Annotated in this window: 51 protein-coding genes, 1 tRNA gene and 3 pseudogenes; 36 read left to right on the top strand and 19 right to left on the bottom strand. The window is 64.3% G+C overall.

Annotated elements, in window-relative coordinates; translation table 11 throughout:
• Nucleotides 1-262: 262 nt before the first annotated feature.
• Entirely contained in the window at nucleotides 263-649 is a 387-nt protein-coding gene (locus QX010_RS14785) for a hypothetical protein (protein WP_315800799.1), read from the bottom strand.
• Nucleotides 650-1216: 567 nt separating this feature from the next.
• Between QX010_RS14785 and QX010_RS14780 the strand changes: the two genes are divergently transcribed.
• The 4 genes and pseudogenes from QX010_RS14780 (at nucleotide 1217) to QX010_RS14765 (ending at nucleotide 4650) form a co-directional block, all read left to right on the top strand.
• On the top strand, nucleotides 1217-1654 hold the full coding sequence (locus tag QX010_RS14780) for a hypothetical protein (RefSeq protein ID WP_315800800.1): 438 nt from the start codon (nucleotides 1217-1219) through the stop codon (nucleotides 1652-1654).
• 316 nt (nucleotides 1655-1970) lie between these two features.
• Nucleotides 1971-2501, top strand: coding sequence for a hypothetical protein (locus QX010_RS14775; protein WP_316180219.1), 531 nt, complete (start codon nucleotides 1971-1973; stop codon nucleotides 2499-2501).
• A 210-nt stretch (nucleotides 2502-2711) separates the two neighbouring features.
• Nucleotides 2712-3188 carry a hypothetical protein gene (locus tag QX010_RS14770; RefSeq protein WP_315800802.1) on the top strand — a complete coding sequence of 159 codons (477 nt, stop codon included), beginning with the start codon at nucleotides 2712-2714 and terminating at the stop codon, nucleotides 3186-3188.
• Between the two features lie 120 nt (nucleotides 3189-3308).
• A pseudogene (locus tag QX010_RS14765) lies at nucleotides 3309-4650 on the top strand (transposase).
• A 206-nt stretch (nucleotides 4651-4856) separates the two neighbouring features.
• Here the strand turns inward: QX010_RS14765 and QX010_RS14760 are convergent.
• Nucleotides 4857-5384 (bottom strand): bifunctional transcriptional activator/DNA repair enzyme AdaA, encoded by a 528-nt coding sequence (locus tag QX010_RS14760; protein WP_410051953.1) that lies wholly within the window; start codon nucleotides 5382-5384, stop codon nucleotides 4857-4859.
• 136 nt (nucleotides 5385-5520) lie between these two features.
• On the opposite strand from QX010_RS14760, the gene QX010_RS14755 reads away from it, so the two are divergent.
• From QX010_RS14755 to QX010_RS14745, 3 genes and pseudogenes are all read left to right on the top strand, one after another.
• Complete coding sequence (locus tag QX010_RS14755; protein ID WP_316180216.1) at nucleotides 5521-6750, top strand: MFS transporter; 1230 nt, start codon at nucleotides 5521-5523, stop codon at nucleotides 6748-6750.
• Between the two features lie 190 nt (nucleotides 6751-6940).
• Nucleotides 6941-7225: pseudogene (locus QX010_RS14750) on the top strand (IS110 family transposase); the annotation flags it as partial.
• A 1747-nt stretch (nucleotides 7226-8972) separates the two neighbouring features.
• A complete protein-coding gene (locus QX010_RS14745; RefSeq protein ID WP_316180214.1) occupies nucleotides 8973-9167 on the top strand; it encodes a hypothetical protein in 195 nt (64 codons plus the stop codon).
• Between the two features lie 71 nt (nucleotides 9168-9238).
• On the opposite strand, the gene QX010_RS14740 is transcribed toward QX010_RS14745, so the two are convergent.
• The gene (locus QX010_RS14740; protein ID WP_316180212.1) at nucleotides 9239-11242 is read right to left on the bottom strand and encodes an ATP-dependent nuclease; all 2004 of its coding nucleotides are present in this window, start codon (nucleotides 11240-11242) and stop codon (nucleotides 9239-9241) included.
• A gap of 468 nt (nucleotides 11243-11710) precedes the next feature.
• A complete protein-coding gene (locus QX010_RS14735; RefSeq protein ID WP_316180210.1) occupies nucleotides 11711-12313 on the bottom strand; it encodes a hypothetical protein in 603 nt (200 codons plus the stop codon).
• Nucleotides 12314-12900: 587 nt separating this feature from the next.
• Here QX010_RS14735 and QX010_RS14730 point away from each other — a divergent pair.
• Entirely contained in the window at nucleotides 12901-14313 is a 1413-nt protein-coding gene (locus tag QX010_RS14730; RefSeq protein WP_316180208.1) for a GSCFA domain-containing protein, read from the top strand.
• A 34-nt stretch (nucleotides 14314-14347) separates the two neighbouring features.
• Here QX010_RS14730 and QX010_RS14725 read toward each other — a convergent pair whose 3' ends face one another.
• Nucleotides 14348-14926: a hypothetical protein gene (locus QX010_RS14725; protein WP_316180206.1), complete on the bottom strand. Its 579-nt coding sequence runs from the start codon at nucleotides 14924-14926 to the stop codon at nucleotides 14348-14350.
• A gap of 429 nt (nucleotides 14927-15355) precedes the next feature.
• On the opposite strand from QX010_RS14725, the gene QX010_RS14720 reads away from it, so the two are divergent.
• Nucleotides 15356-15769, top strand: a complete 414-nt coding sequence (locus QX010_RS14720; protein WP_316180204.1) for a hypothetical protein — start codon at nucleotides 15356-15358, stop codon at nucleotides 15767-15769.
• A 76-nt stretch (nucleotides 15770-15845) separates the two neighbouring features.
• Here the strand turns inward: QX010_RS14720 and QX010_RS14715 are convergent, their stop codons facing one another.
• On the bottom strand, nucleotides 15846-16889 hold the full coding sequence (locus tag QX010_RS14715; RefSeq protein ID WP_316180203.1) for a polysaccharide deacetylase family protein: 1044 nt from the start codon (nucleotides 16887-16889) through the stop codon (nucleotides 15846-15848).
• 326 nt (nucleotides 16890-17215) lie between these two features.
• Here QX010_RS14715 and QX010_RS14710 point away from each other — a divergent pair, with 326 nt between their 5' ends.
• Entirely contained in the window at nucleotides 17216-17500 is a 285-nt protein-coding gene (locus tag QX010_RS14710; protein WP_316180201.1) for a hypothetical protein, read from the top strand.
• Between the two features lie 115 nt (nucleotides 17501-17615).
• Nucleotides 17616-17831 carry a cysteine rich repeat-containing protein gene (locus tag QX010_RS14705; RefSeq protein WP_315800812.1) on the top strand — a complete coding sequence of 72 codons (216 nt, stop codon included), beginning with the start codon at nucleotides 17616-17618 and terminating at the stop codon, nucleotides 17829-17831.
• Between the two features lie 74 nt (nucleotides 17832-17905).
• On the opposite strand, the gene QX010_RS14700 is transcribed toward QX010_RS14705, so the two are convergent.
• Nucleotides 17906-18712: an oxidoreductase gene (locus QX010_RS14700; protein ID WP_316180200.1), complete on the bottom strand. Its 807-nt coding sequence runs from the start codon at nucleotides 18710-18712 to the stop codon at nucleotides 17906-17908.
• A 105-nt stretch (nucleotides 18713-18817) separates the two neighbouring features.
• Here QX010_RS14700 and QX010_RS14695 point away from each other — a divergent pair, with 105 nt between their 5' ends.
• Both QX010_RS14695 and QX010_RS14690 read left to right on the top strand, forming a co-directional pair.
• Nucleotides 18818-19405 carry a TetR/AcrR family transcriptional regulator gene (locus QX010_RS14695; protein ID WP_315758681.1) on the top strand — a complete coding sequence of 196 codons (588 nt, stop codon included), beginning with the start codon at nucleotides 18818-18820 and terminating at the stop codon, nucleotides 19403-19405.
• Between the two features lie 142 nt (nucleotides 19406-19547).
• Nucleotides 19548-20549, top strand: coding sequence for an NADP-dependent oxidoreductase (locus QX010_RS14690; protein ID WP_316180199.1), 1002 nt, complete (start codon nucleotides 19548-19550; stop codon nucleotides 20547-20549).
• Nucleotides 20550-20626: 77 nt separating this feature from the next.
• Here the strand turns inward: QX010_RS14690 and QX010_RS14685 are convergent, their stop codons facing one another.
• On the bottom strand, nucleotides 20627-22309 hold the full coding sequence (locus QX010_RS14685) for an MFS transporter (protein WP_316180198.1): 1683 nt from the start codon (nucleotides 22307-22309) through the stop codon (nucleotides 20627-20629).
• 177 nt (nucleotides 22310-22486) lie between these two features.
• On the opposite strand from QX010_RS14685, the gene QX010_RS14680 reads away from it, so the two are divergent.
• The 6 genes from QX010_RS14680 to QX010_RS14655 all read left to right on the top strand — a co-directional run bounded on the left by QX010_RS14680 (nucleotide 22487) and on the right by QX010_RS14655 (nucleotide 29403).
• A complete protein-coding gene (locus QX010_RS14680; protein ID WP_316180197.1) occupies nucleotides 22487-23854 on the top strand; it encodes a hydrolase in 1368 nt (455 codons plus the stop codon).
• Nucleotides 23855-24059: 205 nt separating this feature from the next.
• The gene (locus tag QX010_RS14675) at nucleotides 24060-25451 is read left to right on the top strand and encodes a cytochrome P450 (RefSeq protein ID WP_316180196.1); all 1392 of its coding nucleotides are present in this window, start codon (nucleotides 24060-24062) and stop codon (nucleotides 25449-25451) included.
• A gap of 64 nt (nucleotides 25452-25515) precedes the next feature.
• Nucleotides 25516-26925, top strand: coding sequence for an adenylate/guanylate cyclase domain-containing protein (locus QX010_RS14670; protein ID WP_315800816.1), 1410 nt, complete (start codon nucleotides 25516-25518; stop codon nucleotides 26923-26925).
• 126 nt (nucleotides 26926-27051) lie between these two features.
• Nucleotides 27052-27519 (top strand): TerB family tellurite resistance protein, encoded by a 468-nt coding sequence (locus tag QX010_RS14665; RefSeq protein WP_315800817.1) that lies wholly within the window; start codon nucleotides 27052-27054, stop codon nucleotides 27517-27519.
• 217 nt (nucleotides 27520-27736) lie between these two features.
• Nucleotides 27737-28516 carry an SDR family oxidoreductase gene (locus QX010_RS14660; RefSeq protein ID WP_315800818.1) on the top strand — a complete coding sequence of 260 codons (780 nt, stop codon included), beginning with the start codon at nucleotides 27737-27739 and terminating at the stop codon, nucleotides 28514-28516.
• A gap of 80 nt (nucleotides 28517-28596) precedes the next feature.
• Entirely contained in the window at nucleotides 28597-29403 is an 807-nt protein-coding gene (locus tag QX010_RS14655; RefSeq protein WP_315800819.1) for a glutamine amidotransferase, read from the top strand.
• Between the two features lie 221 nt (nucleotides 29404-29624).
• Here QX010_RS14655 and QX010_RS14650 read toward each other — a convergent pair.
• Nucleotides 29625-29700 (bottom strand) — tRNA-Ala (locus QX010_RS14650).
• A 187-nt stretch (nucleotides 29701-29887) separates the two neighbouring features.
• On the opposite strand from QX010_RS14650, the gene QX010_RS14645 reads away from it, so the two are divergent.
• The 3 genes from QX010_RS14645 to folD are packed head-to-tail and all read left to right on the top strand — an operon-like array spanning nucleotide 29888 to nucleotide 31462.
• Complete coding sequence (locus tag QX010_RS14645; protein WP_316180194.1) at nucleotides 29888-30178, top strand: YggT family protein; 291 nt, start codon at nucleotides 29888-29890, stop codon at nucleotides 30176-30178.
• A gap of 9 nt (nucleotides 30179-30187) precedes the next feature.
• Nucleotides 30188-30526 (top strand): DUF167 domain-containing protein, encoded by a 339-nt coding sequence (locus tag QX010_RS14640; RefSeq protein ID WP_316180192.1) that lies wholly within the window; start codon nucleotides 30188-30190, stop codon nucleotides 30524-30526.
• A 51-nt stretch (nucleotides 30527-30577) separates the two neighbouring features.
• On the top strand, nucleotides 30578-31462 hold the full coding sequence (folD, locus tag QX010_RS14635; RefSeq protein WP_315800821.1) for a bifunctional methylenetetrahydrofolate dehydrogenase/methenyltetrahydrofolate cyclohydrolase FolD: 885 nt from the start codon (nucleotides 30578-30580) through the stop codon (nucleotides 31460-31462).
• Between the two features lie 120 nt (nucleotides 31463-31582).
• Here folD and ppa read toward each other — a convergent pair whose 3' ends face one another.
• On the bottom strand, nucleotides 31583-32119 hold the full coding sequence (ppa, locus tag QX010_RS14630; protein WP_011923519.1) for an inorganic diphosphatase: 537 nt from the start codon (nucleotides 32117-32119) through the stop codon (nucleotides 31583-31585).
• Nucleotides 32120-32291: 172 nt separating this feature from the next.
• Nucleotides 32292-32801 carry a GNAT family N-acetyltransferase gene (locus tag QX010_RS14625; RefSeq protein ID WP_006611902.1) on the bottom strand — a complete coding sequence of 170 codons (510 nt, stop codon included), beginning with the start codon at nucleotides 32799-32801 and terminating at the stop codon, nucleotides 32292-32294.
• A gap of 240 nt (nucleotides 32802-33041) precedes the next feature.
• Here QX010_RS14625 and QX010_RS14620 point away from each other — a divergent pair, with 240 nt between their 5' ends.
• The 6 genes from QX010_RS14620 (at nucleotide 33042) to QX010_RS14595 (ending at nucleotide 38281) form a co-directional block, all read left to right on the top strand.
• Entirely contained in the window at nucleotides 33042-33947 is a 906-nt protein-coding gene (locus QX010_RS14620; RefSeq protein ID WP_316180190.1) for a dienelactone hydrolase family protein, read from the top strand.
• A 9-nt stretch (nucleotides 33948-33956) separates the two neighbouring features.
• A complete protein-coding gene (locus tag QX010_RS14615) occupies nucleotides 33957-34424 on the top strand; it encodes a DUF2269 domain-containing protein (RefSeq protein WP_316180188.1) in 468 nt (155 codons plus the stop codon).
• Between the two features lie 10 nt (nucleotides 34425-34434).
• A complete protein-coding gene (locus QX010_RS14610; protein WP_316180186.1) occupies nucleotides 34435-35763 on the top strand; it encodes an SDR family oxidoreductase in 1329 nt (442 codons plus the stop codon).
• Nucleotides 35763-36173: a thiol-disulfide oxidoreductase DCC family protein gene (locus QX010_RS14605; protein ID WP_316180185.1), complete on the top strand. Its 411-nt coding sequence runs from the start codon at nucleotides 35763-35765 to the stop codon at nucleotides 36171-36173. Before QX010_RS14610 ends, QX010_RS14605 begins: the two co-directional genes overlap by 1 nt.
• A gap of 136 nt (nucleotides 36174-36309) precedes the next feature.
• Entirely contained in the window at nucleotides 36310-37371 is a 1062-nt protein-coding gene (locus QX010_RS14600; RefSeq protein ID WP_410051952.1) for a YeiH family protein, read from the top strand.
• A gap of 7 nt (nucleotides 37372-37378) precedes the next feature.
• Nucleotides 37379-38281, top strand: a complete 903-nt coding sequence (locus QX010_RS14595) for a LysR family transcriptional regulator (protein ID WP_316180184.1) — start codon at nucleotides 37379-37381, stop codon at nucleotides 38279-38281.
• A 142-nt stretch (nucleotides 38282-38423) separates the two neighbouring features.
• Here QX010_RS14595 and QX010_RS14590 read toward each other — a convergent pair.
• From QX010_RS14590 to QX010_RS14580, 3 genes and pseudogenes are all read right to left on the bottom strand, one after another.
• Nucleotides 38424-39667 (bottom strand): annotated as a pseudogene (locus QX010_RS14590) (flavin monoamine oxidase family protein).
• A 166-nt stretch (nucleotides 39668-39833) separates the two neighbouring features.
• Nucleotides 39834-41660 (bottom strand): translational GTPase TypA, encoded by a 1827-nt coding sequence (gene typA, locus QX010_RS14585; RefSeq protein WP_315800830.1) that lies wholly within the window; start codon nucleotides 41658-41660, stop codon nucleotides 39834-39836.
• A gap of 413 nt (nucleotides 41661-42073) precedes the next feature.
• Nucleotides 42074-42835 carry a Crp/Fnr family transcriptional regulator gene (locus tag QX010_RS14580; protein WP_316180452.1) on the bottom strand — a complete coding sequence of 254 codons (762 nt, stop codon included), beginning with the start codon at nucleotides 42833-42835 and terminating at the stop codon, nucleotides 42074-42076.
• 168 nt (nucleotides 42836-43003) lie between these two features.
• Between QX010_RS14580 and QX010_RS14575 the strand changes: the two genes are divergently transcribed.
• Nucleotides 43004-43378: a response regulator gene (locus tag QX010_RS14575; RefSeq protein ID WP_315800832.1), complete on the top strand. Its 375-nt coding sequence runs from the start codon at nucleotides 43004-43006 to the stop codon at nucleotides 43376-43378.
• Nucleotides 43379-43423: 45 nt separating this feature from the next.
• Here the strand turns inward: QX010_RS14575 and QX010_RS14570 are convergent, their stop codons facing one another.
• Together QX010_RS14570 and QX010_RS14565 are read right to left on the bottom strand one after the other, a co-directional pair.
• Complete coding sequence (locus QX010_RS14570; protein WP_316180181.1) at nucleotides 43424-44995, bottom strand: alkaline phosphatase D family protein; 1572 nt, start codon at nucleotides 44993-44995, stop codon at nucleotides 43424-43426.
• Nucleotides 44996-45134: 139 nt separating this feature from the next.
• Entirely contained in the window at nucleotides 45135-46481 is a 1347-nt protein-coding gene (locus QX010_RS14565; protein WP_316180179.1) for a TAXI family TRAP transporter solute-binding subunit, read from the bottom strand.
• Between the two features lie 349 nt (nucleotides 46482-46830).
• Between QX010_RS14565 and QX010_RS14560 the strand changes: the two genes are divergently transcribed.
• Nucleotides 46831-47133, top strand: a complete 303-nt coding sequence (locus QX010_RS14560) for a 4a-hydroxytetrahydrobiopterin dehydratase (protein ID WP_315800835.1) — start codon at nucleotides 46831-46833, stop codon at nucleotides 47131-47133.
• A 105-nt stretch (nucleotides 47134-47238) separates the two neighbouring features.
• The gene (locus QX010_RS14555) at nucleotides 47239-47652 is read left to right on the top strand and encodes a YkvA family protein (protein WP_315800836.1); all 414 of its coding nucleotides are present in this window, start codon (nucleotides 47239-47241) and stop codon (nucleotides 47650-47652) included.
• A gap of 120 nt (nucleotides 47653-47772) precedes the next feature.
• Here the strand turns inward: QX010_RS14555 and QX010_RS14550 are convergent, their stop codons facing one another.
• From QX010_RS14550 to QX010_RS14540, 3 genes are all read right to left on the bottom strand, one after another.
• Nucleotides 47773-48948, bottom strand: coding sequence for a TAXI family TRAP transporter solute-binding subunit (locus QX010_RS14550; protein ID WP_315800837.1), 1176 nt, complete (start codon nucleotides 48946-48948; stop codon nucleotides 47773-47775).
• 148 nt (nucleotides 48949-49096) lie between these two features.
• On the bottom strand, nucleotides 49097-50107 hold the full coding sequence (locus tag QX010_RS14545) for a hypothetical protein (RefSeq protein WP_315800838.1): 1011 nt from the start codon (nucleotides 50105-50107) through the stop codon (nucleotides 49097-49099).
• Between the two features lie 529 nt (nucleotides 50108-50636).
• Nucleotides 50637-51611, bottom strand: a complete 975-nt coding sequence (locus QX010_RS14540) for an NADPH:quinone oxidoreductase family protein (protein WP_316180177.1) — start codon at nucleotides 51609-51611, stop codon at nucleotides 50637-50639.
• A 262-nt stretch (nucleotides 51612-51873) separates the two neighbouring features.
• Between QX010_RS14540 and QX010_RS14535 the strand changes: the two genes are divergently transcribed.
• From QX010_RS14535 to argG, 5 genes are all read left to right on the top strand, one after another.
• The gene (locus QX010_RS14535) at nucleotides 51874-52485 is read left to right on the top strand and encodes an invasion associated locus B family protein (RefSeq protein ID WP_315800840.1); all 612 of its coding nucleotides are present in this window, start codon (nucleotides 51874-51876) and stop codon (nucleotides 52483-52485) included.
• A gap of 115 nt (nucleotides 52486-52600) precedes the next feature.
• Nucleotides 52601-53812: a 23S rRNA (adenine(2503)-C(2))-methyltransferase RlmN gene (rlmN, locus tag QX010_RS14530; RefSeq protein ID WP_316180174.1), complete on the top strand. Its 1212-nt coding sequence runs from the start codon at nucleotides 52601-52603 to the stop codon at nucleotides 53810-53812.
• Between the two features lie 168 nt (nucleotides 53813-53980).
• On the top strand, nucleotides 53981-54466 hold the full coding sequence (locus tag QX010_RS14525; protein WP_315800842.1) for a hypothetical protein: 486 nt from the start codon (nucleotides 53981-53983) through the stop codon (nucleotides 54464-54466).
• A 46-nt stretch (nucleotides 54467-54512) separates the two neighbouring features.
• The gene (locus QX010_RS14520; protein ID WP_316180173.1) at nucleotides 54513-55292 is read left to right on the top strand and encodes a phosphatase PAP2 family protein; all 780 of its coding nucleotides are present in this window, start codon (nucleotides 54513-54515) and stop codon (nucleotides 55290-55292) included.
• A 102-nt stretch (nucleotides 55293-55394) separates the two neighbouring features.
• Entirely contained in the window at nucleotides 55395-56732 is a 1338-nt protein-coding gene (gene argG, locus QX010_RS14515; protein ID WP_316180171.1) for an argininosuccinate synthase, read from the top strand.
• The last annotated feature ends 164 nt before the right edge of the window (nucleotides 56733-56896 follow it).

Raw genomic sequence — 56896 nt, 5'->3', positions numbered from 1 at the left:
CCACGATGCCTCGGTACTCTCCCTCAACGGGTTAGCATACGTTGACTGAAGCTTTGCAACCCCAAAATGACAGCGGTGCGAACGAAGGTCCGGTTTAGGTCAAAGCCGGTCCTTTTGCCCCTGGACGGCTTGCTTCCGGTCGGCCTCCGGGAGCAGACGTCACCGTCCCGACTGAAAAGGTCCGCGAGGGGCCAACAAGCGACGTCGCCGTAAGAGTGTTTTCCAGCAGTACAAAGAAGCGCGACAACAGGCGTTCCGCTCTCTAATGCTTTGGGCGGCCAACTTGCTGGCGGAGACTCTTCAGCTGTTCTTCCAACAATGCTTCCGCAACAGCCCGAGCTTTCGGATCATTATCAATTAGGTTGAGATGGAGCTCCGCTCTCTGAGCGACACGTTCCCATACATGGCTCACGCGATCGAAAGGTGGGTCGATCCGTCTCAGCATCATCTCAGATTGGCAATCATCCAGGTCTTGCGACTTGAATTCACCTGAACCGTTCGCCCAAAGGTTCATCGTCAGCACCCAGAAGTTCACCAAATCGGTGTCGGGTAACAGCTGGAACCGTCTTCCTCGAGCAGTATAATTTTGGACCTTTTGGAGGCGCTCATGCTTCAGCAGAGCTTCCAACTCATCCCGCCGGTCAATCACTAAGCATTCCTCAATGCATTAAGTCGGTATCAATATGCCTGATCTGTTAACCAGTTACCGTATCTGCGTCAAAATGTCTACCCAAGATTGCGCCGTTTTGCCGCACTCTTGATATTGACGTGCAAAATACGTCAGGGGGCATGCGGTCGGTCTAGGCGGGCGGACTGTCCGTTGCGGGCCAAAAAACGGAAAGTCTCATGCCGAGCAATTCTCTTCGGCACAATCTCAAATAACCGACGTGGCAAAGCCCTGACGGCCTTGCTCTGCCGTGCCATGGACTGTCCTCAGAAATGGGGTGGCGCTATGGCCGGTGTACCCCAGATAACAGGCGACTTGCCGCGGGGCCGTAAGTTGGCAGCCATGCGCCAAGAAAGGCGATCTGCCCAACCAGGATCTCATGAGCTAGGTCGCCCTGCTTGGTGGAGAAGATCACGATGAGCTGGGAAGCGGTTAAGGTGGTCACAATGTTCTGGCCACCGGCGGGTAGCTGGAGCACTGGTGGAACAACTCTTGATTTGGTCCAATGATCATGTCTCCGCATTGATAGTGATCATCTAAGAGATGTTCATGAGTGTGACTTCATCGTTATACTTTCTGCGCGTGTCGGGCGCATTGAGCAGGATTGCCGTCTTGCTTTGTCTGAGCGGCGCGTTTTTGCACGATGCCGTGGCCAAAGATCTGACGGCGAACAGCGTTCAAGGTTGTTGGACGTTGAACGTTGACGACAGACCAACGGGCGCGCGGGGCAGAAAGTGGCTGGTCAAGATCTGCTTGCTTGAAGGCGGAGAGCTTTCAGGCTTCGTCCTGGAGCCCACTGGAGAAGCGGAGTCCATCGATGGTGTCTGGAAAATGACAGATCGTGGTATCGAACTGGATGAAGAGCCGTGCACCATCGCATTGGAAGGCGATGGCCGGAAAATGATCCTGTCGTCCTGCCGTTATTCTGGCCGCTGGGACCTCTCATGCCGCAATCCCATCGACCCGTTCAAGTGCCTCAACGAATAGGCCCGGATAGCTGCAGCTTCCAATATCGCGAATGTTTTCGATCAGGCCGTAGTGGCGAGGTCGGCTCAGGGTCAAAGACTGAAATTCTCATGCCGAGCAAATCTCTTCTGCACAACCTCGAATAACCGACATGGCATGGCCCTGACGGCTCTCTCTGCCATGGGTTGTCCTTCCGAAACGGGTTGGCGCCACGGTCGGTGTATCCCAGATAACTGCCGACTTGCCGCAGTGCCGCAAGTCGGCAGCCATGGGTCATCAGCGGACCTTCTCGGTATTGCTTGGCTCTGATAGAGTTATCGGATTTTGGGGGCTCCAAATGTTGATCCAAAACTATGGCCTACTATGGAGAAGGGATGATGTCTTCTGGGGCAAGCCGAAAGTTGCAGGTCACTTGAAGGGTTATCCTGCACGTTCAGCATTCCACGTTGTTGATTTCAGGGAACAGCAAGGTGTCTATTGTCTCTACGACGACAATTTCAAATTGGTCTACGTCTGCCAAGCCGGAGCTAATGATAACCAAAGGCTATTTCTCCGCTTAAGACAGCATAAGGTCGATGCACTCGCGGATAGATGGACGCGCTTTTCTTGGTACGGAATGCGTTGGGTTACGAACACGCACAGGCTTGCAAAAGAAGTTTTGCGTACGCAGACAAAACCGGCCGATATTCTGAACCATGTCGAGGCGATCTTGATCAGTGCCGCTGAGCCACCCCACAACAGGCAAGGTGGGCGCTTCGGCGATGAAGTTGTGCAATACCTTCAGTATCGTGATGAAGAGCAAGTTGGCCCGGACCAATTCCACATGATCCGTGAGATTTGGAAGATGCACGTCAAAGATGCTAGTTAGAGTTCGGAGCTTCTTCTGCTAAGGGTCACAAGCAGCCTATCGGTCCTCGGATGCAGATTTCCGGCCCTACCCCGAGAAGGGGCATCATCGGCGCCATCGGGAAGGTCCGGAACGGGCCACAAGCCGACCTGGGCTTTCAAAGGGAGCCGTGCAATCATCCAGATGATCCGGGCATCAGAGGGGAACGAAGGCATGAGGATAGTGGCCCGCTTGGCGGCTTATTTTGCCGCGAGCGCAACGTCATCAGCGGTCTTCACCGTTTGGATGGCCTGTCGCGACTCCCGCGATCCGGCAGGAAAAGGGCTGAACCTCATTGAAGTTGGGAGCGAGACCTTGCAGGTTTGGCCCTATGTCTTTGCGTTGGCGCTTTTGCTGATGTTCTTGCCTTGGTGCTTGATCACGGGGATGTCGCGATGGCTGCCTTTTGGAGGACCAGTCTACAGCGCCAGCGGTTCGGCTCTCGCAACGATCCTCGCTTGGGGTTGCTTGGGAGGCCTATTCCCCGCGCGCGGTCATCCAAGCTTCACGGAAGGCTTCGCGCTGGCCCTAGAGGCAAACGGACTCCCAGTTCTGATTTCTGGCGCGATCGGAGGCTTGATCTATTGGCTGGTCCGCGAACGCGCCGAACACCTCAAGAATACGATGCGATCCGTCGAGCATATTGGGGCTGATGCAAAGGTCCATTGAGTACTATCAGTCCGCATCTGACCGGGATGTCTGCTCAGGGTCGATTCCGTTGAAAAAGTCGGCAGTTGCGACGCAGAGAGATCGATGATTCAGTCTGTCTAATTGGCAGGACTGAAGGTCATGATGGGGAATCGGCAAGTCGAACAGGCTGCGTTGTTCTATGAGTTCTCCCTAGAAAAGCACGTTCCAGCCGACCACCTCCTGCGGTCGATCGATAGGCTCGTCGACCTCGAGGACCTGCGACGGGAATTGGCACCGTTCTACAGCAACATCGGGCGGCCCTCGATAGATCCGGAGCTGATGATCAGGATGCTCCTGATCGGCTACTGCTTCGGCATCCGATCGGAACGGCGCCTCTGTGACGAAGTCCACCTCAATCTGGCATACCGCTGGTTTTGCCGGCTGGGTCTGGATGGAGCTGTGCCCGATCACTCGACGTTCTCGAAGAACAGGCACGGCCGCTTCCGTGAGAGCGATCTCTTCCGCCGCGTGTTCGAGACCGTCTTGCGTCGCTGTATCCGGGAGCGCCTGGTTGGCGGCGAAGGGTTCGCGGTCGACGCGAGCCTGATCAAGGCGGATGCCAATCGGCAGAAGGGAATCGAAGGCGATAAGGGGTTTCCGCCGGAGGCCACGGGCCGAGCAATTGACGAGTACCTTGCTGCTCTTGATGATGCCGCGTTCGGTGCCGCGACGGAGGTCACGCCCAAGTTTGTATCGCCCTCCGATCCGGCGGCGCGCTGGACGGGAGCGCATGGCGACCCAAGCCTTCTTCGCCTACTCGACGAACTATCTGGTCGACGTCGAGAACGCGATCATCGTCGATGTCGAGGCGACCACGGCGGTTCGCCAGGCAGAAGTGTTGGCCGCCAGGCGCATGATTAAGCGTTCACTCGAAAGGTTCGATCTTTATCCAAGCCGGCTTCTCGGCGACAGCGCCTATGGCTCCGCTGAGATGCTCGGGTGGTTGGTCTACGAGCACGGGATCAAGCCGCACGTGACCGTCTTCGACAAGTCGGCCCGCACTGACGGGACCTTCTCGCGTGAGGCCTTCACTTACGACCATGCTGGGGACGTCTATCGCTACCCCGGTGGCAAAACCCTCACCACCACAGGAACGCTGGTGAACGACGACAAGACGATCCTCTACCGCGCGAGCAAGCATGACTGTCAAGCATGCTCTCTGAAAAGCAGGTGTAGCCCGAACACCCCAGCCCGGAAAGCGCCACGCTCGATCTATGAGGGCGCTCGCGACATGGCACGCGAGATCGCAAGCTCATGGGAGGGCCGCACTTCACGGCGGCTCCGCAAGAAGATCGAGATGCTGTTCGCGCATCTCAAGCGCATTCTCAAGCTCGATCTGCTACGACTAAGAGGGCCGAACGGCGCGCGTGACGAGTTCACGCTTGCTGCAGCCGCTCAGAATCTTCGTAAAATGGCCAAGCTGATCCCGATGCCCGCGTGACTCCCCCACCAAGCCAACGCGTCCTCGGAACAGCTGGCGTTCACGATGAAACTACCGCCGACTTTTTCAACGGAATCGGTCAAAAGCCACCTTCCGGTCGGCCAGTAACTTACGTCCGGTTGTATCCAGCAGTAGGCGTTCCAGGCGCCGGCCCGAAGGTCCCAGATGGGACAACATCAGACGTCGGGCGGGTTCGTATTAACGGATCAAGCCTTCGCCCGCCGGATCGAAGTCGGTGGACGCTTGTATACCTCAGCAAACACACTGTTGAAACGCCGTAGGCTGCAGAACCCTGATCTAAGTGCGACCTCGGTCATCGGAAGCTTCGTCTCGTCCAAAAGACGCTTTGCTCGTTGAACACGCCCCGTTCGCGCGACTTGGGCGGGACTTGCGCCGACATATTTTTTGAATAGGCGTGATAGATGCCGCGGTCCGATGCCGAGACGTTCTGCGAGTGTTTGGATGTTCGCATCGTCTAGTGCACCACTGCTAATCAGACGTAGGGCGCGCTCAACTGTCGTCCGTGAGCCCTTCCAGGCTGGAGAGAACGGTGCCGTTTCGGGGCGGCATCTGAGGCATGGTCGAAATCCCTCCTGCTCAGCTGCAGCTGCCGAAAGATAAAACGTCACGTTTTCGGCCTTGGCAGGGCGCACCGGGCACACCGGCCTGCAATAGATCCTCGTGGTTCGGACGCCTGAGAAGAACAGGCCGTCATAGCTCTTGTCGCGACTCACTCGGGCACGTTCGCATACAACGGGATCAAGCCTCCCGATGTCCGTTAAAGCCGACGACGGAGTCCGATTCCGGCGAGCCACAACACGCTCCAATTGCTACGACGCCATCAACCTATCAGCATGAGTGAGCGAGACAATGGGTGACGAGCAGCATTTCGTTGGTTGGTCGGTGGCATGGGCTGCCTTTACCTTGGCGGTGCTCGCTTGGGGCATCGGCTTCTATGGTCCTTCGGTCTTTCTTCCGACTCTGCACTCCTCGCGCGGATGGTCCATCTCGGAAATCTCAGCTGCCATTACCTTTCATTTCGTGCTGAGTGCGCTCCTGGTCGCGTATTTGCCCGACATTCATCGCAGAATTGGGATTGCCGGGACGACACTGGGCGGTGCTCTTCTGATGGCCATCGGGTTGATCGGATGGTCCAGATCGTGGGAGCCGTGGCAACTCTTCTTAGCGGCCATTCCGAGTGCGGGAGGTTGGGCCGCTACAAGTGGTGCTGCCCTAAACGCCATTGTCGCCAGATGGTTCGAGCGCGATCGCCCGAAGGCGATGAGTCTGGCGTTCAATGGCGCAAGTGTCGGGGGGGGTCTGTTCGTGCCTTTGTGGCTCTTCTTGATCGATTGGCTCGGCTTTCAAACCGCGGCGCTGGCCGTGTCCATTGTTGCCCTCGGCGTTATGGGTTGGATTTCTATTCGATATTTCAGGCTGTCCCCCACCAGCCTTGGTCTCTCTCCCGATGGCAACGGAGTGCCTACGGTTGTCGCGAAACCGACAACGAGACTATCTCATTCTAGCATTATTCGTATGCCGGGATTCCTCACGCTTTCGGCGGCGTTTGCGCTTGGCTTGTTTGCGCAGATCGGCCTTCTGTCACACTTGGTCTCCCGCCTCACTCCCGATGTTGGTGCGACAACTGCGGGCCTGCTTCTCAGTCTAGCGACCGCATGTGCAGTAATCGGACGGACTCTGACGGGATGGTGGATCGGAGATCACGACCGGCGGATCGCCGCAGCCATTAACTTCGCGGTTCAGACCGTAGGAGTTCTGCTGCTCATCTTCGGCAACGGATGGATCGTACTGACATTTGGCTGCGTCATCTTCGGATTTGGCATCGGGAATCTTACGACTTTGCCGCCATTGATCGCGCAGAAGGAGTTCGATCGTAAGGATGTGGTGGCGGTGGTTGCGCTGATCGTTGCCATCAATCAGGCAGTATTTGCGTTCGCGCCAGCCATTGTTGGTGCTCTCCGCGATGCGACTTCGGGTTATGGAACGGCGTTCGGGATTGTCGCTTGCATCCAGCTTTTGGCTGCGATGGTTGTGCTCCTTGGGCGTAAGGCCGTGGTCCCGCCGGCGAGGTCAGCTTAGGGTCATTCGCGTCGGCATTGCCTTGTCCGCCTCCTGGTCCGCTATCGACAATACCCAACCTTACCGACCGAGTAGGTGTGGATCTCGAACGATTAGGACTGCCGTCCGTAATCGGCCTGACCGTCCGTCAGCTGACGCGACAGCGGCGGCCATGCAGAATGAGCGCTCTCGACCACACAGGAGGCGCGCAATGGAGTTCTTCTGCGGGCTGGATGTCGGCATGGATCGAACCACGATTTGCGTGGTCGACGACAAGGGCGAAGTGCTGCTGGAGGTCGCGGTGATGACCGACCCGAATGCGGTCAGGGGAGCACTGGCGGCATATCTCGGCCGCTTAAGGCGGGTCGGCCACGAGGCCGGGGCGCTGCTGCCGTGGCTGCATCCCGAGTTGCTCAAGCTTCGCCTGCCGGCGATCTGCCTGGAGACCCAGCATGTGCGGGCGGCGCTGAAGGCGCAGCGCAACAAGAGCCCGCGCTGGCGCAGAGCAGGCTGAGGGTGCGCTGGATCGGGCTGGGCCGAGCATCACACCCCAGGCAATCAAAACCTCGCCAGCCATGCCCGCAAACGCATGAGGACTGACTCGAAGAGCTACCGGCGCGACTACCTCCGCGCGCTCGCCCAATGCGTGGAAGTGGACGCGAAAGAGCTTCGCATCATGGGATCGAAAGCGCGCTCCTGCGCACGCTGGTCGGTGCCTCGGGCGCAAAGACGGCTCAGTTTGGTACCGAAGTGGCGCACGCGACACGATTCGCACGTCTGGCCTTCGCCTTCGGAGCGCACCCGGCATCGGTGTTCAATCCGCCACACGCACGCGCAGCGACAAATCTGCGCGGCGGTCGGGATCGTTCGGCCGTGGCCGCGGAAAATGTTGGCCTTTTCGTTGGCTTTCGTTGAAATCGCACAAAAATACATAAGCTAAGTCAGTGGGATGCGCCTATAGCGAGGCGCCCTCTTGCGGCACCACGCTTCGCCCTTCGGGCTACGCGTGGCGCAGCCGCCGTAGCCCGTAGGGCGAAGCGTGCCCGGCGCAGCCCCTTGGCGAAGCCGGGCGTTTGAGCCCCCCGGTGCTGCCGCTAAGCCCGCTTTCTGATCCCAATCCACTCTGTCAAACAGCCTGCCGCTCGTCGCAGCCTTGCTCGCGCCCATGCCACCGCAGCCTCGCGGCCGGTTCGGCCCGAGTTCTGCTGCAATCTGGCGTCCTCTTGAATGAGAGGGCGCGGGGAAGGCCGGGTGCTGGTCGCACCCGCGGTCCGCGTGCAGCAAAAAAGCACGCGGCAGAACCACAGGTACGGCCGAACATCCGGCCTTCCCCGCGCGATGGCTTTACGGCTTATACGCGATCTCCCCGGGGACCGGCTGTCTTGCCCCCGTCGCCCGCAGCGCTCGTCATGAACGCCGCGACCTTGACGCCAGCATCGGGGCGCCAGGACCACGCGACTTCGCCGTCCGCACCTCGTCAGTCGTCGCGCAAAAGCGCCTGACAAAGCCGCGGCCACCGCATCCCCGCCTCACGTGCCGTGACGATCGCGATACGCCCCTCTCGGCGAAGCAGGATGGCGGGATAAGATCACTGATTTGGGGGTAGCGTCAAGAGTTTTTCGGGTATTCGGAATCGATCGCTTGCGCTCTCTCCATACGGGCGGGCGAGAGATCGTTTACAGTAGGTCGCCATGTAATTCATGGCCTAGGCGACTTTCTTCACGAGCACGCCGAGCGGTCTCTACTTGACCTTCGCCAGTTAGAAGTACGCGGAAGAAAAGTGCAGCGTCACCGTAACTCCGCGGTCGGGGCTAGCATGGATGTTCGAAGGGAGAGCGCCCAAACGGCGGCCTAGCTGCACAGAGTTTTGATTCGGATGGGTGTCAATGGCTAACTGCACTCAATCCAGGAGAAATCACCTGCCGGTTTAACGTGGTTAGCAGGACCATTTTGCGCTTGCGGCCAACGGAACGGTGAGGGACAAACCTAAATCCCCCCGAGAATCAGCTCTCAAGATTTCAAATGGAGAGCTGTGCCTATGTCTTCACATCCGCTTGAAACGCGCTCCACGCTTAAGAGCGCGGGGGCCTTGATCCTGCATAGACCTGTCAGTCATCGAACGCTGTTAATCGAAGACGGCGGGCAAATCTGTCCGTGCTTTCCGCTTGCGCGCCAAGAAAATCATTTGGCACAAGGGAATCGCCCCCGAGAAGCCAGCTCGAAGAATTATGGAGAGCTGCGCCATGAGTGACCCCGAGCTGAATGTTAAGTTCTGGCCACCCAGCGTCACGGCCAAAGGGGCGAAGGCCATCGAAGCCATCCGCCGTCCCCTCGCATTTGCAGTCTACGCTCGGCCCGTGGTGGCGTTAATTCTCGGGCTGGCCGTCGTGTTCGGCGGGCACGAGATGGTCCCATGGCGTTTGCTGAAGTTCTGGTAGGGCGCGTGATAGAGCAGCGACCGGGATGGTGTCGAAGCGGGCGGCCTTGCTGAAGCGAGTATTGGAGCGCTTCACTTGAAGGGGGCTGAGCCTTTCATTTTGCTATATCGATCGGACAATGTTTTAAAGATTGCCTGAAAGCGTTTGATGCTGTCCGGTGTCAAAACCTTGGCTGGTTCTGATCCCACCAACGACATGAATTCTCGGGCAGGGCGCGTTTTGAAGAACTCTAACCCTATTGCAGCAAATGCCTCCTCGTATCGCTTGACTATGCGAGGAATTTTGGCGTTTAGCGCGAGCTTCTTTCCCTTTAATTCCGTCTTGTATGTGTCTGCTACCAGCTTTTCATAAACCGCCGGTTCTATAAGGTCCTCAATATCAGCCTCGGAGGGTTTTGGATCGAACCCCTCCGTTACAAAGAGCACGGCTGTCTCTCTGAGCAATTTGTTTTTGACGATATCCTTCTGGGTCTCACGGCCGGAGCGATCATCGTCCAGAAGAACAAGAACGTTTAATTCTTCTGACGCCAGAAGAGCGGCCATATAGGAGACTTTCCCAGCACCGCCGGCAGGGGTGATGGTCAGTTCCTCGGGCAGCGCAGGGACGCCCGCCGCGGAGCAGTGGGCATTTACGGAAGATAGTATCCAAAAGTCGGTCACGCCCTCTACGATGAGGTTTGAGTGACCTACGAAAAGGGTTTGAGATAACTGGTAGCCCAGAGCCGCCTGAAGGGGGAACAGCGTTCTGGCGTCGCCTGTCGGAACGTTGGTGACCTTAGTTCCGGTCTTTTCGTCGATGTTGACCGTCCTCACAATCTCGATGGCGTCCGGTGGGACCATGAAGGGAGAGTGGGTGGTGTAGATGATCTGGTTTTTGTAGTCCTCACGGAAGTGCTTGAGGAGGTTTTCCTGGGATTTAGCGTGCAGGTATAACCCCGGCTCGTCGAGGAGAAGGATTGCTCCTTCGGCATTACCGCCCTGAGTATCGGCTGAAAACGTGATGTAGAAGGCGAAGAACCACCTAAACCCGCGGCTTCGCTCATCTAGATTCACTTCAACGGGATATTGGGCGTTCGGGTCTGAAATCAAAACTGTAACGTGAGGCCCGTCGATATCGATGCGGACCATGAGTTGCCGGTCTTTCCAGAGTCGGCGAATCTCACCTGTCACAAGTGAACTAGCGCGGTTAAGGAGTTGTCCTCTTAATTCGTGGTCGGTGCGTTTTTCGTACAACTCATTCGGTTTGAACCCCGCGACCTTGGCGAGTTTCTCGAAGTTGTTTTCACTTTCCTTTGTGGACGGGTTGTTTCCGCGGGCTTCGACGAAAGCCTGTAAGTCTTGATGTCCAGACAATTCGGGAAAATCCGCGATGTAGATGAATTGGGGCAGCCAATCCAAAACAAGCTTTCGCGCCTCCAGCAACTTCCCATCATAGCCAGTGATTTCCGCAGCGTGATCCTCGACCTCGGTCAGTAGTTCGTCCTGGGCGTCATCGAGCATTATACCAGCCGCCCCAAGGGTTTTTCTCACAGCGGTCGCTGCTGGGGCAACTGCCGCTGCCCAAGCTTTTGCTTCCGCTGTCGTGTTGGCGGTTTCGAGCGCTGTCCATGCGTTGATACAATGGGTCTTCGGCTCACCCTCAACAGCGAGCCATTTCGGCTCAAGAACCGGTTTCAGCCGTTTCAGGGCGCTCGCGGCTTTCTTGGAGACGAGGGCTGGCGGCTGCGTTTGAAAATCGGTCCAGAGTTGAGCACCGTATGGGCGGCCCACGGCAACCCTCTTTAGCGGGCCCAGAAGCGGGGTGATCTGCTCAGTTTCTTCCGGCGTGAGCTCCCACCACGTCCACACAACGGGAGTATTGTTCTTGCAGTCTTCTAACCTACGACTCCGCGGAAAGTCCTTTACGGGGTTCAGAGGCTGCATTTCCCCGGGCGGATTAAGCGACGCGAGCGCCAGCAGCAGGTTGGATTTACCGCTCTCGTTCCGACCTACCAAAGCTGTAAGATCACCAACGTTGATCCAGCCGCTGTCTTCGATTGATCGAAAATTCTGGACCCAAAAACTGCTTAGCTTCATGAAGTCCCCCAACAATTCGGCGCGAGGTTAGACGTTCACAACCCCCGGAGGAAGTTGGAAAGCGAGAAAACTGGTGATCTCTGAGGAAAAAGCTCAGACGGGTTATGGGGTTTGTTCTTGATGCTAGACTGCGCCATGGACCGGGCAATGCAGCTACTGCACTTGGCTGAGGCCGAACGGCGCATTGCCCTAGGTATGCGGATTATTGCCGACCAGGAGGAGCGCATCGCGCTTCGTCGAAGCTGCCACGACGTAACCTTGGCTCAGCAACTTCTTGATAAGTTCGAGCTAACCCAAAACCATCACCTGGCTCACCCGGCGAATATCCTCGCAGAGTTGGAAGCCTGTGAAAGCGAAAGCCCAAGTTACGGGGCTTGTCTTGGCGCTCTGAGGGGTGGGGGACGAGGCGTTGAACCTCTCTACTGTGCCGTGGGCGCTTTCAGGCGACCAGCCTTAAGCCGCCATCGTCTATCGGATCGCCTCGTAGACCAAGACCGAAGCAAATAGGATCGGCAATACAGCAAGCCACCAAAGAACGATGGCGACGACAAACGTCCATAGCGTCGACGCTATGGCGGCAATGAATCCCAACCGCTCAGGTCCCAGCGCCCGTGTGGACCTCCAATTGCCGAGCGGCGCGAAAACTGGTGCGATGAGGAGCTTACCCCAGCCCCCGAAAATGCCGGCGAGCGCCCCCGGCATCTTAGGAACCCATGTGCCCGCGGTCTCAGCTGCCAGCGTTAACGCCGCGATTAGCATCATCGCGACCGGTACCCAGTAGTACGGGAGCTGCTCCAACTTGATGCCTCGACCCCATGCAAGCAGCACGACAACAAGATTGGCCACCACGGCTGGTATTCCGACAATCAGGTAGAGCCACGGTTGATTATTTCGGCGAGCTGTCGACACCTCCTCATGCGCGCTGCGAAATATCCGCCCACCGACGGCAACGATCAGAACAACGGCAAGCAGACACGCAAAAATCGCCGCGAGCCAGCTCAACCCCGCCAGCACCGCTCCAGCTCCGAAGAGCAGAACGCAGAGGATCAGAAACAGAAGAACATTCGTCATTGCGCCCCGCTTGCCCTTCCGCAATGCAACGCAGGAAACCATCGAGCCAAATATTTTGAAAGGGCACTGTCACCATAATTCCGACATGCGCAGACGAGGGCAGCAGGATGCTGCCTAGAGTGTGACACCCTTTTGGAGCGCCACGCTTCGCCCGTGCGGCTACGCCTGGCACAGCCGCGGGATGGCCCGAAGTGGCAAACGTGCCGAGCGTAGCTCCTTCGTGAGCCGGGCGTTTGAGCGATCCGCGTCCAGAGCCTCGTTTCTCAAACCTTTACGTCTGCGTTCCCCGGTTAACAATTGCTTAACCCAAATCGCGCCATCGTCGGCGCGAGCTGCGGGGAAAGTTCCCGCACTGGCGGCGTTTCGGACCCGTGTTTTTACGTTCGATATCCGCAATGCCGGCTGCGCTCGGCGTACGTCAACGGCCAGGCCGCAGACGATTAGTAGCAAAGGTCATGGTCGAAGCGGAATGCGCGCGGCGTGCGATGCCTGCGCGCGTGACGAACAGGCCTTTTAGGCGGCGATGCCCGGCTCCGGCGGCCGGCAGGCCGGATCGACGCAACGAGACACAAGGCGAGCCCTTCGACATGAGCACGACAGCCACTGCCCTCGACAGCCACACGCAGTTTCAATCGATCGTCGGCCAGATCCGGACGCTCGCCTACAAATATATCGAGGACAAGGATTTCGTCAGCGCGCAGCTCGCGTTCCAGAAGCTGCTCGAGCTCGACCCCAAGGACATCAACGCGCGCTTCATCTATGCGCAGCTGATCGACGACGGCTCGCACAAGAAGCGCGCCGAGGCGCGCGACATGATGCTGGCGATCCTCGACGAGAACCCCGAGATCTTCGAGCAGGCCACCGAAGGCAATCTGCACCTGATCCGCAGCGCGGCCGTGCGCTGCAGCCATGTCGGCCCCTTCACGCGCTCGATGGAGCTGTTCCGCAAGCTCGCGGCAGCCTCCAACGAGGCCGCCGACTATTTCTCGCTCAGCGAGATCCTGACCCAGAACAACGAGTTCGAGGAGGCTGTCGCCGCGCTCGAAAAGGCGATCAAGCTGAACCCGGCCTACGACAACCCGCTCAACCGCGAGACGCTGGAGCTTTCGCGCACCAACGCCAAGAAGGGCAAGGTCAAGGACGCCAAGGCAGGCCGCGCCAAGGTTGGCCGCTATCCGGAGACCAAGGACTTCCTCGGCGACCTGCAGACGCTGATCACCAGCCACATCGCCGTGAACCTCGCCGCCGCGCCAAAGTTTCTCGACAAGAGCACGCGCTTCTTCACCATGGGCTCGTGCTTCGCGCGCAACCTCTCCAAGAGCCTCAATGACAGCGGCTACAACAGCCACCACATGGAGATCTCGGAGTACATCAACACGACCTTCGCCAACCGCGTGTTCGTCGACTGGCTGCGCGGCGCCAAGATCGATCCGGAGATCCGCGAGCGCATCGTCGAGCTGCTGCCGCCGGGATCGAGCCCGGAGAATACGTTGGCGGTCATCAAGCAGGCCGACGTGTTCATCCTGACGCTCGGCGTCGCCGCGGCGTTCTTCGACCGCGAGACCGGCGCCTTCGTGCTGCCGCGGCCGACCGCGCTGAACTCGCGGGCGCTGGCGGAGAAGTACAAGTTCCGCACCGCCAGCGTGCAGGAGAACGTCGACAACGTCCTCTACCTGATCGAGTTCATCCGCAGCATCCGGCCGGACATCAAGGTGATCGTCACCGTGTCGCCGGTGCCGCTCCTGACCTCGTTCGAATATGAATCGGTGGTGCAGGCCGACTGCCTGTCGAAGAGCACGATGCGGCTGGTCGCGCACGAGGTCGTCAACAATTCGAACCTCGCGGACATCTGGTACTGGCCGTCGTTCGAGGTATTCCGCTGGGCCGGCTCGAACGCGTCGAGCTTCTTCGCCGCCGACGACGGCGCCGCCTGGCACGTCTCGGAGGACAAGGTGTCCGCGACCGTGCGCGCCTTCGTGCAGACCTTCTCGCCGGCCTGAGCGCCGGTCGGGACGGCGATCGAAGGCGGCTGCCTCAGGGCAGCCGCTTCTTCCAGAGGCGGATGATCAGGATGCCGGCCTGGGCGTAGCCCGGGGGCGAGCTTTCCGTGCCGAACGGCGTCTTCGAATACAGCGAGCTGGAGACCAGGAAGCCGCCGACATACGGCTCCGGCAAGCCCGACAGCGCCAGGAAGCAGCGGTGGGTGAGCAGGCCGTCCTCCGGCAGATTGCCGCGCACCAGCCGGCAGTCGCCGATGCCGGTGAATGCGATGCCGTTGAGCTGGCCTTCGGTGTAGGTGCCGAGCAGGGTCGGATCCATCGCCTGACCGATACAGACCCGCATCTCGCCAATGCTCTTGTCGCCGGTCTCGGTCATGCGGCCGTCAGCCGGCCGGACCCCGACGGAGCGGATCGATAGCTGATCCTCCAGCGCCGGCGCGAAGCCGGTCTTGGTCGGCGCGCAGAAATCCGACGGCACGACACGGCCCTGGCGCACGCTCCGCGCGATGTAGATCTCCTCGACGTTGTCGTCGCCGGACTGCGCCCGGCCCTGCCCGCTGGCGGCCAGCAGGGTCACGGCCGCCAAGAACACTGCAACGATCACCCGGCGCATGCGCGCATCCTTCCTCCGAATCGATCGCTCTCCCTATCGGATTCGGCGAATCTTCTGAACAGCACCAACGAACAGTACATGGGCATACAATCATACCTCAAGTCCAGCATCTCACCGGCATCATGGGAGCACCTCGTCATGACGGTAATTTGGTAGCCACAGCCGGGTGTGCCGGATCGCCGCGGTGCCCACCGTCCAAGGGCTGCGGCCGGTGGATTTCCGGATGGGCTCGTCCCGAGCTCCCCTCGTCCTGAACGGACGTCGCCGCGACGCCGGAAAGGTTTCGAGAAAGATGCTGCGCCGATCCGCACTGCGCTGTGCCGGCATGCGCTCCATTCGCGCCTGCAACGCGGAGCGTGACCTCGGTCACATCGGGCGGCCACGCCGGCGCCTAGACCTTCCCGCAGTCAACAAAGGGGAGCTTACTCGATGCGCAAGATGATCCTGATCGGAGCCATGGTGCTCGCCTCCGCCACCGTCGCGCAGGCCGAGGGAACACGCAGCCTGTCGCTGTCGTCGAACGACGCCGCCGCGCGGGCGCCGCGTCCGACCTACGTCCAGCAAGCCGGCGAGGTCACCGTCACCCCGGCGCCAGTGCCGGCCGTTGCGGCCCAAATCCAGCCCATCGTCCCGCCCGCCGCGCCACCGGTTGCGCCAGCGGCCCCGGCCGCCGTGCCGTCGCCGCCGCAGCCCGCCGCCACCGCGGCGCCGGCACCGCAGCCGGGCTCGGTGCAGCGATCATCGCGGCGATCGACATCGGCGCGCTCGGACCGGACGCGCCGCAAGGGCTGGACCGAAGCCCGCATCGTCCGCGAGCTGCATCGCCACGGCATCTATTGGTGAGCGGCCGGCAACAGAGAGACAAACGAAAAAGGCCGGGCGAACGCCCGGCCTTTCGCGCGCAGAGGTCATGCAGCGATCACTGCGAGATGGTCTGGATCACGCTCGAGATCGGCCGCGCATTGGTCATCGTGGTCGGCAGCTTCGGATCCTGGCCGATCATCGCGTCATATTCCGGCAACGTGTCGAGCGTGCCCTTCGGCTTCATCGCGACCACCTTGTAGCCGCCGGCCTTGAGCCGGCGCAGCAAGGTCGGCAATGCGAGCGCGGTGTTCTTCTGGAAGTCGTGCATCAGGATGATGCCCTTGCCCTTCTTGTCGAGCCCGGCCATCACGGTGTTGACGACCTGGTCGGGATCCTTGGAGCGGAAGTCGAAGCTGTCGACGTCGCAGGAGAACATCGCGATGTTGCGGCTGCCGAGATAGGCCACCGCCGACGGCCGGTGCTGCAACTGCGGGAAGCGGAAGAACGGCGCCGGGTTGGTGCCGAGCGCGAACTTGACCGCGCTGAAACCCTTCTCGAGCTCCTCCTTGGCGGTCTCGTCGGTCATCTTCTTGCCGTTCAGGTTGGCGTGCGACCAGGTATGCACGCCGACGACGTGACCGGCGGCCAGCACCTGACGCAGGATCTCCGGATGATAGGTCGCGTGCTTGCCAATCGAGAAGAAGATGCCGGTGGTGCATTCGTCGGCCAGCGCCTTCAGCACCGCCGGCGTGTTGACCGGCCACGGGCCGTCATCGAAGGTCAGCACCACCTCGCGGTCGGCGAGGAAGTCGAACTGCTTGAAGTGGTCGAGGCCGAAGCCGGGGCCACCTGACGTGTCGACCATGACGGTGCGGGAGATGCCGAGCGCGTCCGGATTGGCGCAGGTCGATCTGGGCTGCACCGGCGCCGGCACGCTTGCGGCCGTACGCGTGGGAATGGTGCCGGTGGTCTCGACATCATCCTTCGCGCTGGCCTTGGCGGCAACGCGCGCCGGAGGCGGCGCCGGCTCGGACGGCTTCGCCGCTGCGCTCTGCGCGGCGGCCTTGGCGGCGCTGGGCTTCGATACGTAGTACCAGACACCGGTGATCGCCAACGCCGCGACGACGGTGGCCAGCAGCAAGCCTAACGCATGACGCATGGTTACTCTTCCCGAAAACGCGAGACACTCGATGGCGGACGCAACGCTGTCCGCCTGCTTCGATTAGCTTCCATTAGTGCCAACGAATCCTTAACGCGGTGCCAACACGGGCAGGATCAGCCAAGATTTCCAGGATGATGCCGGCGCGAGACCGGCAGTTGACCGGAGCGACATGTCGCCGCGGCCATCGGCCTGCCGAACCTGCCGGGCAGAGTTGAGCCGCCGGATCTGGCGTGACCGGCATCACGGTTGCTCGAGCGGGATCGGACCATGATGGGCGCATTGAAAACGCGGCCCGCGAAATGCGGCGCCAATGGGAGCCAGCCATGACGAATTCGACCAATCTGATGAAGGCCGCTCTGACGGTCGTCAGCCTTGCCGCCGTCTCGACCTTGTCCTCGACCGCGAGCTTCGCCTTCAGCGCCGAGGCGCAGCAGATGTGCACCGGCGACGCCTTCCGGCTGTGCAGCAGCGAGATCCCCAACATCCCGGCGATCACCGCCTGCATGATCAAGAACCGCTCGTCGCTGAGCTCCGGCTGCCGCGTCGTGCTCGACCGCGAGCTGTCCAGGCGCAACGGCAAGGTCGCCGAGGCGGGCGACGCCAATTGAGAACGCTTCCGGCTCCCGCCTGCGCGCCCCGGCTGCGACCGGGGCGCTTGCGAGGCCCGGTTGTGAGCACTAAAAGCGCCGCCAAACCTTCAATGCCGGGAGCGAGGCGCCAGTCATGAACAAACTCACACTGATCATCCCCCTGGTGCTGATCGCGTCGACCGCCTCGGCCCAGCAGCAGCCCGGTCAGGACGCGTGCGCGCGCGACGTGTCACGGCATTGCCGCGCCGTGATGAACAACGGCGACCAGGCGGTGCTGGCCTGTCTCAAGGAACACCGCGCCAAGCTGTCCAAGGCCTGCGACAAGGTGCTGACCGAGCACGGGCAGTAAGGTCCGTCCCGCAGCACGGACAGCAATTTTCGCGAACTGGTGCGGCCCGCCCGAAGGCGGTCGGAAGCGTCTGACTACGCGAGGCGGAACTGCTTGCGCAGGGTCTTGTCGAATAGTCCGGCGGTTGCGAACCGGCGCAGCAGACTGACCATGCGCGCCGCATTGCCTGCGGTGTAGCGCCGGCGCGGGACCTCATCGCTCGCCGCCTTGATGATCACCTTCACGACGACATCCGGCAGGTCGGCCTTGGGCATGACATCCCGCAGCAGCGCCGCGACAGCCGTGCGCGCCTGATCGTATTCGGCCTTCTGCTGATCGGGCTCCATGCCGTTCTGATCGAAAATGGTGCGGACATAGGCCGGCTCGATGACGGAAACGCGGACATTGAAGGCCCGGACCTCATGGTCGAGCGATTCCGAATAGCCCTCGATCGCATGCTTGGCGGCCGAGTAATGCGCCGAGTACGGCGCCGGGATAACGCCGAGGATGGAGCCGATGTTGAGAATGCGGCCGCCGCCTTGGCGTTTCATCGCCGGCAGAACGGCATTCGTCATCCGCATGACGCCGAAAACATTGACGTCGAAGAGCGCCTGCGACTGCGGGATCGAGGACTCCTCCGCACCGCCGAACATGCCGATGCCGGCATTGTTGACGAGGAGATCGATCCTCCCCGCCCGCGAGACGACGTCCGCGACCAGCGTCGAGACGGACGCCTCGTCGGTGACGTCGCATGCCAGCATCGTGACCCCCTTGGGGCCGTCATTGGCGATTTTCCGGCTCGTTCCGAACACGGTGAAGCCCGCGTGGGCAAGACCTTCGGCGGTAGCGTAGCCGATGCCGGAGGATGCCCCGGTCACGATTGCAGTTCTTACGGCGGCCATGTGTTTTCCTCACGTAATCTCGGACTTCGCGTCAGAGACAGATTGCATTATGATCGTTTAGTGATATTATGATTATAATGCAATAGGGATGCGGACGAAGGCTTCATGCGATACGAAAAGGGCCGAAAAGACACGTCGCGCCGCAGGATCATGGACGTCGCTGTCGAGCGCTTCCGCACGGATGGAATCGCGGGCTCCGGTTTGGCGACGATCATGAAGGATGCCGGCCTGACGAACGGCGCCTTCTATCCCCACTTCCCTTCAAAGGCCGATCTCGTCCGCGAGACGATCTCCGACTCCCTCGGCAGGCAGGCCGTCTGGCTGCGCGAGGTGCTGGACGAAGGGGGGCTCGATCGCTTGATCGACATCTATCTGTCGCCCGAACACCGGGACCATCCGGGGCAAGGCTGCGCCTCTGCGGCACTTTTACCGGAGCTTGCGCGGCAGCCGGAAGAGACGCGCGGCATGTATGCCCAACAGTCTCGCGCCCTCGTGCTGCTTCTCGCGGAAGCACTTCCGGCAGAGGTCGAAGCGCGGGAAGATGTCGCATGCGCGATCTTTGCGACCCTGATCGGGACGCTCCAACTGGCCCGCGCAGTCGACAAGGAAGCGTCGAGCGGCATCCTGCGGAGCGGAAAGCGCGCGATCCGCACCTTGGCTGGCCTTACGCGCGCACCTGCTTCTCAAGCCTGAATGAACGCCCGATGCGCGCGTCGTGTGCGTTCGGATGACGTCACGCGCGGCGCCATCAGCCTCGACCACACCTGAATTTGTCCAGATCGCACGGCGCAAGCCAAAACCTTGCCAGGCAAGGAACACAGACCGGAGAGCCCCAGTGAAAGCCTACGTCGTCGAGAAGTACAAGAAGATGGGCCCGCTACGCCTCGTCGAAAGGGCCGATCCGCAGGTCCAGAACGCCGACGTCCTCGTTCGCGTTCATGCCTCGGCCGTGAACCTGATCGACTCGAAGGTCAGGGACGGCGAGTTCAAGATCTTCCTGCCTTACCGTCCGCCCTTCGTGCTCGGTCACGACGTCGCAGGGACCGTCGTCAAGGTCGGCGATGGGGTCAGCCGCTTCAGGGTCGGCGACGAGATCTATGCCCGGCCAAGAGATCACCGCATCGGCACCTTCGCGGAATTCATCGCCATCCACCAAGACGATGTCGCACTCAAGCCCCGCACACTGACGATGGAAGAGGCGTCGTCCGTGCCGCTGGTCGCGCTGACGGCGTGGCAGGCTCTGGTCGATGTCGCAAAGGTGAAGCCCGGCCAGAGGGTCTTCATTCAGGCGGGTTCCGGAGGCGTCGGTACGATCGCGATCCAGCTTGCCAAGCATCTGGGGGCGACGGTCGCGACGACGACGAGTGCGAAGAACGCCGCCCTCGTCAACAGCCTCGGCGCCGATGTGGTGATCGACTACACGACCCAGGACTTCGAGAAAGTTCTCTCGGGCTACGACGTCGTGCTGCACAGCCAGGATCCGAAGACGCTTGCGAAATCGCTGAACGTCCTGAAGCAGGGCGGCCGCCTCGTCTCGATTTCGGGGCCGCCCGACCCGGCCTTTGCCACGGCTCTCGGGCTGAACGCCGTTCTGAAGCTTGTTATCCGGCTGTTGAGCCGCAGCGTGCGCAAGAGGGCAAAGAGCCTCGGCGTTGACTATTCATTCCTGTTCATGCACGCCGATGGCCGGCAACTCGAGCAGATCGCCGGGTTGATCGATAGCGGCGCGATTCGCCCCGTCGTCGACAGGATATTCCCCTTCACCCAGACGCCCGAGGCGCTAGCCTATGTCGAGACCGGCCGTGCAAAGGGCAAGGTCGTGATCAAGGTGCAGTAGCGGGTTTCTTGATTGCAGCTGCGAGCAGCATCCTAAAGAGCGCATACCTTGCGAAGGCTACGCTTGCCCTCGCCGTTCTAAGGCCCGCTGCGGGCACCCGTCGCCACGGCCGGCGCCTGCTCGGCGGTGCGGTCGATGTCCTCCTTGGCGCGGACCGAGCCGAATGGCCGCTCCAGCATGCGGCGGATGCGCACCGGGTCGGCCCCGATGTGGAAATCGATCGCGCGCTTGTGCAGCTCGCGCTCGGCGCGCGTCGAGCGGTTGCGCTGACGCAGATAGTCGATCCAGGTCGGACAGTGATAGCGCTCGGTCCACAATTCGGGATCGGCGATGTCGCGCGCGATCGACCAGCCATAGGCGCCGTTGCGCTGGCGGCTGAGCTGCACGTCCTGCATCAGGTCGTGGAAGGCGCGGGCATTGTCCTCGGCGACGCGGTACTCGATCTCGACCACCAGCGGGCCCGAGCGCGGCGTCAGCTCGAGCTGCACCTCCGGATCGGCCAGGGTCTCGCCGTCCTCATTGCGGGCGCCGATCGGCGGCATCCGCAGCCACAGGCCGAGCAGCGGCGACACCATCATCAGCGCTCCCGACGCCAGCAGCGCGACCTCGACGCCGGCGGCGTCGGTGAGACGTCCCCAGCCCCAGCTGCCGATCGCGATGCCGCCGGAGATCGCCGCCTGGAATGCCGCCAGCGCGCGGCCCGCGACCCAGCGTGGCGCCGACAACTGCACGCCGATGTTGAACAGCGCCACCGCGAGCATCCACACCGCGCCGGCGATGACGAGCGCCGCCGCCGTCAGCACCGGCGCGGTGCTGAGCGCGACGGCCGCGGTGGCCGCGCCCAAGGTGAGCGCGCAGGTGCGGATCGCGGCCTCGCCCGACAGCCGCTTCCTGATCTCGCCGATGTTGAGCGCGCCGACCACCGCGCCCATGCCGAAGGCGCCGAGCATGATGCCGTAGGTCTGCGCGCCGCCATGCAGCAGGTCGCGCGCGACCAGCGGCATCAGCGCGGAGATCGAGCCGCCGATGATGCCGGTGACCAGCGTGCGGATCAGCACGATCCGGATCGACGGCGAATGGACGATGTAGCGGACGCCGGAGACAATGGCACGGTTGAGCGGCTCGCGCGGCAGCCGGCTCGGCTCCACCACGCGCCGCCACAGGAACAGCGCCGCGAGCAGCGGCAGATACAGCAGCGCATTGGCCGCGAACGCCGCGACCGCGCCGGCGGCCGCGACCACGACGCCGCCGATCGCAGGTCCGAAGCTGCGCGCGATGTTGTAGCTGATGCCGTTCAGCGCGACCGCGGCCGGCAGCGTCTCCGGCGGCACCTGTTCGCTGACCGAGGATTGCCAGGCCGGCCCCATCAGCGCCATGCCGCTGCCGATGACGAAGCACAGCGCCAGCAGGCGCTCGGGCGTCACCAGCCCGTACCATGCCAGCACCGTCAGGGTGGTGGCGCCGCCGAGCGCCACCGCGAGCGCGACCAGCGCGACGATGCGCCGGTCGTACATGTCGGCGATCGCGCCGGCGGGCATCGAGATGAACATCACCGGCAGCATCAAGGCGGTCTGCACCAGCGCCACCTTGTCGGCCGACGACGTCATCTGCGTCATCGCCCAGGCGGCGCCGACCGCCTGGATCAGCAGGCCCAGGTTCGACAGCAGGCTCGCCAGCCAGATGCGGCGGAACACCGCGTGCCGGAGCGGCGCGGCGATGCTCTCGGCCGCGAACAGCTCACGTTTCTGCGGCGCATTCATGCGGGTCCGTCCACGTCGCCAGGTCGCCTCCGATAAGATCGCATCGAACTATCGCTTGATTCCGGCCGGACCTATGTGATGCCTGCGAATGTCTGCCGCTGTCCAGTGCCCAGAGCGCTCGCATCAGGGACCGCGGCCAACGAACACGACATGAACAAGACCAAAGGGAGACCGCCGATGAATCTGACGCGCCGCACCATTTTGAAGAGCATGGGAACCTTGCCCCTGCTCACGAGCGGCCTGACCTTACCAGCGCGCGCGCAAACGGCGGCAGCCGCGGCCGGCGAGATGCCGCCTGTGCTGTTCGTCCACGGCAATGGCGATCACGCGGCGCTATGGATGACCACGCTGTGGCGGATGGAATCCGACGGCGTGCCGCGCACGCGCCTCGCTGCGCTGGACTTCACCGACCCGCTGGCGCGCAACGACGATTCCGTGGCGCAGCCGAGCCGCTCGTCGACCGAGGATCAGCGCCGCGAGCTGACCGAAGCGATCAAGGCCCTCAAGGAGCGCACGGGCGCGGCGCGCATCGCATTGGTCGGCAGCTCGCGCGGCGGCAACGCGATCCGCAACGTGGTGAAGAACGGCGGCGGCGCCGATGTCAGTCATGCCGTGCTGTGCGGCACGCCCAATCATGGCGTGTTCGACTGGGAGGATAGCCCCGGCAGCGAATTCAACGGCCGCGGCCCGTTCCTGCGCGGATTGAATGCCGGCGACAGCGAGGTGACGGAGGGCACCGCCTTCCTGACGCTGCGCAGCGATGGCCTCGACAAATATGCCCAGGCTGACGGCCGCCTCGTCGGCAAGCCCGGTGTCCCCACCGGCATCACGGCCGAGGGGCCGGCGCTGAAGGGCGCGACCAATCTCGTGATCGGAGCGCTCGACCATCGCGAGGTGGCGTTCCACCCGCGCGCGTTCCGCGAGATCTACAAATTCATCGCCGGCCGTGAGCCGACGCAGATCGCGATCCAGCCCGAGCCGCAGGTGCGGATCAGCGGCCTGGTGACGGCAACGCCGGGCGGCGCGCCGACCAATCGCCCGGTCGCGGGCGCAAGCGTCGAGGTCTATCGCGTCTCGGGCGAGACCGGCGCACGCAATGGCGAGCCGGTGTATCGCGGCCAGACCGGGGCCGACGGACGCTGGGGTCCCGCGGAGGTCGATCCGACGTCCTATCTCGAGATCGTACTGACGTCGCCGGACGCGCCGATCACGCATTTCTACCGCTCGCCGTTCCCGCGTTCGTCCGACGTTGTGCATCTGCGCGCGGCGCGGCCCTTCGGCAAGGCCGATGCCGGCGCCGGAGCGGTCCTCATCATGATCAGGCCGCGCGGCTATTTCGGCCTGCCCCGCGACATCGTGCTGCTCGACGGCAAGGAACCTGCCGACATACAGAAGGGAATACCGACCGATGCCGCAACGACATTGCGGCTGCCGGCGGGCGACGTCGGACGCAGCGTCACTGGACTGTTCAACGAGGAACGCATCGCCGCCCGTCTTTGGCCAGCATCTGAGAGCAGGATTGCGATGATCGAGCTGACTAATTAGTTGCCGGAGTATGATGGTACATCACAGCCTCGAAGAGCGCGGAATCGCGCTCTCCCTCTCGCGTTGCGAGCGAGATGACAGCGTTACCTCTGGCAGAAGACCGTCCTTGCTCGGCGGCCCGGCGCGGCCTGCAGCCAGGGGCTCGGTTGGTCGCAATGCAGCCGATCGATGGTTCCAGGCTCGTGACAGCGTCGAGAGGCCGTGAATGAGTACCGCCGACGTCCATTATCTGCCGCAGGCACGATTGCCGCTGATACCGCCAACACCGCCGCGGGCGCCGGACAGCATGGGCGCGCTGCGCCGCGTGCTGATGATGGGCGACAACGCGATCGCGACCTGGAGCCAGCGCGCCTATGAGGACGACATCATTCGCGGCCGCTTCTTCGGCAGCTCCAGCTACATTCTCAATACGCCCGATACGATCAAGCATGTGCTGGTCGACAATTGGGAGAACTACGGCCGCACCGTCGGCGCCATCCGCGTGCTGCGTCCGGTGCTCGGCGAGGGGCTGCTGATCGCCGAAGGCAAGGCGTGGAAGCACCAGCGCCGGACGCTCGCGCCGGCTTTCACGCCGCGCGCCGTTTCCGGCCTCATCCCGCACATGGTCGCGGTGAGCGACGAGACCGTCGCCAGGCTGAGGCAGCAGTGCGGGCAGCCGCTCGACCTGCGTGAGATCATGCAGCGCATGACGCTCGACATCGCCGGCCGCACGATGTTCTCGTTCGAGATGGGCCGCCACGGCGCCACCCTGCGCGATTTCGTCTACGAATATGGCGCGCGGCTGGCCAGCCCGCATCTGCTCGACATCGTGCTGCCGCTGTCCTGGCCGACGCCGCGCGATGTCGCGCGCCGGCGGTTCCGCAAGCGCTGGACCGCCTTCGTCGCCATGCTGATGGCGGAGCGCCGCGCCGCCGGCAAGCTGGAGGACGCGCCGCCGCGCGACCTGTTCGACCTGATGGGCGCGGCACGCGATCCCGAGACCGGCGCGGCGTTCACCGACGCACAACTCGCCGACGAGGTCGCGACCATGATCCTCGCCGGCCATGAGACCACGGCAACGGCACTGTTCTGGGCGCTGTATCTGATCGCGCTCGATCCAGCCAATCAGGACAGGCTGGCGCAGGAGGCGCGCGCCGCGACCGATCTCAGCGACCCCGATCAACTGCCGTTCACGCGCGCCGTGCTGGACGAGACATTGCGGCTCTATCCGCCCGCGTTCCTGATCGCGCGCGCCGCCGGCGGCCCGGACCGGATCGCCGCGTTCCCCGTGAAGCGCGGCGACGTCGTGCTGATCTCGCCGTGGCTGCTGCACCGGCACGAGAAGCTGTGGGATGCCCCCAACGCCTTCAAGCCCGAGCGATTCGTGCCGGGCGCGCCGCCGCCGGAGCGCTTCGCCTATCTGCCGTTCGGGGCCGGCGCGCGGGTCTGCATCGGGGCGCATTTCGCGCTCGTCGAAGCCGTGCTGGCGCTGGCGCGGCTGGTCGGCGCCTTCAGGATCGAGCTCGTCGACCGCGCGCCGGTGCTGCCGGTGGGCGTGGTGACGACGCAGCCGGACCGGTCGCCGCTGTTCAAGATCACGCCCAGGATGGAGGTCTGACCGCCACGCGGCAGCCACGCTCGGCACTTGCTTGCGGGTTTGCCAAGTCCCATCTTAGCCGGGCATGAGCGACATCCAGGCCCAGCTTTCGGTTCTGAAGCAGACCGCCCATCCGGCCGTCGCCGACGCGATCATACGGCTGATCGAGTCGGGCGAAGATCACGAGCTCAACCGTATCAACGCCCTCGAGTTCTCCGCGCGCGCAGGTCTCGACGAGGAGCAGGTCATCTCCGGCTTCCTCCATGCGGCACGGATCGGCTTGTTCGATCTCACCTGGAACGTCCTGTGTCCCGGCTGCAGCGGCGTGCTCGATGCGCACGCCACGCTGAAATCCCTCCGCCATGACGATTACCATTGCGGATTATGCGCGTGCGGCTACGAGCCCTCCGTCGACGAGCAGGTCGAGGTTGCCTTCACCGTGACCTCCAAGGTCAGGCGCATCGCAGCCCACGATCCCAACACGCTGACGCTCTGGGAGTATTACAAGCAGATCTTCTGGAGCTCCGGCATCGACCTCGACCGGGAGTCCTTTGCTTCGCTGAGCGAGCAAGTGACCCTCGATGCCCTCGAGCTGCCGGCCGGCGAGAAGGCGGTGCTATCGCTGCAGCTCCCGTCGGATTTCATCATCATCTTCGAGCCGGTGACGCATTCTGCGCATTTCATCGACGTTCAGGGCGAGCCGACCAGGGAGCGCCAGCAACTCGGGCTGCTGTTCAACAAGACGCATCCTCCGACCGGTTCGGTCACCTTGCGTCCAGGCCCGCTGCGGCTGGCGCTCGACAATCAGGCCGGCGTACGGACGCTGCCGACGGTGTTCATCGCCGGCGATGCGCTCCACCATCTCCTCGGCAAGCGCCGGCCGTTCCTGACCGCCAAGCGCATCCTGTCCAACCAGACCTTCCGCGACGTGTTCAAGGCCGACAATCTCAACATCGACCAGCGGCTGAAGATCACCTCGCTGACCTTCCTGTTCACCGACCTCAAGAGCTCGACCGCGCTGTACGAGCGCGTCGGCGACCTCGCGGCGTTCGACCTGGTGCGCGCCCATTTCCGCGCGCTGCTGGAGATCATCAACGCCGAGAAGGGCGCGGTGGTGAAGACGATCGGCGACGCCGTGATGGCGACCTTCATCAAGCCCGAGCATGCGCTCGCCGCGGGCCTGCGCATGCGCGCGGCGATGCAGCGGCTGAACGCCGAGCGGGGCACCGAGGACCTCGTGGTCAAGATCGGCATCCATGAGGGGCCGTGCCTCGCGGTGATGCTGAACGACCGCCAGGACTATTTCGGCCAGACCGTCAACATCGCCGCCCGCGTGCAGAGCCTGTCGACCGCGCAGGAGATCCACCTCACCGCGCCGGTGATCGAGAGCCCGGGCGTCGCCGACATCCTGCGCAGCGCAAAGATCGCGCCGATCCAGAAGCACGCGGCGCTGCGCGGCATCGCCGACCGGATGATGGTGTACGAAATCCCCTGAGGCCTTACCGAAATGTCATGCGCTGCGCAGGCCGCGGCGGATTGCCGGCGGCGCGTGGCATTTGCATATAATGAGCAGTTGCCGACCGGCTTGCGGCCGCCAAGGGATCCAACAGCGAAGGACGCCATGCTCGAAGGACTGCGCCAATTCATCGCCGACGTGGTTTCGCCGCACGAAACCCCGGCCTTCGACGACAACGGCTATCAGCTGGCGGCAACCGCGCTGCTGATCCACGTGATCTCGCTGGACGGCGAGCCGAGCGAGATCGAGCGGCGCAAGCTGCACGGCCTGATCGAGCTGCGCTTCGGGCTCGACCACGGCTCCGCCGACCGGCTGATCGCCCAGGCCATGCTGGCCGAGGGCGAAGCGGTCGATCTCTATCGCTTCACCAGCGTGATCATGCGCGAGGTCGATGAAGCCGGCCGCCTGCGCATCGTCGAGATGATGTGGGAGCTGGTGTTCGCCGACGGCAAGGTGACCGAGTTCGAGGACAATGTGGTCTGGCGCGCCTCGGAGCTGCTCGGCATCTCCACGCATGACCGCATCGACATCAAGCACCGGGTCGCGGCGCGCAAGTCCGGCGCTCCCGCGTGAACCGCTCTGTCTCGGCCGGAACCGGCGTGATCCGGAGATGAACAAACTTTAATTTTGTTCCGAACCTCGCCCCTGCATGTAAACCTATGTGAATCCGAAACTATTACTGCAATCTGGTGCAGGACTGCCGATCGCGGCGTCTTGCATGTTCCCGTCCGCCTATGCTCTCGTCCGCCGCTATTGGATGATGTGTGGATTGTGATCGAAGAGCAGGATTGTGGGTGAACGTGTCACGCTGGTAACGGGTGCGTCGGCCGGGATCGGCAGCGAATTGGCGCGCGTGTTTGCCGCGAACGGGCACCGGCTCGCATTGACGGCCCGGCGCGAAGACCGGCTCGCCGCGCTGGCGCAGGAGATCGCGGCCAAAGGCGGCCCGGCGCCGCTGGTGATCCCCTGTGATCTCACCTCCGCCGACGCCGGGGCGACCATCGAGGCCGCGCTGGCCGCCGCCGGCGTGGAGCTGGAATATCTGGTCAACAATGCCGGCTTCGGCCTGTTCGGCAAGGCGGTGCAGCTCGACCGCGCCGAGCAGCTGGACATGATCTCGGTGAACGTCCGCGCCCTGACCGAGCTGTCGCTGCGCTTTTCCGAGCAGTTGATCCGCAACAAGGGCGGCATTCTCAATCTGGGCTCGGTGGCCGGGTTCCTGCCGGGGCCCGGCATGGCGGTCTATTACGCCTCCAAGGCCTATGTGATCTCGTTCACCGAGGCGCTGCGCAAGGAGATGGCGCCGCATGGCGTCCGGGTCACCGTGCTGTGCCCCGGTCCGGTGCCGTCGGAATTCCAGGATCGCGCCGGGTTCAAACCGGGCGTGGATTCGGTGATCCTCAACGTCTCGCCCAAGGCGGTGGCAGAGGCCGGCTACCGCGGCCTGATGGCCGACAAGCGCGTGGTGCTGCCCGGGCTCGGCATCAAGATCGTACCGTTCCTGCTGCGCTGGTTCCCGCGGGGCTTCATCCTCGATGCGGTCGGGCGGCTGCAATTGAAGCGGAGCTGATCGCGCTGGCCCGGCCCTTGCTTTGCAATGTGCGCTCGCTCACGCGCCGTTAACCTTTGCTTAGCTATGATCGCCAGGTGATGCTCAGGCAAGACCCTTCGTTCCATCCGAACGGGCCCCAGGCGGACGTTCGGCAGCTCCATCCGAAGCCGGCCATGGCGGCTGCGCCGCATCGGCCGGTCCTCATCATCCTGCACCAGGAAACCTCGAGCCCCGGCCGGGTCGGCAATGCGCTGCGCGCCCGCGGCTATCCGCTCGACATCCGCCGGCCGCGGTTCGGCGATCCGCTGCCGGAGACGCTCGATGGGCATTCGGGTGCCGTTATTTTCGGCGGTCCGATGAGCGCGAACGATCCGGATGATTTCGTCCGCCGCGAGATCGACTGGATCGAGGTGCCGCTGCGGGAGCAGCGTCCGTTTCTTGGGATCTGCCTGGGCGCGCAGATGCTGGCGATCCAGCTCGGCGCCGAGGTGGCGCCGCATCCGCAGGGGCGCGCCGAGATCGGCTATTATCCGATTCGCCCGACCCGGGCCGGACGCAAGCTGTGCCCGCATTGGCCCGACCATGTCTATCATTGGCACCGCGAAGGCTTCGACCTGCCCGACGGCGCCGAGCTGCTCGCCGAGGGCGGCGATTTTCCGGTCCAGGCCTATCAATACCAGAACGCCACCGGGCTGCAGTTCCACCCCGACGTGACCTACGCGATGATGTGCCGCTGGACCACCCGCGGCCATGCCCGGCTGGACACGCCCGGCGCCCGCCTGCGCCACCATCATTTCGAGGGCCGCGCCGTGCATGACGCCGCCGAGCGGGCCTGGCTGGCGCATTTTCTGGATGGCTGGCTGGCACGCGAGCCGGTGGCGGCGATGGCGGAGGCTGCGGAGTAGGACCGGTGATTTGAGCGGATTGGCTTGGGCGATGCTGAAACAGCCCGGCTTCGCCAAGGGGCTTCGCCGGGCACCACGCTTCGCCCTTCAGGCTACTTGCGCGGCTGCGGACGACGGCCCGCCGCCGCCCTTCGGGCTATGGCGCGGCAACCTTCGCTCGCTTCGCTATCGGATTGTTGAAATCGGCTTGCCGAGCCGAAGCTTGCGAAGCGAGCGAAGGTTGGTGGAGCCAGGCGGGATCGAACCGCCGACCTCGTCATTGCGAACGACGCGCTCTCCCAGCTGAGCTATGGCCCCGTAACACGACCGCTTCGATGTTGGGAAAAGGCGGCCGGCAGATCGGGCGCCATTTACAGTGGGTGCCGAGGTCAAGTCAAGAACGGTCACATCGCCCGTTAGCCTTGACGGGCAGCTTCCCTTGTTTGCGCCGGGGGGAACCGATATCTAGCGAATAGCCCTCCCCCCGGCCCAAGAAGTCCCCCGAATGAAGCCGATCATTTACGTTCTGATCCAGATCATCACACTTTACATGTACCTGTTGATTGCTTCGGCGATCCTGTCGTGGCTGATCGCCTTCAATGTGGTCAACACGCGCAATCAATTCGTCGCGGGTGTCGCCGAGTTCCTGTACCGAATCACCGAGCCAGTATTGGGCCCGATCAGACGCCGCCTGCCGAATTTCGGGGGGCTCGATATTTCGCCGATCATCGTGTTCTTCTTGCTTATGCTCCTCCAGATGTATCTGGCTGACTACGTCTATCCTTTCGTGCCGTAGGCTCAAGGAATGGACTCGCCTCCCTGGCGTCCAGCCTCGGACGGCCTGACCGTCGCGCTTCGCGTGACGCCGCGCGGCGGCCGCGACGCGATTGACGGCGTCGAAACGCTGTCCGACGGCCGCAGCGTGCTCAAGGTCCGCGTCCGGGCCATCGCCGATGGCGGCGAGGCGAATCGCGCGGTGACCGAGCTGCTCGCCAAGGCGATCGGCGTCACCAAGGCCTCGGTGCGAATCACCTCGGGCACCACCTCGCGGCTGAAGCAGGTTGCCATCGATGGCGATACCGCCAAGCTCGATCAGGCCTTGCGCGACCTCATTGCAGCCCATAAGCCGACCGGGAAATCCTAGAGCGGGCCGCGCTCGCGCGACCAGCGGCGAACGACGAGGCAGAGAGCAGACATGACGGCGCGCATCATCGATGGAAAAGTGATTGCGGCGGATCTGCGCGCGCAAGTCGCCCGTGAGGTCGAGCGGGTCAAGCGCGAACATGGCCTGACGCCAGGGCTGGCCGTGGTGCTGGTCGGCAACGACCCGGCGTCCGAGGTCTATGTCCGCAGCAAGCACACCCAGACCCAGGCGGCCGGCATGGCCTCGTTCGAGCACAGACTGCCGGCCGACGTGTCGCAGGACGCGCTGCTGGCCTTGATCGGCAAGCTCAACCGCGATCCCGCCGTGCACGGCATCCTGGTGCAGCTGCCGCTGCCGAAGGGGCTGGAGACCGAGGTCGTGATCAATGCGATCGATCCGGCGAAGGACGTCGACGGGCTGCATCCGCACAATGCCGGCCGCCTCGCCGGCGGGCAGCCGGCGCTGGCGCCATGCACGCCGCTCGGTTGCATCATCCTCAGCAAGACCATTCACGCCTCGCTGGAGGGCCTGAACGCGATCGTGATCGGCCGCTCCAACCTGGTCGGCCGTCCGCTGGTGCAGTTGCTGCTCAACGAGAACGCCACGGTGACCATCGCGCATTCCCGTTCGCGCGACCTGCCGGCGCTGACCGCGCGCGCCGATCTGGTCTACGCCGCCGTCGGCCGCCCGGAGATGGTGAAGCGCGACTGGATCAAGCCGGGCGCGACCGTGATCGACGTCGGCATCAACCGCATCCCGACGGCCGAGGGCAAGACGCGGCTGGTCGGCGATGTCGCCTATGCAGAGGTGTCGGAGGTCGCCGGCGCGATCACGCCGGTGCCGGGCGGCGTCGGCCAGATGACCGTGGCCTGCCTGCTGGTGAACACGCTGCGCGCCGCCTGCGCCATTGCCGGGCTGCCGAAGCCGGCGGTCTGAGCTCACCGTCATTCCGGGGCGATGCGCAGCATCGAGCTGAGGTGCGCAGTTGCGCACCTGAGAATCTCGAGATTCCGGGTTCAGCCGCTGCGCGGCTGCCCCGGGATGACGTCAATCGTTTTACTTCTTCGCCGCCTTGGCGCGCGCGATGCCCTCGGCGATCAGCTGGTGGGCGTCGTCGGCATTGCCCCAGCGCAGCACCTTCACCCATTTGCCGGGCTCGAGATCCTTGTAGTGCTCGTAGAAGTGCTGGATCTGCTGCAGCGTGATGTCCGGCAGGTCGCTGTAGGTGCGGACCTTGTCGTAACGCTGGGTCAGCTTCGAGGACGGCACCGCGATGATCTTCTCGTCGCCGCCGGCCTCGTCCTCCATCAGCAGCACGCCGACCGGACGCACGCTCATCACCGCGCCCGGCACGATCGCGCGGGTGTTGGCGACCAGCACGTCGCAGGGATCGCCGTCATTGGACAGCGTGTGCGGGATGAAGCCGTAATTGCCGGGATAGCGCATCGCCGTATAGAGGAAGCGGTCGACGAACAGCGTGCCGGCTTCCTTGTCGAGCTCGTACTTGATCGGCTCGCCGCCGACCGGCACTTCGATGACGACGTTGACCTCGCGCGGCGGATCTTTCCCGATCGGGATGGCGTCGATGCGCATGGATGCTCCGTAGAACTTGAACGTTTCAGGGTCGGACGCCCGAGGAATGAGCGCTGGCATTCGCAGTCGCAAAAAAAACGCGGCTGCGCAACAGCTACCTCAAGCCAACACTTTCAGTTCAATTCACCGGCGCGTTAACGCTTAACGCGCCCAGAGCACAGCCGGTCCAGGCTCAGTTGGTCCAGGCAAAGGCAACCTTGTCGAGCGACTTCGGTCCGAAGCGCTCCGACGACCGCGCGACCATGCGGCCGCCCAAGGCGCGGTAGAACTCGGTGGCGGGATCGTTGTCGGACAACGCCCACACCACCATGCTCTTCAGGCCGCTCTGCGCGAGGTCGCGCTTGGCGGACTGAAAGAGCCGGCGACCGAACCCCAGCCCCTGAAATTCCGGTCGCAGATAAAGCTCGTAGACTTCACCGTCGAAGTGCAGGCTGCGGGCGCGATTGCGGCCGTAATTCGCATAGCCTGCGACCTTGTCGTTGAACACCAGCACGCTGACGCGGCTGCCTTTGCGGATCGCGCTGTCCCACCATTGGGGGCCACGCCGGTTGATCAGCTTCTCCAGCTCAGCGCCAGGGATGATCCCCTGGTAGGCGGAACGCCAAGCTTCATCATGGGCTGACGCCACCGCAGCCGCATCTGCAGCCTTGGCCGGACGGACTTCGATCAGGGTTGTGCTCATGAGTAGATCAAAGCAAGTCGGCGGTCCGCCTTCAAGGTGCCACGTTAAAGATCGGTTAACCTGTGGACTTTCGGCATCACCGTGGCGGAAAGCTGTGCCGAAAAGGGACAATTTCGCAACATTGTTGAGGGTCGGCGGTGCCCTGTCACCGCGCGTTCATACGTCGAACGAGAAATCGCATCCGACGGGCCGCGGCCTCGGCTAGTGTGGCGCGGGCTCAACATCTTCCCGTTCGGCTGAATGGTGCTGCTTCGCTGCGTCTCATGGTTGCTCGCGCTAGTCGTCCTGTCAGTAGCAGCCGGCGCAACGGCACAGCCGTTCGGTCCCGCGTCGCCCGAAACCGAGCCGGCGCGCCGGCAGCAATGGCTGATTCCGTCGATCGAGCCAGAAATTCCCGCGCATGCGATCCTCTATCGGCCTGCTGGCGATGGACCGTTTCCGCTGGCGGTGATCGCGCATGCCTCGACGCAGAATCCGCTGTGGCGGGCACAGCTGCCGCAGCCCACCTACACGGCGCTGGCGCGTCTCCTGGTCGGCCGGGGCTATGCCGTGCTGGTCCCGGAGCGGCTCGGGCACGGCCGCACCGGCGGTCCCTATGTCGAAGACCAGGGCGGCTGCGCCGACGCGGACTACGAGAAGGCAGGACGCGCGACGGCGGCGCAGATTTCGCGCGCGCTCGCCTACATGCGCGAGCAGCCGTTCGCGGCGAAGGGCGGCGCCGTCGTCATCGGCCATTCGGCCGGCGGCTGGGGCGCACTGGCACTCGCCGATCAGCCGCCGCAGATCGTCTCGGCAATCATCGTGTTCGCACCCGGCCGTGGCGGCCATGCCGACGACGTGCCAGGGCGCGTCTGTGCAGAGGCGCGCCTGCTCGATACGGCCCGCGTGTTCGGACTCGGCGCGCGTGCTCCGGTCACGTGGCTGGTTGCGACCAATGACAGCTACTTTCCACCAGCGCTTTCGCGTCGGCTCGCGGAGGCCTTCAATTCGGCCGGAGGCCGGGCGGGCTTCAAGCTGTTGCCAGCTTCCGGCGCGGAGGGGCATTGGATGATCGAGCACGACGACGGCGTGGCACTGGCGGCGAATTTGTTGTTGAAGGCGCTGACAACGACTCGTCGGTCGACGCATCCGATGCCGCCGAACTAGCAGGACACGATGACGCTGTATTTCCTGGTCAAATATCTCCACGTGCTCGGCGCCATCGTCATTCTCGGCACCGGCACGGGGATCGCATTCTTCATGCTGATGGCGCATCTCAGCGGCGAGGCCGCGTTCATCGCGCGCACCGCCGGCGTCGTGGTGATCGCCGACATGCTGTTCACGCTGTCGGCCGTGCTGCTGCAGCCGATCACCGGCGGCACGCTGATGTGGCTGTCGTCGACGGCCGTCACCGACGGCTGGCTGCTCACCTCGCTCGCGCTCTACGCCGTTGCCGGCCTGTTCTGGGTGCCGGTGATCTTCATGCAGATCGAGCTGCGCGACCTGGCGCGCCTCGCGGACATCGGCGCCGAGAAGCTGCCGCCGCGCTATTTCATCGTCTTCCGCCGCTGGTTCCTGTGTGGCATCCCCGGTTTCGGCGCGGTCATGGCCATCCTGTGGCTGATGATCGCAAAGCCGTTCTGAGGACAGGCGCATGATCCGTTCGGTCAACTCCCGCATCCTCGTGCTCGGCGCCTCCGGCCTGATCGGACGCTTCATCACCGACGATCTGCGCCAGCGTGGCTGTACGACGGTCGGTGTCGCGCGCGCGTTCTCGCCCTCGCAACGCGCGTCGCCGTTCGACATCGAGCTGCCGATCATGGCGCTCGATGCGCCGGCCTTGGCGAGCCTGATCCGCGCTCACGAGAGCGACGTCGTCGTCAATTGCCTCGGCGTGCTGCAGGATGGTCCGGGGAGCGACACCGCTGCCGTGCATCGCGACTTCGTCGCGCGCCTGCTCGCGGCGATCACGGCCTGCGGCCGTCGCGTGCGCTTCATCCACATCTCGATCCCCGGCATGGCCGACGAGGATCACACCGCCTTCGCCACCACCAAGCGCGAGGCGGAGCGGCTGATTGCATCCTCAGGCATTGCCCACGCCATCCTGCGCCCGGGCTTCGTGATCGCACCGTCGGCCTATGGCGGCAGCGCGATGGTCCGCGCGCTGGCAGCGCTCCCGGTCGACCTGCCGGCGAAGGATGCGGCGACGCCGTTCCAGCCGGTGGCGGTGGCGGACATCGCCACGACCATCGCCTGGCTTGCAATGCAGCCGACCGATGACGAGGCGACGCGCGCGGTGAGCTGGGACCTGATGCAGCCGGAGGCGGTGACGCTCGGCGACGTCATCGGCGCGTTTCGTCGCAGTTTCGGCACGATGGATTGGCCACGCGTTGCCGTGCCTGCGACCCTGATCAATCTCGGCGCTTTCGCCGGTGACCTCTGCAGCCGGCTCGGCTGGATGCCGCCGATGCGCACCACCGCGATCGCCGAGCTTCGCCGCGGGGTGCAAGGCGATCCCGCACCGTGGATCGCGGCAACCGGCATCACACCCGCGACGCTGGACCGCGCCGTCGGCGCGCATGGCGCCACCATTCAGGACAAATGGTTCGCGCGGCTGTTCCTGATCAAGGCGCTGATCATCGCGAGCCTCGTGCTGTTCTGGGTCGCATCGGGGTCGATTGCGCTGTTCATCTCGTTTCCCGCGACCACGGCGATCCTAACCACGCGCGGCTGGCCCGACTGGTTCGCCGTTCCGTTCGCGGCGATCACCAGCATGATGGACATCTCGGTCGGCGTGTTGATCGCGTTCCGCAAAACGGCGACTTTCGGCCTCGCTACCGGCATCTTCGTCTCGCTCGGCTACATGGTGGGCTGCGCGGTGCTGACGCCTGATCTCTGGCTCGAACCGCTCGGCGCATTGGTGAAGACGGAACCGGCGATCGTGCTGATGCTGGTCGCGCTGCTCATGATGGACAATCGCTGATGACCAACTGGCCCGACGACGACGTGATTCTCTACGACGGCGTCTGTGTGTTCTGCTCCCGCTGGGTGCAGTTCGTGATCGCGCGCGACGCCGCCAAGCGTTTCCGGTTCACGCCGATCCAGTCGCCATACGGCACCCGGCTGGCGCAGGCCTTCGGCATCGATCCCCGGGATCCCGACACCAACGCCGTCGTGCATGGCGGCACGGCGCATTTGAAATCCGATGCTGCGCTGACCGTCTTGTCGAACCTGCCGGGCTGGGGCTGGACGCGCGCGCTGCTCGCCATTCCGAAGCCGCTGCGCGATGTGGTCTACAGCGTGGTCGCGCGCAACCGCTACCACATCTTCGGCAAATACGAATCCTGCTTCGTGCCGGATGCCGAGCTGCGCAATCGGGTGCTGGAGCAGTGATCGGGTCGGCGCTGAGATGCGGCAGCGAGCCGCCAATTAATCGATTGAAACGAATGATACATACAATATAATCTGTTGGATCGATTGATAACAGCATGAAATTCTTCTCCCCAGACTTGGTTTGGGAGAGATTTCCATGACTGCCCCTTCGCATGATCTGATCGCCGATGCGCCCATTGCCGTTCATCATCGACCTGCGCACGCGCCGGCGGCATCGGCGCTGCTGCCCGGGCTCGCGCTGTCAGCCGCGCTCGCGGCCGGCGCCTTCGGGCTGCGGCTGCTGCCGGGCCTCGGCCTGTTCAGCCCGATGATCCTGGCGATCGTGGCAGGGATGGCGCTGCACAACGTGGTCGGCACCCCGGCGCGGGCAAAGCCCGGCGTCGCCTTCTCGATGCGCCGCGTCCTGCGGCTGGCGATCATCCTGCTCGGCCTGCAGCTGACGGCGGCCCAGATCGTCGAGGTCGGCGCGCGTGGTCTCGCCGTGATCGCCCTGAGCCTCACCGGCACCTTCCTGTTCACGGTGTGGATGGGACGGCTGCTCGGCGTCAACCGCAAGCTGGCGGAGCTGATCGCCGCGGGGACCTCGATCTGCGGCGCGTCCGCCGTGATCGCGACCAACACGGTCACGCGCGCCCATGACGAGGACGTCGCCTATGCGGTGGCCTGCGTCACGGTGTTCGGCTCGATCGCGATGTTCATCTATCCGCTGCTTCCGGCGCTGCTGCATCTCGACGCGCACGCCTTCGGCCTGTGGAGTGGCGCCTCCATTCACGAGATCGCCCAGGTGGTCGCGGCCGCGTTTCAGCAGGGCCAGCAGGCCGGCGAGTTCGGCACCATCGCCAAGCTGGCCCGCGTGATGCTGCTGGCGCCGGTCGTGCTCACGCTCGGCCTGCTGGCAACGCGGCGTGTGCGCCATGGCGGCGAGACCCGGGGCAATGCGCAGCCGCCACTGCCCTGGTTCGTGTTCGGCTTCATCGCGCTGGTCGGCCTCAACAGCGTGATCAGCATTCCCGCCGAGATGAAGACGGTGATCGTGACGGCGACCACATTCCTGCTGTCGATGGCGCTGGCCGCGATGGGACTGGAAACCGATTTCGCCAAGCTCAAGGCAAAGGGCCTGCGGCCGCTGGCGCTGGGCCTGCTCGCCTTCCTGTTCATTGCAGGCTTCAGCCTGGCTCTGGTGAAGCTGACCACATAGGACGCATGTGACGCTCGAACAGCTCAGGATTTTCGTTGCGGTCGCGACCCGCGAGCACGTCACCCAGGCGGCCCGCGACCTCAATCTGACCCAGTCGGCGACATCGGCGGCCGTGGCCGCGCTCGAAGCCCGCTACGAGACCAAGCTGTTCGATCGTGTCGGACGCCGCATCGTGCTCACCGCGACCGGGAAGGCGTTTCTCGTCGAAGCGAAGGCGGTGCTGGCGCGCGCGGCCGCCGCCGAGACCGTGCTGAACGATCTCGCCGGCCTGAAGCGGGGGCAGCTGGCGCTGGCCGCGAGCCAGACCATCGCCGGCTATTGGCTGCCGGCCTTCATTCACCGTTTCAAGACGGCGCATCCCGCCATCAAGCTGCAACTGTCGATCGGCAATACGGAGCAGGTGGCGGACCGGGTGCGCGAAGGCTCCGCCGATCTCGGCTTCGTCGAGGGCGACGTCGACGATCCCGCGCTCGCGGCCCAGCCGGTCGCCGAGGACGAAATGGTGCTGGTCGGGCCGATCGATCATCCCCTGTGCCGCGGCGCGTCTGTCACAACCAGAGACCTGAAGACGGCACGCTGGGTGCTGCGCGAGCAGGGCTCCGGCACGCGCGCCGTGCTCGAATCAGCGCTCGGCGGGTTCGGGATCGCGCCAGCCGGGCTCGACGTGGCGTTCGATCTGCCGTCCAACGAAGCCGTGCGCGGCGCCGTCGAGGCCGGCGCCGGCGTCACGGTGCTGTCGCGCCTCGTCGTCATGCGCGCGGTCAAGGCGGGCCTGCTTGCTGTCGCCAATATCAAACTGCCCAAGCGCCGCTTCTACAGCCTGCGCCACAAGGAGCACCATCAGACCCAGGCTGCGCGGGAGTTCCTGCGAATCGCAGGGGAGACCGCGGCTGTCGACACTCATCGGTGACGGCTGAACCGCGAAAATCACAGAGAGAATCGAATCTGGATCAACGAATTCCGTCATTGCGAGCGCAGCGAAGCGATCCAGAACTCCGGCCACCTGCGTGACCCTGGATTGCTTCGCTGCGCTCGCAATGACGAAGGAGAGGCTAGTGCTTATCCAACGATGCCAGCGCTTCTCGCGCCGCGCGCTCGCCGCTGTCGCGTGCGCCATGGGCGGTGGAGAAGAAGTCCGGTGGCGTCGCTTCCCCGGCGAAGAACAGGCGGTCATCGACCGGCGCGGCGAGTACCGCGCGCTTGTCGGCATGGCCCGGCAGCGCATGCGAATAGGCGCCGCGCGCGAACGGGTCGGCGGCCCAGCGCGACTCGGCGAGCGGCTTGAGACTTTTGCGGATGTCGCCGCCGAGCAGCGCGACGACGTCATCGATCGCCTGGGCCGCGAGCGCGCCCTCGCCGGCCGCTTCGATGTCGCGGGCGAAGCTGCCGCCGTAGAAGCCTTCGATGCAAGGCTGGCCGAACGGGCGCAGCTGGAAGCTGCCGACCCGCGCGGTGCTGCTGCGGCCGCGCATCCCGGAATCTTTTGGCAGGTGCTCCCAGCCGTCAGCGCCAGCGTCACCTTGTTGTCGAGGCCGAGCGGCAGACCGGCGGCGGCTTCGACCTTGGCCGGCAATCCGGGCGTAAAGCGGATCGCCTCGTCCGCGATGAGATTGGTCGGCACGGTGACGATCACCTTGTCGGCGGTCAGCGTGCCCTGTGATGTCGTCAGACGGATAGGCTTGTCGCTGTGATCGATCCGCGTGACGTCGCAGTTCAGCGCGATTGGCAGGCCGGCACCGTAGGCGGCAACCAGCGCGCCATAGCCGCGGCGGATCCGCCAGTTCAGCTCGGTGTCCTCATAGGCCTCGAAGTCGAGCAGCGACATCTGCTCGAGCTCGCAGCCGTTGAGATAGGTGCAGATCGCATCGATCATGCCGTTCCAGCGATTGCCGGGCTCGAGGCAGATGCTCGCAGGCGCATCGCGGCCGCTCTTGGCAGCATCTGCCGTGCGGGTGAAGAAGGACTCCAGCGCGCCAAGGAAATCCTCGCGCTCAGGCTGCGGGAATGTCGCGTCATAGGCCTGGTCGCGCCACGGCGGACGTGACTTGTCGATGGCGAAAGCGAGCTTCTCGGCGATGGCGACGAACGAATTGCGATCGGCCGAATGCAGCCAGCCGCAGCCGAGATCGAAGGTCACCTCGGGCGAGGCCATGATGGTGTGGGCTCGCCCGCCGATGCGGTCGCGCGCCTCCAGCACGATGAAGGAGACGCCCGCGTTCTTCAGTGCGTGCGCGGCGCCGAGGCCGGCCGCGCCGGCCCCGACGATGGCGATGTCGGTGGAGAGTGGAAAGGACATTGGCTCATCCAACTCCGTCGTCATGCCCGGGCTTGACCCGCCTGCGCGGCCGAAGCCGCTTCGGCGCGGCGAAGGCCCGGGCATCCACGCCGTCGCTTCCACGGCGCCAGACCGTGGATGGCCGGGTCAAGCCCGGCCATGACGAAGGAAAGAGCAAAGGCTGGCCTTACGCCACCGCTTCCTTCTGCTTCTCCGCGCGCTTGCGCTCGTTCGGATCGAGGTGCTTCTTGCGCAGACGGATCGACTTCGGCGTGATCTCCACCAACTCGTCGTCCTCGATATAGGCCAGCGCCTTTTCCAGCGTCATCCGGATCGGCGGAGTCAGACGGACGGCCTCATCCTTCGAGGTGGTGCGGATGTTGGTGAGCTGCTTGCCCTTGAGGACGTTGATCTCGAGATCGTTGTCACGGGTGTGCTCGCCGACGATCATGCCCTTGTAGACCTTCCAGCCCGGCTCGATCATCATCGGGCCGCGGTCCTCCAGCTTGAACATCGCGTAGGCCACGGCCTCGCCCTGGTCGTTCGAGATCAGGACGCCGTTGCGGCGGCCCTGGATCGCGCCCTTGTACGGCAGGTAGTTGTGGAACAGGCGGTTCATGATCGCCGTGCCCTTGGTGTCGGTCATCAGCTCGCCCTGATAGCCGATCAGGCCGCGGGTCGGCGCGTAGAACACCAGCCGCAGACGGTTGCCGCCGGACGGCCGCATCTCGATCAGCTCGGCCTTGCGCTCGCTCATCTTCTGCACGACGACGCCGGAATGCTCCTCGTCGACGTCGATCACGACTTCCTCGATGGGCTCCAGGGTCTGGCCGGTGGCCGGGTCCTTCTCGAACACGACGCGCGGACGGGACACGGAGAGCTCGAAGCCTTCGCGGCGCATGGTCTCGATCAGGATCGCGAGTTGCAATTCGCCGCGGCCGGACACTTCCATCGCGTCCTTGTCCTGCGATTCCACCACACGCAGCGCGACATTGCCCTCGGCCTCGCGCAGCAGGCGGTCGCGGATCAGGCGGCTGGTGACCTTGTCGCCTTCGGTGCCGGCGAGCGGCGAATTGTTGACGATGAACGACATCGACACGGTCGGCGGATCGATCGGCTGCGCCTGCAGCGGGCTCTCGACGACCGGATCGCAGAACGTATCGGCCACGGTGCCCTTGGTGAGGCCCGCGATGGCGACGATGTCGCCGGCTTCGGCGAAGTCCACCGGCTGGCGCTCGAGACCCCTGAACGCCAGGATCTTGGTGATGCGGCCGGTCTCGATCAGCTTGCCTTCACGCGACAGCACCTTGACCGCCTGGTTCGGCTTCACGGTTCCGGAGGCGATGCGGCCGGTGATGATGCGGCCGAGATAGGGGTTGGCCTCGAGAATGGTGCCGAGCAGCCGGAACGGGCCCTCTTCGACCACCGGCGGCGCCACATGCTTGATGACGAGATCGAACAGCGGCTGCATGCCGTCCTCGTGCGAGGCATCGGGCGAGGTGCCCATCCAGCCGTTCTTGCCCGACCCGTAGAGGATCGGAAAATCGAGCTGCTCGTCGGTGGCGTCGAGGGCGGCGAACAGGTCGAACACTTCGTTGACGACTTCGGTGATGCGCGCGTCGGGCCGGTCGACCTTGTTGATGGCGACGATCGGCTTCAGGCCGAGCTTGAGCGCCTTGCCGACCACGAACTTGGTCTGCGGCATCGGGCCTTCGGCGGCATCGACCAGCACGATCACGCCGTCGACCATCGACAGGATGCGCTCGACCTCGCCGCCGAAATCGGCGTGGCCGGGGGTGTCGACGATGTTGATCTGGGTATCCTTCCACTGCACCGAGGTGCACTTGGCCAGAATGGTGATGCCGCGCTCGCGTTCCAGATCGTTCGAATCCATCGCGCGCTCAACCTGACGCTGGTTTTCGCGATAGGTACCGGATTGCTGCAGCAGCTTGTCGACCAGGGTCGTCTTGCCGTGGTCAACGTGGGCGATGATAGCGATGTTACGGAGGTTCATGGTCGGTGTCTTCTAAGCTTTCTCAAGAGCCCGTGCTCTGTCCCCGGCGGGGCGCGCGCTTTATGATAGTCGAATCAAGCTGTTAGCTTTGCGACGCGCGCTCGCGAAACTCGTTCGGCGGCAGGGGCCGGCAGCCCCAAATAGGAAGCCCGGCCAATCGACCGGGCAGACCTCGCGCGTTGCGGCGCAATATAGGCAGAAAATGCCAAAAAACAATGACTGCTTTCAGGAGCGAGGAGCAGTTTCCGGGCGGCTGGCTGCCCGTTTCGCGCCTGCACGCTGCCGGGCGGCGCAGTAGACGAGACGAGTCCAACCGCCCCGACCGGCGATCCCCACGAGGACCAGCACCGGCCAGCTCATGGCCGAAGCCGTCGGCTGCGCCTATGCGCAGGGAATCGAGAGCGCCTGCGGGCTCAGCCCGCCTCGGCCTGCTCGGTCGGATAGACGCCGCGCAGGACCTCCTCGAAATGGGTCTTCACCGCCTCATTGCACAGGCAGGAGCGGCGCTTGAGCGCGTCGAAGTCCCGCACCATGAAGGCGCCGCGGCGGGTTTCGAGAATGCCCTCGGCCCTGAAGGTCTGGACAACCCGGCTGACGTAGCTGCGGCCGACGCCCAGAAGCGTCGCCAGTTGCTCATGCGTCAGCGGCACGACCGGCTCGCCATCGGTGCGGTCCATCGCGGCCACGATCCACTTCGCCGTCCGCTGCTCGATCGAATGGATCGCGTTGCAGGCGGTCGACTGGAACATCTGCGCCAGCATGCAATCGGCGTAGCGCGCGAACACGTGGCGCAGCGTCTTGGATTGCAGCTTGGCAGCCGCCAGGCGGGACAGCGGCAGCCGCGCGAACGGGCCGCCGAACTTGACGACGATCCGCGTATAGGCCGGCAGGAAGCCCTCGCTGACGATCCCGCCGACGGCGCCCTCGCGGCCGACTAGGATGGTCTCGACGTCGCGGCCGTCCTCATTCGGAACGAGATAGGACGTCAACGCCGGACCGCAGGGAAAATGCACGATCTGCACGTCGTCGCCCGGACTGTAGAGCAGCTCGTTCGGCGTTGCCGTGTCCTCGACCAGATGCGGCGAGATCAGCGCGTAGTCGGCCGGACTGAGCCGCCGCAGCAGGTTGTTGTAGGGCCGTTCCCGGCTCAGCGTGGTCACACCCTGGCTCAGCATCGTCATCCCCCCTGCGCAACGCATGTGCGTGATCCGTGCTCCTTGTGTTCACAAGTGCACCGACACAGGAACTCTGATATGCTGCCTTGGTTCCAGGAACCCGCCAGCGCGCTCGAGAGGAGGCGCCGGCCGCGGGGTCCATCCCTCCTCCTGGAACCCGCAGATCCCATGACCAGCTCGCAATCAGGCGTGCCCGAGTTCTATCAGCATGTGCTGGTCGTCGAAGACGACCCCATCATTGCGCTCGGATTGGAAGACACGATCACCGACCTCGGCGTTCCCGACATCAGGATCGCAGCCGACGTCGCCACCGCGCTCGCCATGATCGCCGAGCGTGTCCCGCAATTCGCACTCCTCGATGTCGGCCTGGTCCGCGAGAAGAGCTTTGCGATTGCCGAGCGGCTGGCGGCGCTCGGCATTCCCTTCGCATTCTCGACCGGTTATGGCGCCGACCGCGTGCCGGCCGCATTCGCCGACCGGCCGCGGCTGCCGAAGCCGTGCCCGACCGAGGCGCTGGAGGCCGTGCTGCGGCGACGCGATTAGTTGCCGTCGCAGCACGCGATCGTGTTGCCGCCGAGCAACAAGACCTCAGCCGAGCTTCGGATCGAGCGTGGTCGACCACAGCGCGACGTCGGCGCGATCCCGCAGGGTCACGGTCATCTGGCCCGTTGCGCCTTCGATCTTGACGTGGCCGAAGAACTGCATACCGGCCGATGGCGGCAGGTTCTGCTTGTCGAGGCCGGGCGCCTTGATGAAGCGCACCTCGGGGCCGAAGGTGTTGTCGAGCTCGTTCGGACCGAACGTGCCGGCATGCAGCGGACCGGAGACAAACTCCCAGAACGGCTCGAAGTCCTGAAACTGCGCCTTGTTCGGATCGTAATAATGCGCGGCCGCGTAGTGCACGTCCGCCGTCAGCCACACCGTGTTCTGGATCGGCGCCGTCTTGATGAAGCGCAGGATCTCGGCGATCTCGAGCTCGCGGCCGCGCGCCGGGCCGTCGCCCTGGGCGATGGCTTCCGAGCCCTTCTTGTTGGCCGCGTCGTCATAGACGATGATGCTGAGCGGCATGTCGGAGGCGATCACCTTCCAGGTCGCGCGCGAATTGAGCAGCGCCTGCTTCAACCAGCGCATCTGCTCCGGCCCGATGAAGTAGGACGCCGGACCGTATTTGTCCTCGAGATTGGGACCGTTGGCGCCGCGGTAGCTACGCTCGTCGAGCACGAATACGTCGAGATGCGGGCCATAGTTGATGGTGCGATAGACGCGGCCCGGCTCGATGATGCTCTCGCGCATCGGATACATCTCGTGGAAGGCGCGCGCCGCGCGGGCCGCGAGCAGCTGGATGTTGCGCTCCTTGTAGCTCGCCGGCAGCTCCTTGGAAGCCGACCAGTTGTTGGTGACCTCATGATCGTCCCACTGCACGAAGATCGGCACCTCGGCATTGAAGGCGCGAACGTTCTCGTCGAGGAAATTGTATTTGTGGGCGGCTCGGAATTCGTCGAGCGTCTCGGCGACCTTGGCCTTCTCTTCCACGGTGAGGTTCTTCCACACCTTGTTGTCCGGCAGCTTTACCTCGGACTTGATCGGGCCGTCGGCATAGATGGTGTCGCCGGAATGCAGGAAGAAATCCGGGCGGTGCTTCTTCATCGTCGCAAAGGTGAACATGCCGCCATCATCGGGATTGATGCCCCAGCCCTGCCCCGCCACATCCCCGCCCCAGACGAACGAGACGTCGCGCTTGTTGCCGGGCGCGGTGCGGAAGCGGCCGGCCACGGCCTCGCTTTCGACCGCGGTATGCGACAGGTCGCGGAACTTGACGCGGTAGAAGATGTCCTGGCCGCTCGGCAGGCCTTCGATCAGCATCTTGGCCGTGAAGTCGCTCTCCGGAAGCGCGGCGATCGGTGGCAGCGCCCGCGCGTCCTTGAACGATTCGGTGGTCGCCACCTCGACCAGCATCTGCGACGGCCGATCGGCACGCGCCCAGACCACGCCGCCATCCATGCCGACGTCGCCGGACTGCACGCCATGCGTGATCTGCGGCCGGTCGGCGGCGCGGCTCAGATAGGGCATCGCCAGCGTCGTGACGCCGGCTGCGGCGGCCGTCGACAGGAAGCGGCGGCGGGACAGGGCTGTGTGCGGTCGAGGAATGCGAAGCGTCATGCGGATCTCCTGGTCGGATCGCGCGCGGGAGCAGGCGCGAGTCACGGCCCGGCAGACCTAGGAAAGATTGATGACGCTGGAATTACAATCGCGCCCCGGCCGCCGCGTGACACGGCCGCAGCGCAAGCGTGGTCCGACCTCAGGTGCCGGCGGCACGCAACTGCGCGCCGGTTCGCTGCAGATTGGCGGGCATGCTCATCAGGATGAGCTTGCGATCGGCCACCGCGTTGTGGAACTGCTCGAGCGCGATGTTGAACGCGGTCAACGCAGCGTGCTCGATCGCACCGTCCTCGAAGAAGGTCAGCGTGTTGCGCAGGATCTCGTCGGCCTCGCTCTGCAATTGGTCGAGCTCCTCGGTCGAATCGCTCCTGCGCGCGATGGTGATCATCTCCAGCAGACGATCGCGCAGCGAGGTGTTGATGGTGCGTTCGTCGCGCTTGAGATAGCCGGCGAACCACGCACCGGCCGAACCCATCGCCGAAAGCGCCATCAGGCTCCACCAGATGTAGTCGCTGTAGCGGTCGAGGAAGGTCTTCTCCTCGCCGTCGACGAACGCCGCCGCGCCGGGATGAGCGGGGATCGCCGCGTCCTTGTCGGTGTCCGGCGTCTCGATCTTGGCGGCAAGCGGAAATTCCGACAGCAATTGCTGGCGCACCGAGAACAGCTGATGCGTGAACGTCGAGACCGTCGAGTCGGTGAGGCCCTTGCGTGCCACGATGTGGTGATTGAAGCTGATCGTCTTCACTTCATCTTCGGGGCGATCGGGCGCCCCGCCGAACGCGCCGGCCGGAATCTCGGTGGCCTCGTATTCGGGATGGTTCTGTGCGATGGCTGCGGCGGAATCGATGGCCAGGAACGTCGGAGGCCCGCTTTCCTTGGTGGCGGCGGCGATCGCATCCGCCGTGATCTTGCTGTTGATGGGACCGGCCGCCAGATAGACATCGGCCCTCTGGCTTCGGACCGCTTCGGCGGCCTCGGTGATCGGGAATTGGACGATCTCGACCTTGCTGGGGTCGACGCCATATTGGCGCAGGATGACCTTCAGCAGGTTCGCGTTCGCCGGCGTCCGGCCGATGATGCCGACTTTGTGGCCCGCGAGCTGCGAGATCTTCGTGATCTTGGCGCCACCTTTGCGGCTCTTGCCCTTGCCGGACGAGGGCACCCAGAGGATGACGACGTTCTTGCGCAGCGTCGCCACCGCCTGTGCGTTCTTTGGGACCTCGAGGTCACCCCGCACGATCGCAAGATCCACCTTGGCGGCGGCCAGCGCCTGCGCGCTCTCGGCGGCGCCCTCGGTCGGAACCGGCCGCAGCCTGACGGAGGCGTGCGACTGGGAAAAGGCCTGGGTCAGGGCCTGGACGACCTTCAGGTCGTCGCTGTTGGGCGGACCGACCGCGATCTTGAGCACCACGGGACGCATCGCAAAATAGTAGGCACCCGTCAAAGCGCCGACGACCGCAAGGATCCCGGCGATGACGATGAACACGGCAGGGCGCATCCGTGAGCGCTGCGCTGGCGTGGTCTGAGCATCTACCAGATTCTGTCCTCCGGCGGTCCTGGGCCCGGGCGATGCCACAGGCGGCTTCGTCTGGCCACGTCGTCCTTCGATAGAGCTGAACTGTAGCAAATTTCTTGTCCGCCCGGGGTGACATCTGCGTCATGGTTACCATCGCACCAGCCACCGGGGGATCGGGACAGGTCCGAGCCCCTCCGGCAACGGCCTGTGACAAGGCTCTGATCGGGCGGACCCCGGCGCGATCCGGCTGGAGGTAGACCCCGCAATCGCCCGGATGTTGCCACGTGTCCGGTCGATTGCACCACGAGAGGAGATCGAGATGCCGCAACGATTGTCGGCGGAGGCACGCGCCACTGCCTTGCGGGAGCTTCCCGGCTGGTCCGAGGCGGTGGGCCGTGAGGCCATCGCCCGCACGTTCACATTCACAGACTTCAACGAAGCCTTCGGCTTCATGACCCGCGTCGCCCTGGTCGCCGAAAAGGCTGACCATCATCCCGAGTGGCGCAACGTCTACCGCACCGTCGAGGTGGTCCTCACGACCCATGACGCCGGCGGCGTGACCCTGCGCGACATCGAGCTCGCCAAGGCGATGAACGCGATCGCCGCGACGATGCGCGGCTGAGGCCTTGGCGACGACGGCACGCGCCTTGCGGCCGGCGTCGCCATCACCACATCCGAGGGCGAGGACCGCGCCCCCGGCGCCGTCTGGAACCGGAGATCGGACATCATGTCGGATGCGACCGACTACAGCGTTGGCTTCGAGCCCGCGGAGCGGCTGGCCCGGGATCGCGAGACCCTTCGCCGTCGTTTCTGGATCAAGTTCAAGAAGGTTGTCGCGCGGTTGCCATTCGCCGAGGAGCTGCTTGCGGCGTATTACTGCGCCTTCGACAAGGAGACACCCCGGCACGTACAGGTCGCCCTGCTCGGCGCCATCGCCTACTTCGTCGTGCCGTTCGACTTCATGCCTGACGTGCTGCCCATCCTCGGCTTCACCGACGACGCGGCGGTGCTCGCCACCGCCATCCGCATGGTCGCCTCGAACATCACGCCCGACCATCATGCCGCCGCCCGCGCCGTACTCGCGCGGCTGGCGGCAGACAAGAACGCTGACGTCGCGAAGGACGGCGAGACGATCGGCTGACGACGGCTCCGGCCGGGCAAGCCGGGCGCCCGCAGTCAGCGCCTCGGAAGGGCGCAAAAGCAAAAAGCCCCGCATCCGCGCGGCTTTTCTCTTGATGGGACGTCGTCGAACGCTCCGAGCTCAGCGCTGGCCGCGCGCCTGGGCGCGGGCGCTGCCGGTCTTCTCGGCCTCCCAGGCCTGGTACTGCTTGAACAGCGCCTCGCGGTCGGCCTGGCTGGGCATCGCCCTGCCGGCGCTGCTCTGCTTCAGGAAGTCGTCGAAGCGGTCGCGTTGCGCGCCTTCCATGGCATGGCTCTCCAGCCATTTGCTGGCGGACGGCAGCCGCTGCCAGCCGGCGAGCGGGGCCGACAGCGAAACCTCCTTCCACTTCGGATGGAACGGCGGATTCTGGAATGCCGGGAATTTGGTGAAGAAGGCGTCGACGAAGGTTGCGAGCTTGCGATAGCGGTCGGTGTTCGGCGCCCAATTGTAGGCGGCGAGCACGGCCGGCACCGCGATCGTGTCGACCTTCTCGCCCTCGGCGATCAGGTTCGGGTAGTCCTTCGCCGTCAGGGTCGCGGGCAGATAGTCGGTCTGCAGCGGTCGATCGTAATCGACGTTGACGAGATGGAAGCGGCCGTCGTTCACGAAGGTCGAGACCGACTTGTAGGGCTTGCCGCCGACCACGATGACGGCATCGAGCTCGCCGCGCTTCAGCTTCTCCATCGCGATGCGCTGCTCGATGTAGGCGAAGTTGGCGCGCAGGCCAAGCCGCTCGAACACCGTCAGCGCCGTGACGAAGGTGCCGCCATTCGGCAGGTCGACGCTGACGCGGCGGCCCTCGAGGTCACGCAGGTTGCGCACCGCGCGCGGCGCGATCACCTGCATCTCTTCATTGTAGAGCTTGGTGACGTAGGTGAACTGCCGCTTGATGTCCTTGGCGAAACCCTTGCGCTCGAGATAGTCGAGCGTATCGGCGCGGACGATGCCGAGATCGACGCCCTGCAGGAACAGAATGTCGGCCACGCTCTGCACCGAGCCGCGGCCGACGATCGGCAGGACGCGCAGATTGTTGCCGTCGTCGAGCAGCGAGGCCAGGTCGGCGCCGAACTGCACATAGGTGCCGCCGATCGTGCCGGTGATGAGCGTCACCGTGTTGGCGTTCAGCGCCTGCTTGGTCTGCACCGAGCCGAACTGGAAGATCGCCTTGAGGCTGTCGCTCACCTTGGCCGGGTCGAACTCGCCTTCCTCGGCGTGGGCAGCAAAACCGCACGCTATCATCATTGCGGCTAGGGCCGCTCCAACAAGACGTCGCATCTGTCCCCCTTGATGTAAGGCTGGCACATGGTTGCGAGCCGGACGCGGGCAGCGCCAAGTCTCGGCTGGCGTCGCCCCTGAACGGACCCGAAAATCATGCGTGAAACAAAAAAATGAAACGGGGCGGCATCGCTGCCGTCACGAGCGTTCAGTTCTGCAGCTGATCGAGCCTGCGCTGCGCCTCTGACGAGCCGAGTTGGGCGGCGCGGCGGTACCAGTTGCGAGCCGCAGCCGGATCGGCATTGATGTTGCGGATGTCCTTCGTTCCCAGCACGTGGGGATCGTAGGTCTGCGCCAGCATCAGCGCCGCGGCCGGTTCTTGCGCCTCGGCGGCGCGCTCCAGCAGCAGTCGCGCCGGCGGGATGTCACCCGCGGCCAGCAGACTCTTGGCGCGTTTCATGATGCCCGCGAGTTCGTCGGGATCGAGCCGGCGGACCTGCGCGGGCGGCGGAGCGGCGGTCACGGCGCCGAGGCCGGGTGCGACGATTGCCGATCCCGCGCCAGGCGAATTGATCGAGGACGGCTCCATCGCGCTCGGGGCCGGCGCGGCCGGTGCCGTGGCGAAGCTCGGCGGCGCTGCAACCGGCGCAGGCTGCGTCACGCTGCGATTCTGCAGCGCTGTCTGGTAGGCGTTGGCGATGTCGTCACGCGTCGGGGCGACGGCTGCCGTCTGCACCGGCGCCGCAGCGGCAGCCGGCGGCTCGGGCGGCAGTCGCGCCGGCTCGTTCAGCTGCATGTCGCGCGCGGTGAGCTGCGTGTTGGTGGCCTGCGGCGGGGCCGTCGGATCCGGCGTGGCGCCGATGATGGAAGCCTTGGCACTGGCGATCAGGTCGCGCGTCGCATCCGAGGTGACAAGCGCGAAGAGCACCGCGACGCCGGCCGCAGCCACCACGGCGAGAAGGATCCGGGACGAGATCGAGACGCGGCGGGTCCGCGCCGGCCACTGGTCCTCGAAATGCGTGCTGTCGATCTGATTGCCGCTCTCATACTCAGAGAGGAACATCGGCATCGATTCGTCGTTTGGATAGTTGTCCTGGGTCGACCGGCCGAAACGATAGTTCGGTGGGCGCTCCTGAGGGAGTTCGTCGGGGAAAGGCCTGAAGTCAGGCTCCGAAGGAGTTCTGTTGTTGAAACGTCCGCGCGTCGTCCGCTCAGCCATGGCCTTCATCCCCATCTCAACTTCACGCAACATACTTTTGGTCCCAAGCCCGTCAGAAGCTCGAGACACGTCACGATTGCCAGAGGCACCCCACTGCCGACAACTAATTGACTAATTGAATCCGACTAAAAGTGGACGAGAGCCGGCATGATTCTGGAAATATTTTGATCTGATTGTGGCGACGCACGTGCGACATCGCACGGCACCAAATCCAGAAACGTCGAGATAACAACGGCAAAGCCTTACAATTAACCATGCCATAATGTGGCGAGGTTGCGTTAACCAAGAAACGCTCGTTTTCGGATTTTCTGCTTCCGGTTGCGAATCCGTGACGCCGGCGCGGCAGCCCGCCGAACAAATTTGCGACCGCCGCGCATCGCGCGGATGTCACAGCGACCTCGGGCCGGCTCGGCTCGAGCCTTGCGCCCGCAGAACAGACAGGGCTCTGCCCGGTTTGGTTGCGCGGATCAGGGCGAGGCCACCCCGGGGGGAATACAGCAACCCCGGGGGCCTTCATTGCGCGACGTCCTCAGGGGTGCAGGATCACCTTGCCCATCGCCTGGCGGCCGGCCAGCACCTTCAAGGCATCGGCGGTCTGCGCCAGCGGGAAGGTGCGGTCGACATGCGACGACAGCTTGCCCTCCGCGGTCCACTGCACGAGCTTTTCGAGGTTCGCGCGGTTCTTGGCGGGGTTGAGTCGGGTCCAGGCGCCCCAGAACACGCCGCGGATATCACAGCCCTTCAGCAGCGCGAGGTTCAGCGGCATCTTCGGGATGTCGCCGGCGGCGAAGCCGATCACCAGGAACCGGCCTTCCCAAGCGATCGAGCGCAGCGCGGCCTCGGCGTAGGTGCCACCGACGGGATCGAAGATGATGTCGGCGCCCTTGCCGTCGGTGAGCCGCCGCAGCCCCTCCTTGAGATCCTCCTTGGCGTAGTTCAACGTCAGCGTCGCGCCGTGCTGCCTGGCGAATTCGAGCTTCTCGTCCGAAGAGGCACAGGCGATGACCTTCAGCCCCATCAGCTTGCCCAGCTCGCAAGCGGCAAGGCCGGTGCCGCCGGCGGCACCAAGCACCGCCAGCGTCTCGCCCGGCTTCGGACTGGCACGATCCTCCAGCGCATGCAGCGCGGTGCCGTAGATGATGATGATGCCCGCGGCGCGATCGAAATCGAGATTGTCCGGAATCTTGACGACCGACGCGGCCGGCAGCGCGATCTTTTCGCGCGCGCCGTTGTGGCCGCAGGAGGCGACGACACGGTCGCCGACCTTCAGGTCGGTGACGCCATCGCCAACGCTCTCGATGACACCTGCGACCTCTGCGCCCGGCGAGAACGGGAACGGCGGCTTGATCTGGTACTTACCCTGGATCATCAGGATGTCGAAGAAGTTCAGCGCCGCCGCCTTGATCGCAATCACGGCCTCGCCGGGACCGGCCACCGGATCTGGCACCTCGGTGAGGACGAGATCGTCGGGCTGACAGAATTGCGAGCAGAGAATGGCTTTCATGGGCGCTCCTTGGTCGTTGCCGCCGGATCGAGGTCCGGCTTTGGGAACGTCATGCCGGATTTGCCGCCGCGCCACAATCATCATCGGGCCGCGGCATGGGCGCGACGCCGGCCCGAGGACGCGAAGCGCCGGACAATCCGGCTCTGCGGCCTTTGCAAGCGGTGCATTTAGCCGCTATCCATCGCGACCACGGTCAGCGATTCCGGGCCATTTTCCAGTCACAATATTGGTGGAACGAAGTCGCGGGGGAACTCAACGTATCATGTTGTTCGGGCGATTGTTGACAACGCTGGTCGGCGGCGTGCTGCTGTTCGGAGCTCCGAGCCTCGTCGTGGCACAGAGCGCCGCGCCAAAGGCCGCAGCTCCGCATCCGAAGGCCGCACCGAAATCGGAATCGAAGCCGGCCGTTCCCAGCATCGGCGGCGCGGAACCGACGCTGATCGGACAGTTCGGCGGCTGGGGCGCCTACACCGCGATGCCCGGCGGCAAGAAGGTCTGCTTCGCGCTGGCCAAGCCGACAACCTCCAAGACCAATCCGCCCAACCGTCCGCGCGATCCCGCCTATGCCTTCGTGTCGACCCGGCCCTCCGAGAAGGTCTTCAACGAGGTTTCGATCATGATCGGCTATGCGCTGAAGCCCGGATCCGACGCCGCGGTGGAGGTCGGCGGTGCCTCCTATGCCATGTATACCCAGGGTGACGGGCTCTGGATCAAGAACGCCGCCGAGGAAGAGCGGCTGGTCGAGGCCATGCGCAAGGCGCCCGAGGCGGTGGTCAAGGGCGTTTCGGCCAAGGGCACGGAGACCACCGACGTGTTCTCGCTGAAGGGGCTCGCCCAGGCGCTCGACCGCATCGCGCAGGATTGCCGCCGGTAGACGGCGGCCGCCGGTACCGCTCGTCAGGCGGGTCGCATTTGCCGGCCGGATCGTTATATAACCCCGCTGAACGCCTTCGGCCGCCGCGGCCGGGCAGCACTTTGGGCCCCTCGACATGGCAACGACTGCCGGGCTGCGCGACTCCTCTGCGCCCCTCGAAAAGACTCCGCTCGAAACCTACGTCCCGCCGGCGAAGCCCTCGCTGATCGGCCTGTCGCGTGCGGAGCTGGCCGCGAGACTGGGCGAGGTCGGAGTACCCGAGCGCCAGCAGAAGATGCGGGTGCAGCAGTTGTGGCACTGGATCTATCTCCGCGGCGCCAGCTCGTTCGACGAGATGACGTCGGTGTCGAAGGACACACGCACCGCGCTGGCCGAGCATTTCACGGTCGACCGCCCCGAGGTCGTGGCGGAGCAGATCTCGAACGACGGTACCCGCAAATGGCTGCTGCGGCTGCCGAGCGGCGACAATCTGCAGAAGGCGCACGAGGTCGAGTGCGTCTACATCCCCGAGACCGACCGCGGCACGCTCTGCGTCTCGTCGCAGGTCGGCTGCACGCTGAACTGTTCGTTCTGCCACACCGGCACGCAGCGGCTGGTCCGCAACCTGACGGCCGGCGAGATCGTCGGCCAGGTGATGGTGGCGCGCGACCGGTTGAACGACTGGGCCGACCGCGAGACCCCGCTCGGCAACCGGCTCATCACCAACATCGTCATGATGGGGATGGGCGAGCCGCTGTACAATTTCGACGCGGTGCGCGACGCGCTGCTGATCGTCTCGGACAACGAGGGCATCGGCATCTCCCGCCGCCGCATCACGCTGTCGACCTCGGGCGTGGTGCCGAACATCAAGCGCGCCGGCGAGGAGATCGGCGTGATGCTGGCGATCTCGCTGCACGCCGTGCGCGACGAGCTGCGCAACGAGCTGGTGCCGCTCAATCGCAAATATCCGATTGCCGAGCTGCTGCAGGCCTGCCGCGACTATCCCGGCGCCTCCAACGCGCGCCGCATCACCTTCGAATATGTGATGCTCAAGGGCGTCAACGATTCGCTCGATGACGCCCGGCTGCTGGTCAAGCTGCTGAAGGGAATCCCGGCCAAGATCAACCTGATTCCGTTCAATCCCTGGCCCGGCTCGGCATATGATTGCTCGGACTGGGAGCAGATCGAGAAGTTCTCCGAATACGTCTTCAACGCCGGCTACTCCTCACCGGTCCGCACGCCGCGCGGCCGCGACATCCTCGCCGCCTGCGGCCAGTTGAAGTCGGAGACGGAGAAGCTGTCCGCACGGGAGCGTCAGGCGCTGCGTGCGATGGCAATGACGGATTGATTCTTCTAATCCTCGGCGACTTCAAGCAACTCGTAATGCCCGGGCTTGACCCGGCCATCCATCCGCCAGCATGACGCGATCTTGATCGAGTGATGGATGGCCGGGTCAAGCCCGGCCATGACGAGCGAAGAAAGCGGAGCCTTGCTTGTCTAACACGGGTCTAGAGCCATGGCGCTGATCGGCCGTCTCGTCGTGATCGCGTTCGCCTTTCTCGCCGCGTGCTTCCTGGCCGGGCTGATCGTCGTGACCGCGATCCTGTTCCCGGAGTTCTCCGATCTCGGCAACGGCCCGATCGACCAGGGCGCGTTCGAGGTCATCATCGGCTTCGGCTTCATCTTCGTGTCGGGGTTCGCGCTGATCCCGGCGCTGCTGATCGCGCTGATCACCGAGGCGTTCTCGATCCGCAGCGTGCTCGCCTATGCGATCGGCGGCGGCGTGGTCGGCGCCGCCTGCTATCTTGGCCTGGTCCCGTTCGATCCCGAGACCTTCCGGTTCGAGGGCATCGTGCGCCGCCATCTCGAGATCCTGACCGGCGCCGGCATCGTCGGAGGGCTGGCCTATTGGCTGATCGCCGGTCGCAACGCCGGCCGCTGGCGCGAGCCGTCGCCGCCTCTCCCGCCGCCCCCTCCGCTTCCGTCGGGGTCGCCGCGGTGAGCGCGCGGCCTTTCCATCGCCACCCGCTTTCGCTAAACCGCGCGCCATGAACCGCACTGGACTCTTCATCGCATTGTCGCTCGCGCTCGTCATCGGCGTGCTGTTCGGCGTTTATCCCGAGCTCGACCTCAAGCTCGCCGCGCTGTTCTACGATTCCCACACGCGCAGCTTCCCCGTGAAGCTCGACGGCTATGCCGCGTTCGCGCGCGATGCCGCGATGTGGGTTGCCTGGGGCATCGCGCTGCCGTCCATCGTTGCGCTGGTGGTGAAGCTCATCCGTCCCGACCGGCCGCTGCTGGTGAAGGGCCGCACCATGGCGTTCCTGCTGCTGACCTTGTCGCTGTCGGCCGGCGTGCTCACCAATTTCACCTTCAAATCCTATTGGGGCCGGCCGCGCCCGGTCGTCGTGACCGAGTTCGGCGGCGACATGCAGTTCGTGCCGTGGTGGGATCCGCGCGGCGGCTGCGGCCGCAACTGCTCGTTCTTCTCCGGCGAGGGCGCGACCGCGTTCTGGACCCTGGCGCCGGCCGCGCTGACGCCGCCCGCCATCCGGCCCGTCGCCTACGGCGCCGCCGTCCTGTTCGGCATCGCCACCTCGGTGCTCCGGATGGCGTTCGGCGGACATTTCTTCACCGACATCGCCGCGGCCGGCCTCGTCACCTTCATCGTGATCTGGCTGCTGCACGGCTACATCTACCGCTGGCCGTCCACCCGGCTCACCGACGCCGGCATCGACGCCGCCCTGACCCGCTTCGCCTGGCCGGGCTTCCGGCTGATGCGCCGGCTGTTCGGCCGCCGCCAGCCCGGCACCAGCCCCGCGGCCTGAGCGCGGCGTGAAGGCGATTAATCGCGTGCCGAGCGGGGCGAAATCTGCTATCCGCGCCCGAATTTCTGAGCGGCATAGCCCTAAACACTGGTTGGACTCCCCATGACCACGATCCTGAAAAGCCTGCCCAAGGGCGAGAAAGTCGGCATCGCCTTTTCCGGCGGCCTCGACACCAGCGCCGCGCTGCTCTGGATGAAGCAGAAGGGCGCGCGCTGCTTCGCCTACACCGCCAATCTCGGCCAGCCCGACGAGTCCGACTATGACGAGATCCCGCGCAAGGCGCTGAGCTTCGGCGCCGAGAAGGCGCGCTTGGTCGATTGCCGCACCCAGCTGGTGCATGAGGGCATCGCCGCGATCCAGTCCGGCGCCTTCCACATCTCGACCGGCGGCATCACCTATTTCAACACCACCCCGCTCGGCCGCGCCGTCACCGGCACCATGCTGGTCGCCGCGATGAAGGAGGACGGCGTCAACATCTGGGGCGACGGGTCGACCTACAAGGGCAACGACATCGAGCGGTTCTATCGCTACGGCCTGCTGACCAATCCAAACCTCAAGATCTACAAGCCCTGGCTCGACCAGCAGTTCATCGACGAGCTCGGCGGCCGCGCCGAGATGTCGGCGTTCCTGACCGCCAACGGCTTCAATTACAAGATGAGCGCCGAGAAGGCGTACTCGACCGACAGCAACCTGCTCGGCGCCACCCACGAGGCCAAAGATCTCGAGAGCCTCGACAGCGGCATCCGCATCGTCAACCCGATCATGGGCGTGCCGTTCTGGCGCGAGGACTGTGTGGTCAAGCCGGAAACCGTCGTCGTCCGCTTTGAGGAGGGCCAGCCGGTCGCGCTGAACGGCCAGACTTTCGGCGACGCCGTGGCGCTGTTCCTGGAGGCGAACGCGATCGGCGGTCGCCATGGTCTCGGGATGAGCGACCAGATCGAGAACCGCATCATCGAGGCCAAGAGCCGCGGCATCTACGAGGCGCCGGGCATGGCGCTGCTGCACATCGCCTATGAGCGGCTCGTCACCGGCATCCACAACGAGGATACGATCGAACAGTACCGCATCAGCGGCATGCGCCTGGGACGCCTGCTCTACCAGGGCCGGTGGTTCGATTCGCAGGCTTTGATGCTGCGCGAGACGGCGCAGCGCTGGGTGGCGCGCGCCGTCACCGGCGAGGTGACGCTGGAGCTGCGCCGCGGCAACGACTACTCGATCCTCAACACCGAGAGCCCCAACCTGACCTACCAGCCGGATCGGCTGAGCATGGAGAAGGTCGAGGACGCCGCCTTCACGCCGGCCGACCGCATCGGCCAGCTGACGATGCGCAATCTCGACATCACCGACACCCGCTCCAAGCTGAAGCTCTATTCGGACACCGGGCTGCTGTCGGGTTCGGACGGCGCGGAGATCTTCCAGCTCGGCCACGACAAGGGCTGAGCGAGGCCTGCTGGGCTCGCGCGACAATCACCGGTGCCGTCCCTGCGAACGCATGGACCCACTGGCTGGCGTGGTGAGGGCTGGGTGCATTGGCGCTAACTTACCATTTTGCTGCCGGAAATGGATGATTCCTCGGTCGAGTGACTGACGAATCGCTTTCGAAC

Origin of the sequence: Bradyrhizobium sp. SZCCHNRI1009 (assembly GCF_032487575.1) — a bacterium.
Lineage (GTDB): Bacteria > Pseudomonadota > Alphaproteobacteria > Rhizobiales > Xanthobacteraceae > Bradyrhizobium.
This window is presented reverse-complemented; position numbering and strand designations above follow the sequence as displayed.

Coding starts and splice junctions, on each gene's coding strand:
- QX010_RS14665 (WP_315800817.1), top strand. CDS start 27,052: ATGCTCGAAGGACTGCGCCAATTCATCGCCGACGTGGTTTCGCCGCAC.
- QX010_RS14570 (WP_316180181.1), bottom strand. CDS start 44,995: ATGACGCTTCGCATTCCTCGACCGCACACAGCCCTGTCCCGCCGCCGC.
- QX010_RS14555 (WP_315800836.1), top strand. CDS start 47,239: ATGTCGGATGCGACCGACTACAGCGTTGGCTTCGAGCCCGCGGAGCGG.
- ppa (WP_011923519.1), bottom strand. CDS start 32,119: ATGCGCATCGACGCCATCCCGATCGGGAAAGATCCGCCGCGCGAGGTC.
- QX010_RS14730 (WP_316180208.1), top strand. CDS start 12,901: ATGAGCACGACAGCCACTGCCCTCGACAGCCACACGCAGTTTCAATCG.
- QX010_RS14560 (WP_315800835.1), top strand. CDS start 46,831: ATGCCGCAACGATTGTCGGCGGAGGCACGCGCCACTGCCTTGCGGGAG.
- QX010_RS14680 (WP_316180197.1), top strand. CDS start 22,487: ATGAATCTGACGCGCCGCACCATTTTGAAGAGCATGGGAACCTTGCCC.
- rlmN (WP_316180174.1), top strand. CDS start 52,601: ATGGCAACGACTGCCGGGCTGCGCGACTCCTCTGCGCCCCTCGAAAAG.
- folD (WP_315800821.1), top strand. CDS start 30,578: ATGACGGCGCGCATCATCGATGGAAAAGTGATTGCGGCGGATCTGCGC.
- QX010_RS14740 (WP_316180212.1), bottom strand. CDS start 11,242: ATGAAGCTAAGCAGTTTTTGGGTCCAGAATTTTCGATCAATCGAAGAC.
- QX010_RS14745 (WP_316180214.1), top strand. CDS start 8,973: ATGAGTGACCCCGAGCTGAATGTTAAGTTCTGGCCACCCAGCGTCACG.
- QX010_RS14525 (WP_315800842.1), top strand. CDS start 53,981: ATGGCGCTGATCGGCCGTCTCGTCGTGATCGCGTTCGCCTTTCTCGCC.
- QX010_RS14720 (WP_316180204.1), top strand. CDS start 15,356: ATGCGCAAGATGATCCTGATCGGAGCCATGGTGCTCGCCTCCGCCACC.
- argG (WP_316180171.1), top strand. CDS start 55,395: ATGACCACGATCCTGAAAAGCCTGCCCAAGGGCGAGAAAGTCGGCATC.
- QX010_RS14775 (WP_316180219.1), top strand. CDS start 1,971: ATGTTGATCCAAAACTATGGCCTACTATGGAGAAGGGATGATGTCTTC.
- QX010_RS14670 (WP_315800816.1), top strand. CDS start 25,516: ATGAGCGACATCCAGGCCCAGCTTTCGGTTCTGAAGCAGACCGCCCAT.
- QX010_RS14645 (WP_316180194.1), top strand. CDS start 29,888: ATGAAGCCGATCATTTACGTTCTGATCCAGATCATCACACTTTACATG.
- QX010_RS14540 (WP_316180177.1), bottom strand. CDS start 51,611: ATGAAAGCCATTCTCTGCTCGCAATTCTGTCAGCCCGACGATCTCGTC.
- QX010_RS14600 (WP_410051952.1), top strand. CDS start 36,310: ATGACTGCCCCTTCGCATGATCTGATCGCCGATGCGCCCATTGCCGTT.
- QX010_RS14655 (WP_315800819.1), top strand. CDS start 28,597: ATGCTCAGGCAAGACCCTTCGTTCCATCCGAACGGGCCCCAGGCGGAC.
- typA (WP_315800830.1), bottom strand. CDS start 41,660: ATGAACCTCCGTAACATCGCTATCATCGCCCACGTTGACCACGGCAAG.
- QX010_RS14610 (WP_316180186.1), top strand. CDS start 34,435: ATGATCCGTTCGGTCAACTCCCGCATCCTCGTGCTCGGCGCCTCCGGC.
- QX010_RS14575 (WP_315800832.1), top strand. CDS start 43,004: ATGACCAGCTCGCAATCAGGCGTGCCCGAGTTCTATCAGCATGTGCTG.
- QX010_RS14710 (WP_316180201.1), top strand. CDS start 17,216: ATGACGAATTCGACCAATCTGATGAAGGCCGCTCTGACGGTCGTCAGC.
- QX010_RS14700 (WP_316180200.1), bottom strand. CDS start 18,712: ATGGCCGCCGTAAGAACTGCAATCGTGACCGGGGCATCCTCCGGCATC.
- QX010_RS14615 (WP_316180188.1), top strand. CDS start 33,957: ATGACGCTGTATTTCCTGGTCAAATATCTCCACGTGCTCGGCGCCATC.
- QX010_RS14550 (WP_315800837.1), bottom strand. CDS start 48,948: ATGCGACGTCTTGTTGGAGCGGCCCTAGCCGCAATGATGATAGCGTGC.
- QX010_RS14725 (WP_316180206.1), bottom strand. CDS start 14,926: ATGCGCCGGGTGATCGTTGCAGTGTTCTTGGCGGCCGTGACCCTGCTG.
- QX010_RS14780 (WP_315800800.1), top strand. CDS start 1,217: ATGAGTGTGACTTCATCGTTATACTTTCTGCGCGTGTCGGGCGCATTG.
- QX010_RS14535 (WP_315800840.1), top strand. CDS start 51,874: ATGTTGTTCGGGCGATTGTTGACAACGCTGGTCGGCGGCGTGCTGCTG.
- QX010_RS14715 (WP_316180203.1), bottom strand. CDS start 16,889: ATGCGTCATGCGTTAGGCTTGCTGCTGGCCACCGTCGTCGCGGCGTTG.
- QX010_RS14675 (WP_316180196.1), top strand. CDS start 24,060: ATGAGTACCGCCGACGTCCATTATCTGCCGCAGGCACGATTGCCGCTG.
- QX010_RS14735 (WP_316180210.1), bottom strand. CDS start 12,313: ATGACGAATGTTCTTCTGTTTCTGATCCTCTGCGTTCTGCTCTTCGGA.
- QX010_RS14625 (WP_006611902.1), bottom strand. CDS start 32,801: ATGAGCACAACCCTGATCGAAGTCCGTCCGGCCAAGGCTGCAGATGCG.
- QX010_RS14695 (WP_315758681.1), top strand. CDS start 18,818: ATGCGATACGAAAAGGGCCGAAAAGACACGTCGCGCCGCAGGATCATG.
- QX010_RS14520 (WP_316180173.1), top strand. CDS start 54,513: ATGAACCGCACTGGACTCTTCATCGCATTGTCGCTCGCGCTCGTCATC.
- QX010_RS14605 (WP_316180185.1), top strand. CDS start 35,763: ATGACCAACTGGCCCGACGACGACGTGATTCTCTACGACGGCGTCTGT.
- QX010_RS14640 (WP_316180192.1), top strand. CDS start 30,188: ATGGACTCGCCTCCCTGGCGTCCAGCCTCGGACGGCCTGACCGTCGCG.
- QX010_RS14620 (WP_316180190.1), top strand. CDS start 33,042: ATGGTGCTGCTTCGCTGCGTCTCATGGTTGCTCGCGCTAGTCGTCCTG.
- QX010_RS14685 (WP_316180198.1), bottom strand. CDS start 22,309: ATGAATGCGCCGCAGAAACGTGAGCTGTTCGCGGCCGAGAGCATCGCC.
- QX010_RS14545 (WP_315800838.1), bottom strand. CDS start 50,107: ATGGCTGAGCGGACGACGCGCGGACGTTTCAACAACAGAACTCCTTCG.
- QX010_RS14705 (WP_315800812.1), top strand. CDS start 17,616: ATGAACAAACTCACACTGATCATCCCCCTGGTGCTGATCGCGTCGACC.
- QX010_RS14755 (WP_316180216.1), top strand. CDS start 5,521: ATGGGTGACGAGCAGCATTTCGTTGGTTGGTCGGTGGCATGGGCTGCC.
- QX010_RS14580 (WP_316180452.1), bottom strand. CDS start 42,835: ATGCTGAGCCAGGGTGTGACCACGCTGAGCCGGGAACGGCCCTACAAC.